This is a genomic window from Bacillus solitudinis (assembly GCF_002797395.1).
Lineage (GTDB): Bacteria > Bacillota > Bacilli > Bacillales > Bacillaceae_D > Halalkalibacter_A > Halalkalibacter_A solitudinis.
This window is the reverse complement of sequence record NZ_KZ454943.1, coordinates 1,130,366-1,179,752: the sequence shown is the minus strand read 5'-3', so window position 1 is coordinate 1,179,752 and position 49,387 is coordinate 1,130,366. Positions and strand designations below refer to the sequence as shown.

The 49,387-nt window shown below is 37.2% G+C and carries 55 protein-coding genes and 1 riboswitch (1 of these 56 only partly in view); of the genes, 38 read left to right on the top strand and 17 right to left on the bottom strand.

All coding sequences use genetic code 11. The features are described 5' to 3' along the window. Positions 1–181 precede the first annotated feature (181 nt). The 4 genes from CEF19_RS05835 to CEF19_RS05820 form a co-directional block, all read right to left on the bottom strand. Entirely contained in the window at positions 182–928 is a 747-nt protein-coding gene (locus CEF19_RS05835) for a Fic family protein (RefSeq protein ID WP_100405217.1), read from the bottom strand. A gap of 243 nt (positions 929–1,171) precedes the next feature. Next, positions 1,172–2,284 (bottom strand): tyrosine recombinase XerS, encoded by a 1,113-nt coding sequence (gene xerS / locus CEF19_RS05830; RefSeq protein ID WP_100405216.1) that lies wholly within the window; start codon positions 2,282–2,284, stop codon positions 1,172–1,174. A 398-nt stretch (positions 2,285–2,682) separates the two neighbouring features. Next, positions 2,683–3,069, bottom strand: coding sequence for a hypothetical protein (locus CEF19_RS05825; RefSeq protein WP_100405215.1), 387 nt, complete (start codon positions 3,067–3,069; stop codon positions 2,683–2,685). Between the two features lie 13 nt (positions 3,070–3,082). Then, a complete protein-coding gene (locus CEF19_RS05820; RefSeq protein WP_227521924.1) occupies positions 3,083–3,880 on the bottom strand; it encodes a HipA domain-containing protein in 798 nt (265 codons plus the stop codon). An 832-nt stretch (positions 3,881–4,712) separates the two neighbouring features. Here CEF19_RS05820 and CEF19_RS24085 point away from each other — a divergent pair. From CEF19_RS24085 to CEF19_RS05810, 3 genes are all read left to right on the top strand, one after another. Beyond that, entirely contained in the window at positions 4,713–5,117 is a 405-nt protein-coding gene (locus CEF19_RS24085) for a CBO0543 family protein (protein ID WP_319830070.1), read from the top strand. Positions 5,118–5,272: 155 nt separating this feature from the next. Beyond that, positions 5,273–5,650: a hypothetical protein gene (locus CEF19_RS05815; RefSeq protein WP_198510246.1), complete on the top strand. Its 378-nt coding sequence runs from the start codon at positions 5,273–5,275 to the stop codon at positions 5,648–5,650. A 136-nt stretch (positions 5,651–5,786) separates the two neighbouring features. Continuing rightward, entirely contained in the window at positions 5,787–6,344 is a 558-nt protein-coding gene (locus CEF19_RS05810; protein ID WP_100405213.1) for an HPP family protein, read from the top strand. Between the two features lie 177 nt (positions 6,345–6,521). On the opposite strand, the gene CEF19_RS05805 is transcribed toward CEF19_RS05810, so the two are convergent. After that, a complete protein-coding gene (locus CEF19_RS05805; protein WP_100405212.1) occupies positions 6,522–6,782 on the bottom strand; it encodes a hypothetical protein in 261 nt (86 codons plus the stop codon). A 442-nt stretch (positions 6,783–7,224) separates the two neighbouring features. Further along, the gene (locus CEF19_RS05800; protein ID WP_100405211.1) at positions 7,225–7,512 is read right to left on the bottom strand and encodes a hypothetical protein; all 288 of its coding nucleotides are present in this window, start codon (positions 7,510–7,512) and stop codon (positions 7,225–7,227) included. Positions 7,513–7,721: 209 nt separating this feature from the next. On the opposite strand from CEF19_RS05800, the gene CEF19_RS05795 reads away from it, so the two are divergent. The 7 genes from CEF19_RS05795 (at position 7,722) to CEF19_RS05770 (ending at position 14,375) form a co-directional block, all read left to right on the top strand. Next, the gene (locus CEF19_RS05795; protein WP_100405210.1) at positions 7,722–8,834 is read left to right on the top strand and encodes a DNA alkylation repair protein; all 1,113 of its coding nucleotides are present in this window, start codon (positions 7,722–7,724) and stop codon (positions 8,832–8,834) included. A gap of 111 nt (positions 8,835–8,945) precedes the next feature. Further along, positions 8,946–9,467 carry a GNAT family N-acetyltransferase gene (locus tag CEF19_RS05790; RefSeq protein ID WP_100405209.1) on the top strand — a complete coding sequence of 174 codons (522 nt, stop codon included), beginning with the start codon at positions 8,946–8,948 and terminating at the stop codon, positions 9,465–9,467. A gap of 271 nt (positions 9,468–9,738) precedes the next feature. Continuing rightward, complete coding sequence (locus tag CEF19_RS23070; RefSeq protein WP_157800887.1) at positions 9,739–9,909, top strand: hypothetical protein; 171 nt, start codon at positions 9,739–9,741, stop codon at positions 9,907–9,909. A gap of 528 nt (positions 9,910–10,437) precedes the next feature. After that, positions 10,438–11,937, top strand: a complete 1,500-nt coding sequence (locus CEF19_RS05785) for a BCCT family transporter (protein WP_100405208.1) — start codon at positions 10,438–10,440, stop codon at positions 11,935–11,937. A gap of 95 nt (positions 11,938–12,032) precedes the next feature. Then, positions 12,033–12,497 carry a YtxH domain-containing protein gene (locus tag CEF19_RS05780; RefSeq protein WP_100405207.1) on the top strand — a complete coding sequence of 155 codons (465 nt, stop codon included), beginning with the start codon at positions 12,033–12,035 and terminating at the stop codon, positions 12,495–12,497. Positions 12,498–12,524: 27 nt separating this feature from the next. Continuing rightward, positions 12,525–12,809: a thiamine-binding protein gene (locus tag CEF19_RS05775; protein ID WP_100405206.1), complete on the top strand. Its 285-nt coding sequence runs from the start codon at positions 12,525–12,527 to the stop codon at positions 12,807–12,809. 456 nt (positions 12,810–13,265) lie between these two features. Next, complete coding sequence (locus CEF19_RS05770; RefSeq protein WP_100405205.1) at positions 13,266–14,375, top strand: HD-GYP domain-containing protein; 1,110 nt, start codon at positions 13,266–13,268, stop codon at positions 14,373–14,375. Between the two features lie 207 nt (positions 14,376–14,582). Here the strand turns inward: CEF19_RS05770 and CEF19_RS05765 are convergent, their stop codons facing one another. Then, complete coding sequence (locus CEF19_RS05765; RefSeq protein ID WP_100405204.1) at positions 14,583–14,786, bottom strand: hypothetical protein; 204 nt, start codon at positions 14,784–14,786, stop codon at positions 14,583–14,585. Positions 14,787–14,932: 146 nt separating this feature from the next. Between CEF19_RS05765 and CEF19_RS05760 the strand changes: the two genes are divergently transcribed. The 7 genes from CEF19_RS05760 (at position 14,933) to CEF19_RS05730 (ending at position 20,825) form a co-directional block, all read left to right on the top strand. Continuing rightward, a complete protein-coding gene (locus CEF19_RS05760; RefSeq protein ID WP_100405203.1) occupies positions 14,933–16,135 on the top strand; it encodes a quaternary amine ABC transporter ATP-binding protein in 1,203 nt (400 codons plus the stop codon). Continuing rightward, the gene (locus tag CEF19_RS05755; RefSeq protein ID WP_100405202.1) at positions 16,132–16,962 is read left to right on the top strand and encodes an ABC transporter permease; all 831 of its coding nucleotides are present in this window, start codon (positions 16,132–16,134) and stop codon (positions 16,960–16,962) included. Before CEF19_RS05760 ends, CEF19_RS05755 begins: the two co-directional genes overlap by 4 nt. 14 nt (positions 16,963–16,976) lie before the next feature. Next, positions 16,977–17,873 carry a glycine betaine ABC transporter substrate-binding protein gene (locus CEF19_RS05750; protein WP_100405201.1) on the top strand — a complete coding sequence of 299 codons (897 nt, stop codon included), beginning with the start codon at positions 16,977–16,979 and terminating at the stop codon, positions 17,871–17,873. Positions 17,874–17,981: 108 nt separating this feature from the next. Then, positions 17,982–18,764: a PRC-barrel domain-containing protein gene (locus CEF19_RS05745; protein ID WP_319830091.1), complete on the top strand. Its 783-nt coding sequence runs from the start codon at positions 17,982–17,984 to the stop codon at positions 18,762–18,764. Positions 18,765–19,423: 659 nt separating this feature from the next. Then, on the top strand, positions 19,424–19,609 hold the full coding sequence (locus CEF19_RS05740) for a BshB3 potential contributor to bacillithiol synthesis (RefSeq protein WP_100405199.1): 186 nt from the start codon (positions 19,424–19,426) through the stop codon (positions 19,607–19,609). A gap of 113 nt (positions 19,610–19,722) precedes the next feature. Then, entirely contained in the window at positions 19,723–20,295 is a 573-nt protein-coding gene (locus tag CEF19_RS05735) for a chromate transporter (RefSeq protein ID WP_100405198.1), read from the top strand. Beyond that, a complete protein-coding gene (locus CEF19_RS05730; RefSeq protein ID WP_100405197.1) occupies positions 20,292–20,825 on the top strand; it encodes a chromate transporter in 534 nt (177 codons plus the stop codon). Before CEF19_RS05735 ends, CEF19_RS05730 begins: the two co-directional genes overlap by 4 nt. Positions 20,826–20,878: 53 nt before the next feature. Here the strand turns inward: CEF19_RS05730 and CEF19_RS05725 are convergent, their stop codons facing one another. Beyond that, positions 20,879–21,058 (bottom strand): hypothetical protein, encoded by a 180-nt coding sequence (locus CEF19_RS05725; RefSeq protein ID WP_100405196.1) that lies wholly within the window; start codon positions 21,056–21,058, stop codon positions 20,879–20,881. Positions 21,059–21,539: 481 nt separating this feature from the next. Between CEF19_RS05725 and CEF19_RS05715 the strand changes: the two genes are divergently transcribed. From CEF19_RS05715 to CEF19_RS05705, 3 genes are all read left to right on the top strand, one after another. Next, on the top strand, positions 21,540–22,079 hold the full coding sequence (locus CEF19_RS05715) for a histidine phosphatase family protein (RefSeq protein ID WP_100405195.1): 540 nt from the start codon (positions 21,540–21,542) through the stop codon (positions 22,077–22,079). Between the two features lie 65 nt (positions 22,080–22,144). After that, positions 22,145–22,759 (top strand): flavin reductase family protein, encoded by a 615-nt coding sequence (locus CEF19_RS05710; protein ID WP_100405194.1) that lies wholly within the window; start codon positions 22,145–22,147, stop codon positions 22,757–22,759. Between the two features lie 94 nt (positions 22,760–22,853). Then, a complete protein-coding gene (locus CEF19_RS05705; RefSeq protein WP_157800886.1) occupies positions 22,854–24,074 on the top strand; it encodes an MFS transporter in 1,221 nt (406 codons plus the stop codon). A 102-nt stretch (positions 24,075–24,176) separates the two neighbouring features. On the opposite strand, the gene CEF19_RS05700 is transcribed toward CEF19_RS05705, so the two are convergent. After that, positions 24,177–24,713 carry a restriction endonuclease gene (locus CEF19_RS05700; RefSeq protein ID WP_100405192.1) on the bottom strand — a complete coding sequence of 179 codons (537 nt, stop codon included), beginning with the start codon at positions 24,711–24,713 and terminating at the stop codon, positions 24,177–24,179. A 276-nt stretch (positions 24,714–24,989) separates the two neighbouring features. Between CEF19_RS05700 and CEF19_RS05695 the strand changes: the two genes are divergently transcribed. The 6 genes from CEF19_RS05695 to CEF19_RS05675 all read left to right on the top strand — a co-directional run bounded on the left by CEF19_RS05695 (position 24,990) and on the right by CEF19_RS05675 (position 30,383). Next, positions 24,990–26,687, top strand: coding sequence for an EAL domain-containing protein (locus CEF19_RS05695; RefSeq protein WP_100405191.1), 1,698 nt, complete (start codon positions 24,990–24,992; stop codon positions 26,685–26,687). 147 nt (positions 26,688–26,834) lie between these two features. Then, positions 26,835–27,458: a restriction endonuclease gene (locus CEF19_RS05690; RefSeq protein ID WP_100405190.1), complete on the top strand. Its 624-nt coding sequence runs from the start codon at positions 26,835–26,837 to the stop codon at positions 27,456–27,458. Positions 27,459–27,676: 218 nt separating this feature from the next. Next, on the top strand, positions 27,677–27,817 hold the full coding sequence (locus tag CEF19_RS23445; protein WP_198510245.1) for a hypothetical protein: 141 nt from the start codon (positions 27,677–27,679) through the stop codon (positions 27,815–27,817). Between the two features lie 179 nt (positions 27,818–27,996). Beyond that, positions 27,997–28,785, top strand: coding sequence for an SDR family oxidoreductase (locus CEF19_RS05685; RefSeq protein WP_100405189.1), 789 nt, complete (start codon positions 27,997–27,999; stop codon positions 28,783–28,785). 61 nt (positions 28,786–28,846) lie between these two features. Next, a complete protein-coding gene (gene purT, locus CEF19_RS05680) occupies positions 28,847–30,028 on the top strand; it encodes a formate-dependent phosphoribosylglycinamide formyltransferase (RefSeq protein WP_100405188.1) in 1,182 nt (393 codons plus the stop codon). Positions 30,029–30,128: 100 nt separating this feature from the next. Continuing rightward, positions 30,129–30,383: a glutaredoxin domain-containing protein gene (locus CEF19_RS05675; RefSeq protein ID WP_227521923.1), complete on the top strand. Its 255-nt coding sequence runs from the start codon at positions 30,129–30,131 to the stop codon at positions 30,381–30,383. 174 nt (positions 30,384–30,557) lie between these two features. Here the strand turns inward: CEF19_RS05675 and CEF19_RS05670 are convergent, their stop codons facing one another. Beyond that, the gene (locus CEF19_RS05670; protein WP_100405186.1) at positions 30,558–32,111 is read right to left on the bottom strand and encodes an ABC-F family ATP-binding cassette domain-containing protein; all 1,554 of its coding nucleotides are present in this window, start codon (positions 32,109–32,111) and stop codon (positions 30,558–30,560) included. A gap of 165 nt (positions 32,112–32,276) precedes the next feature. On the opposite strand from CEF19_RS05670, the gene CEF19_RS05665 reads away from it, so the two are divergent. The 6 genes from CEF19_RS05665 to ytkD all read left to right on the top strand — a co-directional run bounded on the left by CEF19_RS05665 (position 32,277) and on the right by ytkD (position 37,589). Continuing rightward, complete coding sequence (locus CEF19_RS05665) at positions 32,277–33,236, top strand: 2-hydroxyacid dehydrogenase (RefSeq protein WP_100405185.1); 960 nt, start codon at positions 32,277–32,279, stop codon at positions 33,234–33,236. A 167-nt stretch (positions 33,237–33,403) separates the two neighbouring features. Then, entirely contained in the window at positions 33,404–34,582 is a 1,179-nt protein-coding gene (locus tag CEF19_RS05660; protein WP_100405184.1) for a MalY/PatB family protein, read from the top strand. A 325-nt stretch (positions 34,583–34,907) separates the two neighbouring features. Continuing rightward, the gene (locus CEF19_RS23440) at positions 34,908–35,054 is read left to right on the top strand and encodes a hypothetical protein (protein ID WP_198510243.1); all 147 of its coding nucleotides are present in this window, start codon (positions 34,908–34,910) and stop codon (positions 35,052–35,054) included. Positions 35,055–35,182: 128 nt separating this feature from the next. Then, positions 35,183–35,674, top strand: coding sequence for a YwpF family protein (locus CEF19_RS05655; protein ID WP_100405183.1), 492 nt, complete (start codon positions 35,183–35,185; stop codon positions 35,672–35,674). A 161-nt stretch (positions 35,675–35,835) separates the two neighbouring features. Next, a complete protein-coding gene (locus CEF19_RS05650) occupies positions 35,836–37,047 on the top strand; it encodes a bacillibactin exporter BcbE (protein WP_100405182.1) in 1,212 nt (403 codons plus the stop codon). A gap of 68 nt (positions 37,048–37,115) precedes the next feature. Next, on the top strand, positions 37,116–37,589 hold the full coding sequence (gene ytkD, locus CEF19_RS05645) for an RNA deprotection pyrophosphohydrolase (RefSeq protein ID WP_100405181.1): 474 nt from the start codon (positions 37,116–37,118) through the stop codon (positions 37,587–37,589). A gap of 32 nt (positions 37,590–37,621) precedes the next feature. Here ytkD and CEF19_RS05640 read toward each other — a convergent pair whose 3' ends face one another. Genes CEF19_RS05640 through CEF19_RS05630 form a run of 3 tightly spaced genes read right to left on the bottom strand, consistent with a single transcriptional unit; the run spans position 37,622 to position 40,191 of the window. Next, complete coding sequence (locus tag CEF19_RS05640) at positions 37,622–38,461, bottom strand: ABC transporter permease (protein ID WP_100405180.1); 840 nt, start codon at positions 38,459–38,461, stop codon at positions 37,622–37,624. Next, positions 38,415–39,179 (bottom strand): ABC transporter ATP-binding protein, encoded by a 765-nt coding sequence (locus CEF19_RS05635; RefSeq protein WP_100405179.1) that lies wholly within the window; start codon positions 39,177–39,179, stop codon positions 38,415–38,417. The genes CEF19_RS05640 and CEF19_RS05635 overlap by 47 nt, the downstream gene beginning before the upstream one ends. Positions 39,180–39,192: 13 nt before the next feature. Further along, a complete protein-coding gene (locus tag CEF19_RS05630; RefSeq protein WP_100405178.1) occupies positions 39,193–40,191 on the bottom strand; it encodes an ABC transporter substrate-binding protein in 999 nt (332 codons plus the stop codon). 191 nt (positions 40,192–40,382) lie between these two features. Between CEF19_RS05630 and CEF19_RS05625 the strand changes: the two genes are divergently transcribed. Then, positions 40,383–41,195, top strand: coding sequence for an alpha/beta hydrolase family protein (locus CEF19_RS05625; RefSeq protein WP_100405177.1), 813 nt, complete (start codon positions 40,383–40,385; stop codon positions 41,193–41,195). Positions 41,196–41,230: 35 nt separating this feature from the next. Here CEF19_RS05625 and pckA read toward each other — a convergent pair whose 3' ends face one another. Beyond that, positions 41,231–42,814 carry a phosphoenolpyruvate carboxykinase (ATP) gene (gene pckA / locus CEF19_RS05620; RefSeq protein ID WP_100405176.1) on the bottom strand — a complete coding sequence of 528 codons (1,584 nt, stop codon included), beginning with the start codon at positions 42,812–42,814 and terminating at the stop codon, positions 41,231–41,233. Positions 42,815–43,001: 187 nt separating this feature from the next. Between pckA and CEF19_RS05615 the strand changes: the two genes are divergently transcribed. The 3 genes from CEF19_RS05615 to CEF19_RS05605 all read left to right on the top strand — a co-directional run bounded on the left by CEF19_RS05615 (position 43,002) and on the right by CEF19_RS05605 (position 45,338). Continuing rightward, positions 43,002–43,391 carry a hypothetical protein gene (locus tag CEF19_RS05615; protein ID WP_100405175.1) on the top strand — a complete coding sequence of 130 codons (390 nt, stop codon included), beginning with the start codon at positions 43,002–43,004 and terminating at the stop codon, positions 43,389–43,391. 100 nt (positions 43,392–43,491) lie between these two features. Next, positions 43,492–43,601: riboswitch (SAM riboswitch) on the top strand. 163 nt (positions 43,602–43,764) lie between these two features. Then, on the top strand, positions 43,765–44,970 hold the full coding sequence (gene metK / locus CEF19_RS05610) for a methionine adenosyltransferase (RefSeq protein WP_100405174.1): 1,206 nt from the start codon (positions 43,765–43,767) through the stop codon (positions 44,968–44,970). 212 nt (positions 44,971–45,182) lie between these two features. Continuing rightward, on the top strand, positions 45,183–45,338 hold the full coding sequence (locus tag CEF19_RS05605; protein WP_100405173.1) for a DUF1540 domain-containing protein: 156 nt from the start codon (positions 45,183–45,185) through the stop codon (positions 45,336–45,338). 114 nt (positions 45,339–45,452) lie between these two features. Here the strand turns inward: CEF19_RS05605 and CEF19_RS05600 are convergent, their stop codons facing one another. The 3 genes from CEF19_RS05600 to CEF19_RS05590 form a co-directional block, all read right to left on the bottom strand. Continuing rightward, on the bottom strand, positions 45,453–46,601 hold the full coding sequence (locus CEF19_RS05600) for a glycosyltransferase family 4 protein (RefSeq protein WP_100405172.1): 1,149 nt from the start codon (positions 46,599–46,601) through the stop codon (positions 45,453–45,455). 10 nt (positions 46,602–46,611) lie between these two features. After that, on the bottom strand, positions 46,612–47,142 hold the full coding sequence (locus CEF19_RS05595; protein ID WP_227521921.1) for a phosphatase PAP2 family protein: 531 nt from the start codon (positions 47,140–47,142) through the stop codon (positions 46,612–46,614). Positions 47,143–47,325: 183 nt separating this feature from the next. Continuing rightward, positions 47,326–47,841 carry a gamma carbonic anhydrase gene (locus CEF19_RS05590; protein ID WP_100405171.1) on the bottom strand — a complete coding sequence of 172 codons (516 nt, stop codon included), beginning with the start codon at positions 47,839–47,841 and terminating at the stop codon, positions 47,326–47,328. A 116-nt stretch (positions 47,842–47,957) separates the two neighbouring features. Between CEF19_RS05590 and CEF19_RS05585 the strand changes: the two genes are divergently transcribed. Beyond that, entirely contained in the window at positions 47,958–48,740 is a 783-nt protein-coding gene (locus tag CEF19_RS05585) for an alpha/beta hydrolase (protein WP_100405170.1), read from the top strand. A 257-nt stretch (positions 48,741–48,997) separates the two neighbouring features. Further along, a protein-coding gene (locus CEF19_RS05580; protein ID WP_100405169.1) for a tetraprenyl-beta-curcumene synthase family protein crosses the window boundary here: on the top strand, positions 48,998–49,387 show its beginning. It continues 669 nt past the right edge of the window; 390 of the gene's 1,059 nt are visible here — the first part of the coding sequence; it begins with the start codon at positions 48,998–49,000; its stop codon lies beyond the right edge, outside the window.

Here is a 49,387-nt window from a genome sequence, read left to right as displayed (position 1 = left end):
AGGGTATATTGTATTTCTTCGCCAATAATTTATATCCAAGATTTCCATGTAAATACTCAGTAACAAGCTTTATTTTAAATTCCTCACTATATTTGGCCATAAAAACACCCCAAAAAGTTAGTTTTCTGCTCTAACTTTTTGGGGTCGGTACCTTTCCTTCAACAAAATTACTCTTTATTTATTAAGGTTTTACAGCTTTAAGGTAAATATTTAAACTATCACGAACGCAGCCAGTGATTAATTCAATAAAAGGGCTGTAGATTTGTTTTACACTTGCCAACTCAAGCGTTTCATAATATTTTAAACGTTGTTCATGTTCAGCTTTGACAATAGCAGGGGGATAACCATTTTCCATTAGTATTAAATTCATTAAGAGTCTGGCCGTTCTGCCATTTCCATCTGAAAACGGATGAATATAAACAAATTTAAAATGAAAAAGTGCTGCCAGTTCCACAGGGTGTAAGTCACCCTTATTATCCTCATACCATGAAAGTAAATTAGACATTTCCTGAGGTACCTGAAGAAAATTCGGTGGCTCATGCACACTACCAGAGATTCTAACGTTTATATTGCGATAATTACCTGCATTTTCATTATCTATATTTTTTAATACCAAATAGTGAAGATTTTTCAGCGTTCTTTCATCGAGCTTTTTATCTTTTAAGACATGCTCTTCAATATAATCAATTGCTTCCGAATGATTAATTACTTCAAAATGTTCCTTTAAACGCTTTCCACCTATTGTAAGTCCATCTTCTAAGACAACTTTAGTTTCAATCAATGATAATGTATTACCTTCGATAGCATTGGAATTATATGTCCACTCAACACGAAGAACCTCATTTAAATTTTTAACTGCAGCAGAAGGAAGAGGTCTGAGTTGGTCGAGTTCATTTTTTAGTTCGGTAACTTCCGTAAAATCATTCATAGAAACACCTCAACACTTATTTTAAACAGCAAACTGAATATAAAATAAGTGTATAATACTTTAAAGGAAAAGACCAATTTTATACAGTAAAGCTGATAAAAGTTATAAATATATATTGTACTATTTAATTCTTCGTTAAATTAGTATTTAACGCATATATAAAACCCTGAATAAAGACTATTTAAGTGTCTACTATTCAGGGTTTAGTTCAATATTTAATGATAGATGGTTGTTTTATTTATCTTAGTCGTTTCTTTTCCTCCTCTTACCCATTTGTTCTGCTGCCTTTCTTGCTTTTTCTCGACTTGTATTTATATAGAGAAGGGAAGTCTCTGGCGATGTATGTCCTAACTGTGTCATGACAAGGGGAATATCACCTGTTTGTTCAGCCAGATTTGTAGCATACGTGTGGCGTAGTTTATGGGCTGACATACGCTTGTCAAAGGTTTTCGTGTATTTCTCCACAATCTTTTGTATAGCACGATTTGATAAAGGGGCGTATCCATTTCTACCTTTAGTAACAAACACATAAGCGTTTGGAGCGTCGTCAGCGTTGTAACGTTCTTTTCTAACGAGTAGATACTTTTGAACATCTTCCAATGATTCAGGGTTCACCGCTACGGTATCCTGTTTATTTCCTTTTCGAGTAATGTTAATTTCGAAATTAGTAGAGTCTATGTCTTCAATCTTTAAATTAGCTAATTCATTAAGACGTATACCAGATCCTAAGAACAAGGAAAGGATTGCAAAGTCTCGTTCTTTATCACGTTTGAAGTATCTTTTTTGAGCAGTAGATAATGAATGTTCATGTTGTTTTTCGACATATTCTAAAAAATCTATATCCATATTGTTAGTGAAAATTTTGCCTGATATTGCACTAGCTCGTTCATTTAATGTTTCTGAGACTTTATGTACAGGTATCTTTTGCATCACATTTCGATGGAAGTAAGGTTCGCCTGTTTCTGCTATTTCAGATTCAATAGTTAGATATTTAAATAGGCTACGAAGTGCTGATTTCATCCGGTTTACGGTTTTTTCATGTATCTTATTTTGAGACTGTGTTTTTTTTGATAAAATGTATTTTTTACGTAATACTGTTTTAAAAAAACCTTCTGCAGTCTTTAATGGGAGAGTAGCAAGTATATCAACGGGAACATCCTTAATATTTGACACATCTGTGATTCCTTCGGAAATCAGCCAATTCAGAAACACTTGATAATCTCTCGTATAACTATATAAAGTAAGCGGCGAACGGTGATCAAGTCTTGAATCTAAGTATTCAACTATATAAGGGGGCATAGTTTCCATTAACTCCAACAAACGTTTTTCATAATATTCATGTTGTTTAGAAAACATTCTCAAACACCCTTTATGTTAAATTTCATAATACTTTGCGTATAATACAATTGTTGCGAACTTATGTTCTGTCATTTTATTTTATAATAAATTAAAAGATTAATAAAGAGAATCATTCTAGTACAATCAGAAATCAACTATGTAGTCGTCAAGAAGATTTTTGTAAGATTACTAAATTAAGTTCTTGTAATCATGGACGGGAGTATTTCAAAATCCAACCATTCTTTCTTTTTATTAGAAAGGGAAGAGGGGAGAACCTCAGACTCTTCTAATATTGGCGTTAGAATAGTACTAGGAGGTAATGATATATATTTGTCTAACCATTTTTAACTGAGTTATTTTTTTGAATGTCCAAGTTAGGACCCTTATTGACCATAAATTTATTAGAGAAAATACTTTCATTCCTTTTTATCTGAATAATAAAGTGATTTACGTAGTGTCACATCACGATGCTTCAATGTTTCTCCTTTAAAACGTAACCAGATCTCATCATCAGCCATTACTCCATGTGTTTTGCGGACAATTGCCCAACGATTGTAACTATTTAAACCGAGAGCAGCAAGTAATTCATCGACGTTGACTCTTGTTTCGGGAAACACACGCCATTTCAGCCACTTTTCTAACTCATCTTTCGTAATGTACCCCTTCGGATTAGGTGAAAATTGTTTATTAAATCCTTCAATAAAATTGATGATGTAAGGTCTGTCACTCCCATTTGGTTTTAACTCTACAGTTGCAATGACATCATCAAACAGCATAACATCAAAATTCATATAGTCGATCATTTCGACACCTTCTTTAATCAAAAAATAGTTTTTGAAGCTGAACATCACGTAATTGAGAGAGTACGACGTCTCTCGCTCTGCCCACATCGTAGGGAACTTTACTTAATTTCTCAAGTAGTAACGTACGATTTATAAAGGGATCTCCTTGATATAAAGCTAACTGTTTGGTAAATGAAGAGTTAAAAGGCTTAGCTTTTAATTTTCTTTTTAAAATACTCATATGTTTTCCGAGTGGATAATCCTTTAAGTCTGATAATAAGCTTAAACCGTGATCAAAAATCGGAGCCAACTGCCAAGCTTCTGTTTTGGGATTAAACAGAAATAAAATGTTATTTGTATGGCGGTCCTCATTTAGAATGAATGCATCGAAAGCTAGCATTTGTGCAATTTCATAGGAAACATCTAATCCTGTGAAATGGTGGACCTTATCCATAATGGCGCTAAACTTATCTTGTGTGGAGTAGCCTGTTTTAGTTAAAACGTCATCGGTTGTTTCAAAGTTCGCTTCAAATAATCGTTCGAGTGTCACTTCTTGCAAAGGACCACGAAAGTCCTTGGAGTAACAGCCTTCTGTAACCGTACCATCATACTTTACAATTAAACAAGGTGTATAAGAAACGAAAGAAGCTTTCGGTAAGGTTGAACAATTTAAAATGAGATAGGCGACATATTCAGCCATATTTTCGTAACCACGGGTATTTTCTTTAATCCATTTATCGCCCACTAACCATTTTGATTGATCACCTTTACTTGATGTGCTCACAATCGTTTTAGCATCTTGGGGAATTTTAATCTTTTCCAATTCGTACACCTCCGTTCAAAACCTGATATTTGCTTCATGAAAACTGAAAGGAATTGAGTGGTAGTAGTTCACATGACTTTATAATGTTTACGGTGATTGTTTTATAATTATATTATACCAAATTTTTCATATGCATAATAGTGCGCAAAATAAGTATTATACGAACAGTTAGTTATTGTTTTCTATTACCCTCTCCTCTACTGATATCCTTTGAAGTAAAAGCGTTGAATCAAATGAAGTAATGTTGCAGCATCTATATAAAAAAGACTATCCCTAACTCATTACGGTAAAGAGTAGGAAAAGTCTATTTTAAGTATATAGATAAGCACTTTGCAACATACGTTATGTAGCCTAATAATTTGTAAATGAAAACCTAGGTAACAATGAAGAGAGCCAAAGTTTCCCTTTGGCTTAACTTCAAATTCACTATTCCTGTGTTAACTCAAAGATTTCATCTATTACCTTCCATTTTCCCTCCATAAGTTCTCCTAATAATGCTGCATCAAGTTCTTCAGAGGCGCGCTTTAGGTATTGTTGATTATATTCTTAATAATGGTCGGTGTGCAAACTACATTTCTTACGTTGTGGCATTAAACTCTTTCATTTACGTAATAGTTGTTTCGTTTTTTGTCTCAACTTTATAAGTGTTACCATACGGTATTCTCCCAAGATTAACGTTTATTTTTAGATTGATTCGATTAGGTGTGAGAAAAAAAAGAAAAATATTTTGCCATTGGCCTTACATAATTCTTCGATTTGTCGTTGTTCTTCAATAGTCAACCGTTCATATAAGAGAAACGCTTGATAGGCTGAAGAGACAGATATAAAACGGCGATACATCTTGAAAACACACCTCATATCGAGACTTCTTGGTTGCGCCGGTAATACCCTTGCAGATCGCTTTCTTGTATCAAAGGGTTATTTGAAATATAAAGTAAGACCTTTCTCAAAGAAATTTTCAATTCACTTACCATTTGATTATATACACTATCCTTTATTTTTGCTTTATTACAACCAATGGAACCTAAACAGCAATCCAGTTGGTGTATTATTAAAACTCTTTGTTTTCATTATTCCGCAAGTTATCATCGAAACCAATGCCGAAAAAAGGACGGACTTAATTACGTGGAAAAAGGGCTGGAGCTGGTACCATTCATTAATTAGCATGTCATTAAAGTTTCTGGTATGCCGACTTATTATCGCGTCTATAAGAAAATTAAATAACAGAGAGACCTCGACAACTTAAAAGAAGACCTAGCCCACAAGTCAGTATCACGTAACTTATGGGCTAGGTCTTTTTTGATGGGGGATAGTGTCCGTATCAGTTTTTAGTGAAAAATTAGGGATAGTTTGTAATACATAAAACAAAACTATGGCTAACAAATGATTAGGAGTTGTGCAATGAAGAAAAATATAATTGACCTCATTAGTCCTGAAATGGAAAAAGAAATCAACAATGAACTTAAATACATGAAGTTTACAAGAAACCTCCGTTCATTAACAGCCGATGAATGGTATATTTTTCTTTCAAATTATAAGGATCCTAGAACAAAAGGTGCAGCTGGAAAAGTCATTATACATTATGACCTTCAAGGGAATAGAGACATTTTTATTAACACCACAGTTATTCTTGAGGATTCTAAGCTTTACAATCCACAGTTGAAATCACTTGTGTATGCGATAGGCGATGAAGTAATTAACCGTCTTGTTGGTTATGCAAATACATTATTGTCTCTACATGCAGGAGAGAATTCTTATGATGCAGAGTATGTGAAATGAGGTTTTTTTGGGGGAGGTAAAAAGATATATATTATTTACATGTTTATATTCACAAATTGTTCTCTTTCATTTAGAATGGAATTCGTGGAAGAAAATCTTACGAAAAGCTTGAAAAATAGTGTGAGGGGAATACACCATGAATATTGAAAAAGTGAATATAAAAGAGATAAAACAGGAAAAAACGCTTTTATACACCTACTTACTAAAAATGAAAGGTAAGAAAGGACTTAAATCTTCTGTCAACTTTGCGGATAATGTTGTATCAGCAACAGGTGGCCTTATTGCTATAAGTATAATTAGTTTTGTAGCTGTTGCTTTTGGTTATCCGATGGTGCTCGGACCGATTGGTGCTAGTTGCTTGCTTGTTTTTGTAGCGCATGCCGGACCCTTTTCACAACCAAGGCATGTTCTCGGGGGCCATATATTATCGACACTTGCAGCTCTAACCATATGGGAAGTGTTTGGAAGGACACATTTAACTATTGGTATGACGCTAGCGGTTGTGGTCTTTTTAATGCTTATATTTAATACAGTCCACCCACCGGCGGCTGCTAGCGCCATAGTAGCAATTAATTCTCAAGTAGGCTGGGGGTTTCTAGTAACAGTTATAGCTTGCTCAATATTAGTCGTTTTCCTATCTATCATTTATAATAACTTATTCAAAAATCGCCAGTACCCAAAACAATGGGTTTAGTTAGAGACAAAGCTTGAATAAAGACGATTAAATTAATAGAGTGGTAATTTTCGGGAAATTACTTATTTGTTTATTAATGAAATACCCCTTTACCTAATTTGGTAAAAGGGGTATTTGCTTAAAATGGATTAATAACACTAAGGTTAAATACAATGTTGACGTTTCGGAAAAGAGGTATTATTGTTGTTTCGCTTGCTGTAACTGTTGAGTAACTTGTTGTAATTCTTGTTGCATTTGTTGAAATTGCTGTTGTTGTCCGGGTTGGGCATTGCTTTGAGCTTGTTGTAGTTGTTGGCTAGCTTGTTGTACCTGTTGTTGGATTTGTTGAATGGTTTGAGAGTTAGCTTGCTGAGTTGCTTGTTGAACTGCCTGTTGAGCTTGTTGGATTGCTTGCTGTGCTTGTTGAACTGATTGTTGAGCTTGTTGGTTTTGTTGCATGGTTACATTCCTCCTAAGTAAGTTAGCATAGTCTTACCTGAAGTATCATTCCTTTTAAAAAAATAGTTATACCCGATATTGAAAAGTCTGTTTTTAATAATAAGTAAAAGTCAGACTAATCATACCGATTCTAGAAGAAAAAGAATATTTTCAACCCTACACATTCTATAATTTTGGGGAAAAGGCTGAAAAGACCAGGTGGCACCTATCAAGAAGAATATGTCTCTTCGTCCAACATTCCCAAATGTTCCAAAGACACATTGGGCATTCTATGAGATCGAAGCGGCAAAGAAGAATGAGGAGTAAACCTTTACCTATGTCTTCATGAATTGGAAGGGATTAATTCGAGTAAACATTATGCTTATTTTACTAAAACTAGTGACCAGATTGGCTATTAAAGGTTACTAGTTTTTATAAACAATACTAGCATTCGATAATGGAGTTACTTATTGACAGAAAGAATGTCAATCTTATTTACTGATGAATCAAGCCAACGAAATTCAATTGTATCCCCAATTTCAAAGGAATTAAAGGTTTTTTGAGAAGTTACAAAATACTGATCTTCTTCAGAATAGATGACGTAACTCGCTCCAATAACTTCGTCCTTTATTTCTTTATTCGTTACTACGATGTTCATTTTAGGTTCAGGTATGAATGATAAAATAACAATAACGATAATAAGAGCTAAACCAAAAAGTAAACCAACCTTGTAATGACGAGGTATATTCATCTTCATTTCTCCTTTTTTAGAATAAAAGTTTAGTTATACCCTAAATACATTCTAATATTTTGTTCACCTTCCATTTATAGGTATATTGAGACGATGCATAGGTTGAATCATATCATATTAGAATTACGGATTCAAAAGGCTTTTATCATATGCGATTTGAATGATCTGCTATAATGGATACACAATTTGATACATAAAGGGGCGAAGAAATGGCTACTCCATTGAAAGATATGTATAGCGAACCTTTTTTACAAGAACTTGGTAGGCTGATCCAAACAGTGTACAACCAATTTAATACGAAGGAATTCATTGCTGAAATTACTGATGATACCTGGGAGAGTCTTGAATTAAAAGCTCGAATTCGTCATATTTCACAAGCACTCGGAAGACATTTGCCAGCACAATATGAAGAGGCACTTGACATCTTATTAGCGATTGATGATAACTGTAAAGGCTTTCCCTACCTGATTCTTCCAGACTTTGTTGAGGTATATGGGCAGGCAAATAAAGATTGGGATCTTTCAATGAAAGCATTGGAAAAGTTCACATGTGGTTCTTCCGCAGAATTTGCTGTTAGACCTTTCATTCTTCGTGAACCGGAACGAATGATGAAACAAATGCAAGCTTGGTCAAAGCATTCGAACGAGCATGTTCGACGCCTGGCAAGTGAAGGTTGTCGTCCCCGCTTACCATGGGGGAAAGCGCTCTCTATATTTAAAGAAGACCCTGCCCCCATTCGCCCAGTGTTAGAAGAATTAAAGGATGATGTATCAATCTATGTAAGAAAAAGTGTCGCGAATAATCTGAATGACATTTCAAAAGACCATTCTGACTTTGTGCTGGAAATCGTCAAAGAGTGGAAAGGTACACATGCGGATACTGATTGGATTTTGAGACATGGAAGTCGAACCTTGATAAAAAAAGCCAATCCGAGGGTGTTAGAATTATTCGGTTATGCGAATCCTCTAGGCACATCTCCGCTTACAACTCACTCTATAGTATCGACTGAGTTGTCGCGTTTACCAATCGGTGGAAGTTCTCAATTACATTATGAGCTTCATATTCGTGAAGGAGAATCAGTGAAAATTCGAATTGAATATGCGATAGACTTTGTTAAAGCAAATGGAAAGACTTCGCGCAAACCATTCTTTTTGTCGGATAGAATAGTTAAAGGTGGTGCAGTTCTTACAGGAACGCGAACACACCGATGGTCAAATTTATCAACGCGTCGGCATTATCCTGGTGAACATAAAATTACGTTACTCATAAATGGTCAAGAAGTAGCTAACACAACCATTTTTATCGAGGATGAAAAGGAATAGACTTGGATTTGACGATATAATTAGGGAAATAGTAATATTTTATTTTCGGTTCTTAACTATTTACATGAGCAATGAAATGAAGTGCAGGATTAGAATAATAAGGAGAATTTTATGATTGATATTCATGAAGTTAGAAAAGGGGAAATTGAACAGGTTTCAACATTTTTGCTAGCAACGATGGAGGAGGTCTATCCTTTTCCTCTAAGCGACGCTTCAAGGAGAGACCTCAGTGAGATGGAAGCCTTGTTTATCAAACGTGAGAAAGCTACCATCATTACAGCGTATATAAGTGGACAAGTTGTAGGAACGATTGCTGTCAGGCCTTATGATGGGAGAATTGGTGTACTAGAAAATCGTTATCATTTAGAGACAACTTGTGAGTTAATAAAGTGCTATGTTGATAAGCAGTTAAGACAAAAAGGTGTTGGTTCTTTGCTTTTTGAAAGTGCTGTTCAATTTTGCAAGCAGGCAAACTATACAACCATGTATCTTCATACGCATCGTTTTTTACCTGGGGGTTTAACCTTTTGGAAAAAGAAGGGTTTCCAATTGATAGTAGAGGAAAGTCAACTTGAAACAGTTCACATGGAACAGGATATTGATAAGGTAGATAAGTATTTCCGCAATTTCTAACTAATTTAGGATTGCGTTTTTTTATTGACGATTTAGAGTAAATACTCTTTCCACGGACAATTCAGGCAGAGTTCTTTTATGAGATAGAAACCCTAATTTCAGATGAAAATAGGGTCAGAATTTCTTGGTTTAAATCTGAGGATGAAAGAAAACGCCTCGGAAATCTTATTGTTGATGCATCAAAAGAGATCATTAGTGATCAAGAAATGAGTACAGCAAGTAATAAATGGTATCAGGATAATCAAAGAAGTATTCAAGGGACGGTATCACCTTGGATACTCAAGGCGAATCTTTTTTAATTCGAGCGATTTGGAAAATATTACTTCAAATTCCAGATGAACAAAATGACCAATTTTGGTTAAAGGCAACAAGGGATAAACATACAGCGACAGCGGGTGCGTATGGTTTAATTTCCGTAAAAGATGCTTCGGATAATAAATAAAGATTACGGGCAGTAGAACTTGGCAAAGAATTCACCTTTATGGAACAATTAAACGTTTAGGTATGCATCCGTTGAATCAATTAAACGAGATAAGTGATCGAGAAAAATTTTTAGGGTTGAAATAAAAATTCGGAATAGAATTAAGACAGATAACGGGAGATTCAACGTGGCAAGGGTTGTTTCTAGTTCGATTAGGATACCCTTTAAACCCAACACTTCCTAGTCCTAGACGTTCAGTGGATGATGTAATTGTTAAATAAAGCAATGATCATGTGTGGCCGGTGTAGCTTTAAAATTCCTCCGAAGTATAAGTTGTACTTCAATCGACATACGAAAATCAAATCCTCATATCGATATCTTTCCTACTTTACATACTAGTTGCCAATGTAAACTAAACAGCGTAACACGGCAATCTTACAGTGATGAAACTAAGCGTCTCTTATTCGATTTAGGTTATGTAAGTTTTACTAATAGAAAGTAGGGTTATATAAAAAGAAGGGTGGTCAGAGATAGAGAAAGGGAGATAGAATGCATCAAGAAGAAAAAAGTTTAAATATTGTTTTTTGGATTTCTACATTAGTTATTACTGCTTTTCTAATCTTTGGGGCTATGTTGCCAGATACTCTTTCGTTATATGCAGAAAATGCATTTGAGTGGACAACTACATACTTTAATGGCTTTTACTTAATTGTCACTGTCTTTTTTATTGGCTTTTGCTTATTTTTAGCCTTTAGCTCTTATGGAAACATTAAGCTTGGCAATGAGGATGATAAACCGGAATATACCTATTACAATTGGATCGGAATGTTATTTTCTGCTGGTTTCGGTGTTGCCCTCGTTTTCTGGGGGGTTTCTGAACCAGTAGAGCATTATCTTGAACCTCCACCGGGCTACGAAGGGAAAACGGATGAAGCGGTTAGTGCTGCGATTCAATATTCAATGTTTCACTGGGGCATTCATCAATGGTCTGTGTTTGCAATCATAGGGTTATCTATTGCTTATTTTCAATTTCGAAAAAAAAGGCCTGGGCTTATTAGTACTGCAATAGAGCCTTTAATGAGAAACAAGCTAGGGAAAATTAAAGGATGGCGCTCTATGATTGATATTCTAGCGGTACTAGCAACGGCTACAGGAGTGGCCACAACTTTAGGGCTAGGTGTGATGCAAGTAAATGGTGGATTAAGCTATATATTTGGAATTCCTGACAATATGGGAACTCAACTAATTATCATTAGTCTTCTTATGGTTGCCTATTTGTTTTCATCTATTACAGGTTTAAATAAAGGGATACGTATACTAAGTGTAACCAATTTAAGTATTGCATTCTTATTATTACTATTTGCGCTTTTGGTTGGCCCTACTAGCCATATTTTTAATACATTTGTTGCGGGTCTCGGTGGCTACTTACAGAATTTGGCTGGAATGAGCTTTAACGTGGATCCAACTAGGGAGAATAAATGGCTAAACGAATGGACAGTCTTTTACTGGGCTTGGGCTATGGCTTGGTCTCCCTTTGTAGGTACATTTATTGCCCGGGTTTCAAAAGGGAGGACCATTCGTGAATTCATAATTGGTGTGATGTTCGTTCCTCCATTCGTTGCCATTGTTTGGATGGCAGTGTTTGGAGGAGGGGCGCTGTATTTCGAAACAGTAAAAGGCTCTTCTATAACGAAAGCTGTTCAAGAGGATATTACAAATGGGTTGTTTGTAACTTTAAATCAATTTCCATTCGGGATGGTTTTATCAATTATTGCGATCTGTTTAATTTTTATGTTCTTAATTACATCAGCGGACTCTGCTACGTTTGTTCTAGGCATGTTGACATCGAGAGATCATCTGAACCCACGTTTAAAGATTAAAATCATTTGGGGGGTGTTTATGTCTGGAATAGCAGTGATTTTGCTTATGGCAAGTGGCTTAAATGCGTTACAAACGGCATCATTAGTGGCCGCGCTACCATTCTCTGTGATTATGATTTTGATGTGTTTTGCTCTGTTAAAAGAACTAAAGAAGGAAAAAAGGAACTAAACTCTCGTTCTTCCTAGTAGATAAGCCTCAATTCAATAGGTGAAAGTTTTATTTCTAACAGAAAAGGTTAGAGGATAATATACACATGAGAGGAGTTGATTAATATCAATAATCGTAAAAGTGTTGCAGTGGGTACTGTCGTTGGTGGAGTAGTCGGAGCAACAGCGGTATTACTTACCTCTCCAAAATCGGGAGAAGAATTAAGATCAGACATCAGCCAGCAAATAACTGAAGGGAAAAATAAAACAGGAGAGGTAACGAATCAATTAAAAAATAAAATGAGTGAGCTTAGAGAAATTATTAATCAAAGCTCGTCGACCGTTTCTCAAACAGTTAAAAAGAAAAGCGAAGATGTCATTAGTGAAGCAATGCAGTTACTAAAGAGTGATGAGGCGAACGGTGAAATGAGCATTGAGGATTTAAAAGAAGTAGTAAGAGGTATTATGAGAGAAGAAATAGGTGCAGGTGAAGACATAAAACAAGTCGTTGAAAATGAGATCAAAGAGATCGAAAGGGAATTAAATCAAGACATAAATGATTTGAATCATATAGGTAAATAAATTATGTAAAGGAAAGGATGATAGAAAATGACAACACCTACAGTAACAGCCGGTTTTCAAGTGTTACCAGATGGTAAGGATATGAATACAGACGGGATGATTCCAGAAATCATTGAAGTCGTTAAAGACTCTGGTTTAAAATATGAGATCGGTCCGATGGAAACCGTTATTGAAGGAAATCTGCATGAAGTCTTCAACGTAATGCAGAAAGCCCAAGAAGTTAGCATTAACACAGGCGCCTCAGAGTGTATTACGAATATTAAGGTTCATTATAAACCTAATGGTGTGACAATTGGAGATAAATTATCGTAGTCTTCTATCAAGTTAATTATTCCACTTGTTTACAATACTAAAGTTTTAGGAAAGGTAGCCAAATACATGGCTACCTTTTTATCGGTCGTCGTGATATGGAGGAACAATAGTCTTTTTAAAAATCTCCCTTGATGTTAATCATTTAGTATATCGGAATCCGCTAGAATGCAACCATTTTAATCTATTGTTTCCTATATAAAATCTTGGAGTGGATATAAAAAGTTATAGGATTTTTCAATAAATTGCAGGAATGTGAAGTATTTTGTCGAAAAAGGGCAACTATAGTAGGAATTACACTAAAGAGTAGCAAAGGAATCTATCGGATCTTTCGTTTTCACTACTATTCATAGATAGGCTACTTAAAGGAAATGAAGCAAGCATGAAAATAGTAGGTGCCTAGTAATAGCAGGTGGAATAGATTGAATAGGTATACGTGAAAACGGGAGAGGAGAAAAAATGCGTTTAATTAATGTACATAAATGTCAGTCGGGAATTAAATTAGCAAAATCAATTTATAATGTGAATGGTAAGGTTCTATTATTTCAAGGAACGGAACTTACAGACAAATTAATAGAACAATTAAAAAGATATAATGTTTCTAGAATATACATAGAAGATGAGCAATCCGAGGGGATTGAAATTATTGAATCCATTCCTGATGAGTTACGAATTGAAGCAGTAAATAGGATTACTGAAGGATTTAAGTCAATTGCTGAATTAAGCCCAAATAGGGCAAATATTCAAGGAATGATTAAGTCAGGCAGAGCAATACGTAGTTTCCAAAAGATTTTTAGGGATATCTTAAGTTGTCTAAACGAGAATCATAGCGCACTTAATTTATTGGCAACCACAAAAATCCATGAGAATTATGTGTACAATCACAGCCTTAACGTATCAATATATGCTTGTCAATTAGCGATAGAAAATGGTCTACCACTGAAGAATATTGAGGAAATAGGTTTAGGTGCAATGTTACATGATTTAGGAAAAATGTATATATCATCAGACATTTTAAATAAGCCTGGAAAGTTAACCAGTGAGGAATTTAATCACGTAAAGTCACATTGTCATTTAGGTTTTGAAATACTTAGGAAAATACCAGAAATCCCATTAACTGTAGCTCATTGTGCACTACAACATCATGAAAAATTAGACGGGTCAGGTTATCCTAGGGCTTTAAAGGAAAATGAAATTCATAAATACGCAAAAATTTTGAGTGTTGCTGATGTATTTGATGCTGTTACGAGTTCGAGATCATATCGGCCTTCAATGTTACCTCATGAAGGCCTCGAGTTACTCTATGCTGGTAGCGGAACACAATTTGAAAGTAAACAAATCCAGTTGTTTAAAAGCTGTATTGCGATTTATCCACAAGGTTTAACTTTAAAATTAGATGATGGTAGGTCCGGGATTGTATCTAAGTATAATTTTTCTGCAACAGGTAGACCAGTGATAAGGATTATAAGAGATGAAGAACAACAAGAAGTGAAACCGTACGAAATTGATTTGTCCTCAAAGGACAATTTAAACGTTCATATTGTTGAAGCGGACTCATTACTATATTAATCGAAGAAAATCGATATTTACTCGAAGACACCACTCGTTTTAGAGGAGGCCACTGAAAAAAGTACGATTTTCACCTTTTTCAGTAGCCTCTTTTTAGATCGGTGTCTTTTTTATAGCAATGTCCGGTATGATTTAACCGTTAAATTAGTTCTTCTGGATAAACATTAATTAACCAGATTAAAAACGCCTATTAGACTAATCTGTTACTTATTCAAAATCTCGCATTCCACTCCACGTTTTTCCGTCAACAGACTTTTTGATTAAAGTCTCTCGTAGAGGACCACTTTTCAATTTTTCATTGCCAAATTCTACATCTGAATTTGTTACATCTTCAATAATAGCTGGATTAGTCGTCTCCTTCATAATCGATTCGATCTGTTTTTTTGCAATATTTTTTTTCCTTCTGCCCATAATTTACGTCCCTTCTTGATTAAATTTACTGTTTATATTCTTTCCAGTCTTATTTTATAAAATTCCTCAGGATTAAATCAAAGGTATGTTCTTTTCTTAAATTGCAAATAGTATCAGTAAGATTCTTCAGAGAAGGAGAACTGGCGATGTACAAAATTGAAGTAAAAAACCTAACAAAAATTTTTGGAGCAAATCCTAAAGACGGGTTAAAAAGGTTACAGGAAGGCGAGACAAAACAAGAAATTTTAGAAGAAACAGGTATGACTGTTGGTGTGAATAAAGCTTCCTTCCATGTAGAGCAGGGTGAATTTTTTGTCATTATGGGTTTGTCGGGAAGCGGTAAATCGACAATTATTCGTCTGGTTAATCGTCTAATAGAACCAACAGCGGGAGAAGTGTTAATTGATGGGGAAAATATCACAAAAATGAGTAAAGCGGATTTACTGTCTACCAGAAGAAGAAAACTGGGAATGGTGTTTCAAAAGTTTGCTTTATTTCCACATCGCACAGTTCACGCGAATGTAGAGTATGGTTTAGAAATTCAAGGTATGCCCAAGGAAGAGCGGCAGGAAAAAGCATTAAAATCTATACATGATGTTGGCCTGAAGGGATATGAGGATAGTTATCCAGACCAACTCAGTGGCGGAATGCAGCAAAGGGTTGGGTTAGCTCGGGCTCTAGCAAATGATACGGATATCTTACTTATGGATGAAGCATTTAGCGCACTGGATCCTCTAATTCGGAAAGAAATGCAAGATGAATTATTGAATCTTCAAAGTAAGTTAGGAAAAACGATTATCTTTATTACCCATGATTTGGATGAGGCTCTTAAACTAGGAGACAGAATCGCTATTATGAAAAATGGGTCGATTGTTCAAATTGGGTCAGCTGAAGAAATCCTTGAAAATCCTGCTAATGAGTATGTTTCTAACTTTGTTGAAGATGTGGACCGATCCAAAGTTTTAGTTGCTTCAAATGTAATGAAAAAGCCTGATGTTATTACAGCTTGGAAGGATGGACCGCGAGTTGCTGTAAGGAAAATGGAAGAAGCCGGTTTGTCAAGTATTTTTGTAATTGATAAAGAAAAGAAACTTAAGGGTATCTTAACAATTGACGCTGCTATTACAGCATATAAGGAAAACAAATGGGTAGAAGATGTTTTGAACCAAGATTACCATACGACAGAGCTTGATACCCCCTTACATGAACTAATAGGTGTTGCAGCAGAATCAAAGTACCCTATTGCCGTAGTAGAAGATGAAAAGTTACTTGGTATCATCGTAAGAGTGTCCATTTTATCTGGGCTCGTTTTAGGTAAAGAACGAAACGAGGTAGGGGAGACAATATGAACTATTTTAATTTTCCGTTAGAAGACTGGACCAATTACTTTGTTGATGAATGGCTCATTCCCGTTTTAGGAGGATTTTTTGATGCGATAAGTAATATCATCGCATTTTTTATAAGTGGGGTTACTGATTTATTTACTGTTATCCCACCAGAGCTAATGACGTTAATATTAGCTTTACTCGCATGGAAATTTGCAGGAAAAGGAGTCGCCCTATTTACAGTCATTGGTTCTATCTATTTAGGATCTGTAAATTTATGGGGAGACGCGATGTTGACGCTTGCCGTTGTTATTGTTGCAACACTTTTTTCGATTGTTCTCGGTGTTCCTTTAGGGATAATTGCAGCGAGAAATCAACAAGTAGATAGCGTCGTTCGTCCGATATTAGATTTTATGCAGACGTTACCGAGCTTTGTCTATTTGATTCCCGCCATACTATTATTTGGTTTAGGCGGGGTCCCAGCCGTGATTTCTACTTTTGTCTTTGCAACCCCTCCCGCTGTTAGAATGACCACTTTGGCTATTAAACAAGTTCCTGCGGATATGGTGGAAGCGGCAAGGGCCTTTGGTTCGACACCTTGGCAGATGTTAACAAAGGTTCAACTGCCTATTGCAATTCCAACGATTATGGCAGGAATAAACCAAACAATAATGCTCGCTTTATCAATGGCCGTCATTGCTTCAATGATTGGTGCACCAGGATTAGGATCAACGGTTTTAGCAGGGATTTCGAGTGTGAATGTTGGGTTAGGTTTAACAGGTGGTTTAGGGATTGTAGTTTTAGCGATTATCCTTGACCGAATTACGCAAGGTTTAGGTACAAGAAAATAAAGGAGTGAAGTTTTATGAAGATGATTAGGTTAAACGTGCTATTAATATTTGTATTTGCTTTGTTGATGGGATGTGGGACAGACGATCAAGGTCAACCTACAGAAGGGGAGACTGACCAAGCAGATGTTGAGGAGCAAAGAGATGTAACCATAAACTTTGGTGTCACTCCGTGGACAAGTACCGTACCACCAACAAAAGTAGCAAAGTTAATTTTAGAAGATATGGGGTATACCGTAAATGAAACAAATGCTGATGTTGGCGGGGTATATACAGGATTATCACGAGGAGATTTAGATGTCTTTATGGATGCGTGGTTACCAGATATGCATAGAAATTATATGCAGAAGTTTGGTGAAAAAATTGATGATACAGCGGTTAGTTATTCAGAAGGTACGATGGGTTGGGTCGTTCCAACGTACGTTGAGGGTATCAATACAATTGACGATTTAAAAGGACAAGAAGACTTGTTTGATGGCAAAATATATGGGATTGAAGAAGGTGCTGGGATGACGATTACAGCACGTGAAATGATAGAGGATCTTGGACTTAATCTTGAATATGTAGCTTCAAGTGAGGGTGGAATGCTTGCTCAGGCTTCTCGACTCATAAACAGTGAGAAACCAGTACTATTTCTTGGGTGGAGACCCCATCCAATGTTCGCAAACTTTGACTTAAAGGTATTAGATGATCCGACGGAATATTTTGCAACGTCTGAAGTTCACGTGCTAACTAATATAAACTTTCAAGAGGAAGTGCCCGAAGCCTATAACTTTCTACGTAACTGGAGTATAGAGGTTGAAGATATTGAGAAAATGATTGTTAAAATCGAAGAAGGAGCAGATGAAGAAGACGTCGCTAGAGAATGGATTGAAACGAATCAAGAAAAAGTAAATAAAATGTTGGAAGAATAACATAATACAATTAAAAGTAAGGCAGCCATTGATTTGGTTGCCTTATTTTAAAATGTTTATCTAAATTTGTAGAGGGAATATAGTCAGTGAAAGAGAAACACACTATCTATAAAGGAGGCGTTCATTATTCTTTATAAAGCTAGTTCAATAGAATCTTGTACAATACAGGCATCTGACGCGGAGTTAGGAAAAGTGAAAGATTTATACTTTGATAGCAAACAATGGACTGTCCGTTATGTAGTGATTGATACGAGAAAGTGGTTACCTGGAAAGAAAGTATTAATTTCACCAATTGCAGTCAATAATGTTGATTTACTAAATTCTAATATCGATGTCCTTGCTACGGAGGAACAAGTTAGTAACAGTCCTTCTGTAGAAGAGCATCAACCTGTTTCTCGACAACTTGAGTCGGAGATAAATCGTTATTATGGCTGGTTTCCTTATTGGACAGGCACCGGAGTTTGGGGCGATGGTGTACATCCAAGGCAGATGGCCCCAACAACAGAAAATTTGGGAGATGAAAATAGAATTGAAGTAGAGGATAAGCATAATGAGTATTTAAGAAGTATGAATGAACTTAAGGGAAATCTAAGTGGCTACACCATCCAGGCACAAGATAAAGAGGTAGGCCATGTTGTTGATTTTGTTATTGATGATGAAGCTTGGGCAATTCATTATTTAATTGTTGATACTGGAAATTGGTTACCTGGTACGAAAGTTTTACTTGAGCCAGACTCAATAACAGAAATTGATTGGGTGACAAAAAAAGTTTATGTCAATCTTCCATCAGACGAAATTGAAAGAAGGTCAGCACAAACAGTTGATAATAATGACGTCAGGAATATGGAAGGCGTATCTATTGAAGATATTTGGAAAAGGAGAATAAGTTAAAGTGTGCCGTATCCCTGAATGAATTAACCAACTTCTCGATTTAAAGTGTTGGTCTCAAAAGCATTTAAGGATGTGGTCATGGAGCGTTCCTCTAATCGCCTTAGGATGAGTCAACCACTCATCCTAAGGCTTTTAAAAGATGTAGAGACAAAAAAAGAAGCGGCAACGGCTCCGACCGTCGCGCGCCCGCTATGAGAAACCCACTCATAACGGCTTAAAACAAAGTGACGACTCCACTCATTGCTGAAGCGGCCCCTGAAAAAGGTGAAAATCGGAAGTCACTGAGAAACACTTTGAAAGCATTTCGAGGAAGCAGTAATGGCTTCACTCGTTGCGCGCCTTGCTATGAGAAAACCACTCATAGCAAGGCTTTTCAAACCGGGCAACGGCTCCGCGCATTACTAAGAGGGCACTGAAAAAGGAAAAGCACCCTTTTTTAGGGCCCTCGAAAATCGACCTTTTTCAGGGGCAGCTATCATACATCGCCTTTTTCTTAATCTAACGGTAAGTAAAAGTATGTGTCTTTAAAAATAATTCAACTCTTACTCCGTTTAGCTTGAATTATTTTTAAAGGTTTGAGAAACTAAAAAAACAAATTAATAATAGAAGAAAATCTAAGTTTCTTTGATGGCTTGTCTCAAGACAAAAGGAGAATAAACATGAAGGCCCTAATTTTTCTCGCTTTATTTGTATGCATTATTGCCCTTATTGTAACGTTACTGCTTACTAAATCGGAGGATACGAATTATAGTAGTAAGAAAAGCATGACCAATCTTTCTGTCATATACCTGTTGTTAGTACCAGTAGTGCTCATCGTAGTGGTGTTATTTTGGATTTTTGTGTAAGCCCTTTTTATATTAAATAACCTTTTTACTAGGTGCCAAAGTTTGGTACCTTTTTCAATTTGATAGTAATAAGTTAGAATGATTGTAACAACTAACTAGGAAGAGGGTTATACATGAAGGTACAGTTAAATCTCTTTATCGCCTTTTTTCGTTCTGGCATGCTTGGTTTTGGAGGAGGTCCATCAGCAATTCCACTTGTCAAAAAAGAGGTTGTTGATGTGTACAAATGGATGGATAATAATGAATTTAGCGATGTTCTAGCGCTAGGGAATACATTACCGGGGCCAATTAACACGAAAATGGCCGGTTATATTGGCTACCGAGTTGCTGGGATATTTGGAATGTTAACAGCAGTATGTGCCGCGATTATTCCAACGATTTTGCTTATGGTTATATTTCTAACCTCACTAACCGCTTATAAAGACCAACCATGGGTGGCAGGAATGACAAATGGGGTAATCCCAGTCGTGACAGTTATGATGGTAGTATTGACTTGGGATTTTTTTAAAAATGCTAAGAAAGGTCTCGGTTGGAAAGTGAGTATTAGTATTCTTATCCTAAGTTTTCTACTTATTGAGATGCTACATATACATCCAGCTATTATTATTGCTTTATTATTGTTATGTGCGTTACTAAAGCGAGAAAAGGGCGAACCCAAACAAAAGGTAAGGGGGGATCAGGGATGATTTATGTAGAAATTTTTCTTGCCTTTTTCATCCCTGGTATTATCGGTTATGGTGGGGGTCCTGCATCCATACCGCTTGTTGAATATGAAGTAGTTAGTAGATACCAGTGGATGACGGTTGAGCAATTTAGTGAAGTGCTCGCACTCGGTAATGCGCTTCCAGGTCCGATTGCAACAAAGATGGCGGGCTACATTGGCTATGAGGTTGGTGGGGTTTTAGGGGGAGTAGTCGCTGTTTTCGCAACAGTCGCACCTTCATTATTTTTAATGATTGTGTTGTTAGGTATTCTCTATAAATTTAAGGATTCGCCAAAAGTAAAAAATATGACAGCTATGATCCGACCGACTATTGCGGTTTTACTAGGGGTTTTGGCGTATCGCTTTCTTGAGACCTCCTATTTGAATGCCGGTTTATGGCAAACTCTCTTTCTTATGGTTGGAAGCTTTTTTTTGCTTGAAAAGTGGAAGGTTCACCCTTCTATCGTGATTATGGGGGGAATCTGTTACGGTGCGATATTTTTGAGCACTTAATAGGAACCACACAATAAAAACATGCTAAGGTCCCTCCAACCTTAGCATGTTTTTCATGAATTTGTGTTGGTTCGATCGGACATAGCCCAATTGATAAAGCCAACGACTATAAATAAAATAAACAACATTATATAAATACGTCCTGTGCCAGGACCAATGTCCGTGAACGAGATAAGGAGCCATATCAATGAAACAATGAAGTAAATCAGACTACCCTTTGTCATTTTTTTCATAGTGATTCCTCCTCACGTTTAGTCTATTTATCTTTTACCCTTAGGGACAAAAGACAAACGTAGCATAGTCTCTGATTAGTTAATGACAATAAAAAAACTAGCTCTCGCTTGAGAACTAGTTTGGGTTTAAACATGTGGGAAGCCATCATTGCCGTATTTAAGATAAAAAGTTTTATACCACCACTCCTCAAAGTGGGTGTTTGCAGAAACTGTCTTGCATGTCCTCCACGTCATATAGACAGAGGCTTGTCATTCTAGTCCCGATTTAAAACTCCCTATTACAGCTTAAAGGTTAAAACTTAGTATAAATACGAACAATATAGCTATGTTTATTATCATAACGTATGAAATGTTGCGAATCAATAGTAGATATTGGTATATGAAAGAACGTATATCTCTTATTCAAAAGATGTTATTTTATTCATGTTCTTCTCCGTTATAATGTACCTACAAGGTCTTGCCAGAGGAAGGTGATTTTTGAATGAAAATAGGGATGATTAGGCACTTTAAAGTAACAAGAGGGTACCCGAATAAATATGTAAATACTAATGAATTACTTCAATGGATGAAGGAATATGACGAATCAGCTGTTGAGGAGATAGATTTGGATATGAAACAAATAGAGTGGAAGCGTTGTTACTCTAGCGATTTACCAAGAGCAAGGGCAACGGCGGAGAAAGCATTTTCAGGTTCTATTTCTTATAGAAAGGAATTAAGAGAAATATCTTTAGCCCCCTTTTTACGTCTAAATTTACGTTTGCCTCTTTTTATACATCTCCTTTTTATAAGGATAGTTTGGCTATGTGGTCATCGTTCTCAACCGGAAACAAAACAACAAGTCATTGATAGAATTCATACTGTATTAGATGAAGCATTACAAGTGAATGAGGATGTTTTAATTGTTGGACATGGTGGGTTGATGATATTTATGAGAAAAGAATTATTGAGACGGGGGTTTGCAGGACCATCGTTTCAGAGGGCTAGCAACGGAAAGCTTTACGTCTATGATAAGAACCATTAAGAATATTTTTAGGTTTTCATGATAAAATGACTGAGAGTAAAATATTGAATTAGGAGGAATATTCTTTGATTTTCAGCCCAACTGAGATAGAATCAAAAAACATGTATAAACTGTTGACAGGGGCAGTTGTGCCTCGTCCAATTGCTTGGGTTTCAACGAAAAGTGACCAAGGAATTTTAAATATTGCGCCATTTAGTTTTTTTACGGTAGCCTCGTCTAACCCTGCGACTCTCTGTTTTTCTGTTGGCCCGGGGGCTGGTGGAGAGAAGGATACGCTTGCCAATATCCGCGATACGGAAGAATTTGTTATTAATATCGTTAGTACAGACCTAGCGAATGCGATGCACAAAAGCGCAGAGGCTTTCCCTCCTGACATTGACGAATTTAAAGAAGCGGGTTTAACCCCTGTAAAAAGCGAAGCGATCGACGTGCCAAGAGTTGAAGAAGCTCCTATTAATATCGAATGTTCTTTAGACCGAATTATCCCTGTAGGAGATAATCATTTAGTATTAGGGAAGGTTGTCCATTTTCATATTAAAGATGAGTGTTATCTGGGTGACTTTAAAGTGAACCTTGAGAAAGTAAAACCATTAGGGCGCTTAGCGGGTAACTACACAATTATCGAGAAGCAATTTAGTCTGCCCCATCTAGATGTGAATGGTCTATTCACAAAAAAGTAATTTCAGTCCCCTCCTCTTTGTGCCCGTTTTGAACGACACAAAGAGGAGGGAAGTAACAACCAACTTTAATTAGCTTATAATGGGGGACTTTTGTGTGGAATTCGTGAGACAATCAATTAAACTAAAGGATCATATTTGTTTCCTAGCCATGGTTTTTTGTTTTTGGTTTTCAATTTATATATATATTCCGATTTTTGGTGTCTATTTGGAAACGCTAGATATGGCATACATGGCTATTGGAGTTATTATGGGTGGCTATGGTATTATGCAAATTCTAATGCGCTTCCCACTTGGAATGATTTCGGACCAACTAGAAAATAAAGAGAAGCAATTACTTTATATTGGCTTTTTTATGGCATTGTTGAGTGCTTTTTGTTTAATTTGGTTCGATTCGTTTATATTTATTTTTATTGGGCGTCTTTTAGCAGGTATAACAGCATCAATGTGGGTAGTGGTTACAGTGCTTTATTCTCAATATTTTGTCACGAATCGCTCTACTCAGGCTATGGGCATTTTGCAGTTTGCGACAGTGATTACACAATTCCTTAGCATGGGAATTAGTGGGTATATTGTCACGCAATTAGGGTGGAAGGCCCCGTTTTGGGTTGGAGCTATTGCTGCATGTATTGGTTTGTTTTTTGCTATAAATATCAGAAGTAAACCACAGATTGGTAGAGAGAATAACGAGGAGATAAAACAAGGCTATCTTAGTCAAATTCGTTCAGTTATACGAAATAAACATCTTTGGATTATTTCGGTATTGTCTTTGCTCGCACATGGTATTTTATTTATTACAATTTTTGGATTCACACCGATTTATTATACAACTTTAAGCGGTAATGATTTATCGCTTTTTTGGATAGTCTCTGCCTTCTTTATTCCCCATAGCTTAGCATCATTGGCTTTAGCATTTAAAAAGAAGAAAATTGAAAAACCTAATTTATTACTTGTTAGTTGTTTTAGTATAGCTGGGGTGTTTGCTCTACTCGTCTCTTTTACTTCCTCAGTCGTACTTGTTTGCATTTATCATATGTTTATAGGCTTAGGTTTGGGTTTTATTTTTCCACAGTTACTTGGTTTAGTTATACAAGTGAGTCCTCTTAAGCTTCGTACAACAGCTATGGGATTCTTTCAGTCGGTCTATGCACTTGGAATCTTTTTAGGGCCTTTTTTCGCTGGGATTGTTGCGGAACAAATAGGGTTATCGGAAGTATTTTTATTTACAAGTTTATTAGCTTTATGCGGAGTTGTGGTGGTGGTTATTCGTAAGAGACTTGAAAGTAGAGATGCGCAACAACTGTCTTTTAAAGTTTAATCTGGTTTAAACCTTTGTTTCAAAGGTTTTTTCTGTTTATTTAGGGTGATTTCATTATTTTATACAAGAGAAAAGGCTGCTAAGCAGCTTTTCTCTTGTAAATTAGTTTGGTTTAGGGTCATCCCATAGTATACGTACCCGTTCAATAAATCGGTGACTACGTCTATCTTTTAAAGGACCGTTAATAAGAGCATGTAAGGCTTCTCGGTTGACTAGCGTAACTTTTTTTTCGGCGGCTAAAATCCGTGCTGTTCTGGTGAAATAATGGTTGGTTATCACAAATACTTTATTTGCTCCGGTTTTTACTTTGCTATCTAACGCTTCTTGAACCGAGGTTATACCTAAAGTGGTATGATGTCTTTTTAAATAAGCAACAGCTTTGATCCCCCGTTTTCTTAGAATGAAAGTTACATTCAACTGACTTGTTTTTGACACGGAGTAACCAAGGCTTTGAAGCAAAGGAATGAGAAACTCCTCAAATTCATTATTGCTCATTTTGTCAATTTGTTTCCAGTTCGGGTTATGAAGATGAGTTGCTTTTTTTAACTGGAGCCAACCGATATAGAGAAGGGGAATAGAAAGGATGAGCGTAATGCATATTATTACAAATTGGAGGTGGTTATTAAAAAATTGTATCAATTTATTCACATCCCTTTTCTAGATATAAGTTTAAATTCCCCAAAAAATATCTGATTATGTAAAAAAGTTAAATCTACTATTTTTCTAGAAGTAAATAAAACCATAAAAGACTTTTTATGACTCCTAGTACTTTGCTAATAATCGTAATAGTTAGGAATAAAATCACATGACTTTAGTTGATATGGGGTGAATTCTATCGTATTATTGAGGAGTGATTATCATTTTCCATAGTAGAACTGTTTTTTGTATGAGGTTTTTTAAAAAGGGGCTGAAACAATGGATTGTTTATTCGTTCCTGCGAAGTACATCATGTGTCGATTATCTTATCGACAAAAATTTAGTTTATTAGGATTTTTGTTGATTTTATCGGCGGGGGTGGCTATCCTTCCATGGGTGATAAATATTGGTATCGAGAACAAGTTATTGTTATTCTTTTATTTGCTCGTTACATTTGGTACGGCTTATTTTTTGTTAGCGTATTATTATGTTATGTATGATGCATTATCAGTGATTAAGAATGTATCGGAAAGAGTTTTAAATGAAAATTTTTCATCAAGAGTTAACCCATCTTCAAGAGATGAAGTTTATTTTATAGGACCCTATTTTAATGAGATGATAGCTACATTTAATCGAATGGCTTATCAACATCAATATGCTCAAAAGAAGATAGAGCATCTAGCTAATTATGATCCATTAACAGGATTAGCAAATCGTTCATTATTTCAAAGTCGTCTACCTGTTGTTATGGAACAGGCTAGAAAATCAGCAAGTCCGATGGCTATTCTCTGTATCAATTTGGATCGTTTTAAAATGGTTAATGATACAATGGGTCATCGAATAGGAGATGAATTATTGAAAGCGCTTTCCTGTAAATTGACAATAGGCGTAGGAAAAGACGATATGGTGGCTAGATTAGGAGGAGATGAGTTTAATATTATCCTTACTAATTTGTCATCAGAATGTGATGCTAGAAATGCAGCTAAAAGAATTATTGCTGAGATTTCTCAGCCTGTCGTTATTGAAGAATGTGAATTGTCTATTTCTTGTAGTATTGGGATTAGTATGTACCCTAATCACTCAGAAAGTGAAGATTTGCTTTTGAGATATGCTAACCGAGCAATGTACTTTGCGAAAGAGAAAGGGAAAGCGACTTATCAATTATTTGATTCATCATTTATGACTGAACAAAAGCAAAAATTTAAATTGGAAATGAATCTTAAGAAAGCATTGGAAAAAAACCAGTTTTTCATACAGTATCAACCACGAGTAGAAACAAGAAATGGAGAAGTAGTGGGATTTGAATCACTCATACGCTGGATGCATCCAGATTTGGGTATTATTAGGCCGAATGAATTCATACCTTTAGCAGAAAAAAGCTCACTCATATTTTCAATTGGTTATTGGGTGCTTAGAACAGCTTGTTTACAAACCAAAGAATGGCAAAGAAAAGGGTTCAATCCTGGTTTTGTCTCAGTAAATATCTCTCCAAACCAGTTTTTATCAGATTCATTCGTTTCCGATGTAAAACATATTTTAGAAGAAACGAACCTAGAACCCTATTATTTAGAATTGGAATTAACAGAACATGTATTTTGTGAGGATAATGTCATAAATAAATTAAAACAATTAAAAAAAATAGGGGTTAGAATTGCCATCGATGACTTCGGTACAGGATTTTCTTCATTAAGTTATTTAAAAAATTTTCCAATTGATACACTGAAAATAGACCGTACGTTTATTAAAGATATTCCAAGTGGTGAGAAGGATAAAGCTATTATGAAAACAATTATCTCTATGGGACGTCGACTAAACCTATGTGTTGTCGCAGAAGGGGTAGAGACTATTGAACAGTTACAATTTTTAGAAAAACGTGGATCTATCCAGGTGCAGGGATATTTAATTAGTAGACCGGTTGTAGCCAATGAATATGAGGACTTTTTGAGGGGAAGTGAGCGGATAATCAAGACTTCATAACGGCTTCCTCGTGGATTAGTAAAAAAGAGGTTTATATCTTAAAACAAGAACCATTATGTTTAGGTTCTTGTTTTTTTATACAAACAAACGTTTGCTTATTTTGTTGGTTCATTTTAAGATAGGGAGGAGAGGGGTTGTGGCGAATTAATGATTGAATTCTTTTCATCTCATTTATATATAGCAATGGTAGCGATAGCTTTCATTTTACTTTTAACTTTCTGGCTAGTTTACAAAAAAAACCGTAGGAAGCGTTATGACTTATCTAAAATGACTTTAGATGATATTGATAAGATGGATGGTTATGAGTTTGAGGACTATTTATATGTACTTTTAAGAGCAATAGGGTACGAACAAATCTATCAAACAAAGAAAAGTCGGGATTACGGAGCTGATTTACTGTTTATTGATCGAACGAATCAAAAGACTGTCGTTCAAGCAAAACGATATCTTGAAAAGGTTGGGCTGTCGGCAGTACAGGAAGTATATGCGGCTCAAGCCTTTTATGAAGCAAACTCCGCTCTAGTCATAACTTCGGCTAAACATATTTCTGAGCCTTGTTTGAAATTAGCGACAGCAGCTAATGTGAAAATTATTGACCGTGAAGACTTAGGAGAAATCATTCATGCGTTCAAGAAAAAAAACTTTGAAAGAGCACAAGAGATTGTTGAAGTGCCTGATGAACCAGTCGGTTATACCTCAGAAGATAGTCTGACCGCCAACAATGATAAGCGCGGCCTAATTCAAGCAGGAGATTATTACTATAAGATTTAACATTGTAAAAGTCTTACTAGATTTTCTTTTCTTTATCTTTTTTTCTGGGCGATTTGATGACCTGGGTGAAAGGCATCAGGTAGCTTAGCAAAAGGATCTTTGGATTTCTTTGAGATTCTCTGTAGAGGGCACTGAAAAAGGAAAAGTTAACCTTCTTCAGTGTTCTCGAATAAGACATCCTCCTTTTTCCATATTCATGGTAGAGGAGGTGAACATTCATGTTCAAAGGAATCGATTGGCAAATGACTGTGTTTGTTGGCATTTCTTTATTGCAAGAATATATTAGCTTTATTCATCTTCCCCGTGTTTATTTCTGGAGTGAAGAAGGAGATGATACGGATCGAAACCGGGCGGCTTAATGTCGCCCGGTTTTTTTAGGTTAAATATTATAAATTTCTTTTAAGGTTTATTAAAGGTACATAAACCTAGGTCGGTGTGTAAATTGAAAAAAATGCTGGGGCGTTGCTCTATTATTGAATGGAATTACTAAATAAAGGGTAGTGTACCATTAAAGACTAAACTAGAAGGAGTGTAAAAAATGGCGACATTGGCATTGAAAGATAGAGTGGCAATCATAACAGGGGGATCTTCAGGAATTGGAAGAGCGAGCGCAATCGAACTTGCAAAAAAGGGCGCAAAGGTAGCTCTTATCGATTTGAAGGAAGAAAATGCTGAAAAAGTTAAACATGAAATTGAGAATATGGGGGGAGAAGCGCTTGTTACGGACACAGATGTATCGGATCCGCAACGAATGGAAGAAAGTTATCAATATATTTTAAAGCAATGGGGACGAGTCGATATTGTTTTTGCTAATGCAGGCATTAATGGAAAAGTTGAGCCAATTGAAGATTTAACTGCAGAAGATTGGGATCAAACGTTATCAACTAATTTAAGGAGTACATTTTTAACTGTAAAATACGCAATTCCTCATATGAAAGAAAAAGGCGGTAGCATCATTATAACAAGTTCAGTTAACGGAACGAGAACGTTTAAAAGTTTTGGAATGTCAGCATACAGTACGTCCAAAGCAGGCCAAGTTGCTTTTGGAAAAATGGCTGCATTAGAATTGGCAAGATATCATATTAGGGTAAATATTATTTGTCCTGGGGCAATAGAAACAAATATTGGCGAAAATACATTTCCTGATAAAGAAAAATTAGAAAAAATCAAAATCCCTGTTGAATTTCCTGAAGGGTCAAAGCCTCTTGAACATCATCCTGGAAAACCAGAACAAGTTGCTGACCTTGTTCAATTTCTAGCATCAGATGCTTCGAGTCACATTACAGGCAGTCAAATCTTTATAGACGGAGCCGAGTCATTGCTTTAATATGGATAAAAAGATGTAAGCTATGATAATAAGATTGTAAAGGCAATTAGGGGGAAAGTTTATGTATGGTGTTCCTTTAACGAAGAAAGCAAAAAAAATCATGTTACTCGGTTCAGGGGAATTAGGGAAAGAAGTCGTCATTGAGGCGCAGAGACTAGGTATTGAAACGGTCGCTGTTGATCGCTATAATCATGCACCGGCTATGCAAGTCGCTCACAGGTTTCATGTTGTGGATATGTTACATGGCGAAAGCCTACGAGCTGTAATTGAATTAGAAAAACCAGATTTAATCGTCCCAGAAGTTGAAGCGATTCAAACTCAGATTCTTGTAGAACTCGAGCAAGAAGGTTATCATGTTGTGCCAACAGCTAGAGCAACGAAGTTAACGATGGATCGGGAAGGTATTCGTAGACTTGCAAGTGAAGAATTAGAATTGCCGACAGCTAAGTATGAATTTGCAAATACGTTAGATGAATTAAAGGAAGCAGTCCAAAAGATCGGGACACCATGTGTGATTAAACCTTTAATGAGTTCATCAGGTAAGGGTCAAAGTTTGTGCCGGGCCTTTGAGGATGTTGAAGCTTCCTGGAACATTGCTCTAGAGGGTGGACGGGGGAAAAGTACTCGTGTCATTGTTGAGGAATTTATTCGCTTTGAATCTGAGATCACATTGTTAACTGTTCGTTCGATTTCAGGCACAGCGTATTGCCCTCCTATCGGACATATTCAAAAAGATGGCGATTATATTCGGTCTTGGCAGCCACATCATATGAGCCCTCAGCAAATAGCCGAAGCTGAGGTTATCGCGAAGAAAATTACGGATGCGCTAGGAGGCTATGGTCTTTTTGGTGTCGAATTATTTCTAACTAAGGATCGTGTATATTTTAGTGAAGTCTCACCTCGGCCACATGATACAGGTATGGTGACATTAGCAACACAAAATTTATCCGAGTTTGCTTTGCATGTGCGAGCTATTTTAGGACTACCTGTTCAAGATATTCTTTTACATACGCCAGGAGCGAGCCATGCAATAAAAGCATGGGAGGAAAGTTCATCTTATCAAATAGAGGGAATAGCGGACGCTCTTAAAGTGAAAAACACAGAGGTGCGTGTATTTGGGAAGCCTGAAACGAAAGTAGGACGCCGTATGGCTGTTACCTTAAGTACAGCAGATACCATTGAGGGAGCAATAAACCAAGCTGAGGAAGCTGCATCGAGAATTAACATCCTATATAATAACTAATACTCAGGGGCGAGGCCACTGAAAAAGTCCCTTTTTAGCAGAATTGAGGAAGCAGCATTAAATATAACCTGAATAACTTAATGGAAAGTGGGGAATGAACATGAAGGTCTTTGTCTATACCCAGGAGAAGTGTAGACCATGTCATGCAGAAAAAGAATGGCTTAAATCTCATAACATTGATTTTGAAGAGAGAGATGTAAGAAAAGACCCTATTTATTTGGAAGAAATTCTAAAATTTAATGCTAGTTCTACCCCCGTTACAGTGATTGAGAGAGAGAAGGGAGAGCCGCAAGTCATTATGGGATTTCATGTACGAAGGTTGGCTGAGGCATTGGGAGTTTCACTAGAGAGATAACTAGATAGTTAAAGTAAAAAGAAAATCTCACCCGAAGAGCGTGGGTGAGATGCCGCCCTCCCTCTTCCCCAAACCCGGGGAAAGAGGGATGAAAAAAAAGAAGATCTCACCCGAAGAGCGTGGGTGAGATGCCGCCCTCCCTCTTTCCCAAAACCGGGGAAAGAGGGAGGGCTATTATACTAGTTTGGTTGTCCATGATTCGCAGTTCCAGGTTTCGGTGACGATGTCTTGGTAGAATTCAGGTTCATGGGAAATGAGAAGAATGCTACCTTTGTAGGCTTTTAAGGCGCGTTTTAATTCCTCCTTGGCATCGACGTCAAGATGGTTTGTTGGCTCATCTAGAACGAGAATATTGGTTTCGCGATTAATAAGCTTGCATAATCGAACCTTTGCCTTTTCTCCACCGCTTAAGACAATGATTTTACTTTCAATATGTTTAGTTGTTAGTCCACATTTTGCTAGAGCAGCTCGTACTTCGGCTTGTGTGAGTGAAGGGAACTCTTGCCAAACCTCCTCAATGCAGGTATTACTTGAGTCCTTTGCTTCTTGCTCAAAATAGCCAATTTCTTGATAGTCGCCACGCTCAACCAATCCAGAAACAGGTGGATTTAGAGCGAGTATGCTTTTAAGTAATGTCGTTTTTCCGATCCCGTTGGCTCCGACTAATGCTACTTTTTGTCCACGTTCCATTTTAAGGTTTAGTGGTTTTGAAAGAGGTTCCTCATAGCCGATTACAAGATCCTGCGTTTCAAAAATTAATTTGCTCGTTGTTCTGGCTTCTTTGAAGTTAAATGAAGGTTTTGGCTTGTCCTTAGCAAGTTCAATGACATCCATTTTATCAAGTTTCTTTTGTCTAGACATCGCCATATTGCGAGTCGAAACACGTGCCTTGTTACGAGCAACGAAGTCTTTAAGCTGTGAGATTTCTTGTTGTTGTCTTTTAAAGGCTGCCTCTAGCTGTTGTTTTCTCATTTCATGTACTTCTAGGAAGTGATCATAATCCCCGACGTAGCGGTTTAACTCTTGATTTTCCATATGGTAAATTAAGTTAATAACACTGTTTAAAAATGAAATATCGTGAGAAATTAAAATAAAAGCATTTTCGTACTCTTGTAAATAGCGCTTTAGCCATTCAATATGCTGCTCATCTAAGTAGTTTGTTGGCTCGTCTAAAAGAAGAATATCTGGTTTCTCTAGTAAAAGTTTTGCAAGAAGTACCTTAGTCCGTTGTCCGCCACTTAAATCCTCAACATCTTTATCTAGTCCAACATCATCTAATCCAAGTCCTCGGGCAATTTCTTCTACTTTTGCATCGATGACATAAAAATCATTATTTGTTAACGTATCTTGAATAATGCCAACCTCTTCCAGTAGCTTTTCAAGTGCTTCTGGTGTGACATCGCCCATTTTGTCATATATTGCTGTCATCTCTGCTTCAAGGTCATACATATATTGGAACGCGCTTTTTAGGACATCACGCATTGTCATTCCACGTGATAATACAGTATGCTGGTCAAGGTAACCTACACGAACTTTTTTTGACCATTCGACCTTTCCTTCATCTGGCATTAGTTTACCAGTTATAATATTCATAAACGTTGATTTTCCTTCACCATTAGCTCCGATGAGGCCGATATGCTCACCCTTGAGTAATCGAAACGATACATCATGAAAAATAGCTCGATCTCCGAAGCCATGACTAAGGTTTTTAACGGTTAATATACTCATTGAAAAACACCTTTCCTTTACAAAAGTACCTGTTTAATATCCTTTATCATATTACCATAAGTCAGACGTTACGTCTTTGGAGCTGTAATGGTTTAAACTGGATAAGGTGAAATGGTTTCTGTTACGATAATAGTAATTATTATTTCGGTAAGAGGAGTGTTTAAATTGAAGGTTGTTGTGACGCGTCAGTTACCAAATGAAATTATCGAAATGTTGTCAAATCGTTATGAAGAGGTTGTTGTCTGGGAAAAGGAAGATGAACCTATTCCAAGAGAAAGACTACTTAGAGAAATTGTTGATGCAGACGGATTACTAACAAATTTAACCGACAAGATAGACAAAGAGTTGCTATCGCAAGCGACCAAGCTTAAAGTTGTCAGCACACTGGCTGTTGGTTTTGATAACATAGATGTTGTTGAAGCAAAAAAACGTGGAATACAAGTAGGTCACACTCCTGGAGTACTCACCGAGGCAACGGCTGACTTAACGTTTGCATTGTTACTGGCTACCTCTAGAAGACTCGTTGAAGGTATGGACGTGATTCGCGAAAATCGCTGGACAAGTTGGGGGCCTTTTTTACTTACAGGACAGCAAGTACATGGGGCAACCATTGGGATTATCGGAATGGGTCGAATTGGTATGAGTGTGGCTAAACGAGCAAAAGGTTTTTCCATGAATATTCTTTATCATAACCGCACTCGTCATTTGGAGGCTGAGGAAGAGTTTGATGCAACATATTGCTCAATGGACGATCTGCTTGAGCAATCCGATTTTGTTGTCTTGCTTGTCCCTTCTACAAAAGAGACACACAAAATGATAGGTACTGCTGAATTTGAGAGAATGAAAAAAACAGCGGTCTTTATAAATACTTCTCGTGGCACAAATGTTGATGAAGATGCATTATATAAGGCCTTGGAAAGTCAATCCATTTACGCTGCTGGACTTGATGTCTTTGAAGAAGAACCTATTTCTGCGTCACATCCCCTTTTAAAACTGAACAACATTACAGTCCTCCCTCATGTCGGGAGTGCATCAATACAAACACGACTACAGATGGCAAAGCTTGCGGTCGATAACACGATATGTGGTCTAGAAGGGAAAACACTTATTCATGAAGTGAAATAGTTTTAGAAAAGAGGAGGCATTGTACTTTATCCCTAAAAAAATATACTTTTTCTTTTCTCCTGAAGGAATCTGTATAGAATGTACATAATATAGTAATGAGGTAAAATGGGCCGGTTTAAAAATATATGGTAAAAGTAATTAGAGGTTTTTTGAAAGGATGAGAAGAAATGAGTAAATTATTTGAGCAAGTTATTGAGCGTCGAGGGACGGCGTCAATGAAATGGGACATGTTAAAGGAGCGTTTTGGTGCTGAAGATTTATGGCCAATGTGGGTAGCTGACATGGATTTTAGGGCTCCCCAAGCCGTACTAGATGCCTTAAAAGAAAAAGTAGATCATGGGATTTTCGGATATCCTGCTCATTCGAAATCGGTGGATGAAGCTGTTCAAAATTGGTTAGCAAGACGTTATCAATGGAAGGTAAATTCAAGTGCATTTATTTATACCCCAGGTGTTGTTCCAACATTGAGTAATATTATCAAAGCATTTACTGAGAAGCAGGATGAGGTTGTCATTCAAACACCCGTCTATTATCCATTTTACGATGTCATCAAGAAAAATGAGCGTGACCTCGTGAGAAACCCTCTGGTTTTTGATGGAAAGCAATACAAAATGGATTTAGAGCATTTAGAGTCGGTTATAACTGATAAGACTAAAATGATCATTCTTTGCCATCCTCATAATCCAGGTGGTCGAGTTTGGACTAGAGAAGAGTTAGAATTATTAGCCGCTGTTTGTAAAAGACATGACTTACTCGTTATTTCTGATGAGATTCATGCCGATTTGCTTTATGAAGGTCATGTTCATGTTCCTTTAGCGTCCATTAATGATGATATGGCAAATCGAACGTTTACGTGCCTAGCTCCGAGTAAAACATTTAACTTAGCTGGAATCCAAACATCCTATGTTGTTGTAGAAAATGATGAATTAAGAACAAAGTTAAAGAATTTCTTAGCAAGTACGTTTATGAATTCTACAAATAGCTTTGCTGAGGTTGCTACGGAAGCAGCCTACCGCTATGGTGAAGAGTGGTTAGACGAATTAATGAGTTATGTTCAAAAAAACTACGATATGGTTTCAGAGTTTCTTAAAGAAAATATGCCTAAGATTCGTCCAATTGAACCAGAAGGCACTTATTTACTTTGGCTAGATTGCTCTGAGTTGGGCTTATCCGCAGCAGAAAGGAAAAACTGGTTAATCAAAGATGCCCAGGTAGCCTTAAATCATGGGCCGATGTTTGGAGAAGAAGGTAAAGAGTTTGAGCGAATGAATCTTGCATGCCCTAGCTCTATCCTAAAAGAAGGATTAAATCGAATGAAGGTAGCCTACGAGAGACAAGGATTTTAATGACAACATTAGTGGTAGGCAAAAAGATGAATTTGTTAATAATATTTGAGGCTTATTTTTATGGCAAGGAACTTAAACTAGAAGAGGGTTTACTTTACTCTTACTCTAAGGCTTACGTCTCTAAGCCTCAAGCAAAACATATACATATGACGTAAAGAATCTATTTAGTATTGCTGAGAGGAAACTAATGACGGATGAACTAGTGCTACAGCTATTTTATTAAGACCGAGAATAATATGGAACTGTCAAGCATAGGATTATGAGACAATAATAATGGATAAATCCTAATTATTGAGATTTGCTAAGACGGAGGAGACATTTATCAATGACTATTAAAAATTTGTATCATGAACTCGTAAATGAATGTAGAACTAAACTTGATAGAGAACTAACTAAAAAAGAAATGGAACTCATTCAATGGATTCAGGAAAATCAAATAGAGTCTCTTTATCAGCAAGTAAAAAGCTCATAAATCATAAACACAAAAAAATTCCTCCTTTAAGATTAATTAAAGTGAGGAATTTTTTTGTATTCTTTGTCTGAGGCTCCTCCCTATGGTTTAATGTATGTAGGGGATTCATTTTTAAGGAGGCTTGCCTTATGAAGACATTTAAACTGTATTCATTAGCTATTTTGGAAAGTGTCAATGGCACAGTTATTCAAAAACCGATATCTGTTTCAAACGGTCTTATTATTAATATGGAAAATCAGGAATATATTTGGTACATTGATGCTGTGGTCTCAAAGGAGGAGGAACTCTATTTTGAACAAGTCCAAGAAAGAAAACAAAATATCCTCGTTGATGTTGTTATCACAAGTAAGGAAAATCACCCTGCAGCAATGATCACCTCAATTTCTGCAATTACAAAACTTAGTACGGGGGCAAGCATATTACTTGAAGCGAGACTAGTCTTAAAAAAAGATGACATTATTGAAAATATGGTTGAAAACCTTGTAAATGAAGGTTTTTCAGGTAAAACCCTCTTTAGCGAGTTTAAGAAGCGGAAAGAAAATTTAGCGGCACATTCCCAAACGACATTAGATGAAGTATATAGAACGTTAAAAGAAAGCGGGAAATATCAGCTCACATAAACTAAGAACTGCGTTTAAAAACGTAGTTCTTTTTTTTGAAATGCTTTCCGAAGTTCCTAATTTCCAACTATAACAGAAAAAGTACAAAGCTGATGTGTATAGAAAGTCGTCTCCATCTCATACTAGTTAAGAGTTAGATGAGAATGTAGGGGGAAGTCAGGATGGCAAATAAGAAAAATTGGGATGTACTATCGATTTCATCAATTCCTCTTGTTATGACGCTTGGTAACTCTATGTTAATCCCTGTTCTTCCAATTATAGAAAAGAAAATTGCCATAACCGCTGTACAATCCAGTATGCTGATTACAGTGTATTCAATTGTCGCTATTTTATGTATTCCTGTTGCAGGATATATATCTGATCATGTTGGACGAAAGCGCGTTATCATCCCAAGTTTAATTTTGGCTGGAATTGGAGGGCTTATTTCAGGGTTTGCAGGATGGCAGATGGAGAATCCTTATAGTATATTACTCCTTGGTCGTTTGCTTCAAGGAATCGGTGCTGCAGGAGCAGCCCCTATTGTTTTACCCCTTGTTGGAGATTTGTTTACCAATGAAAAGGAGATAAGTAAGGGGCTAGGGATTATTGAGACAGCAAATACCTTTGGTAAGGTGTTGAGTCCGATTTTAGGGGCATTGTTAGCTGCGATTGTTTGGTACATGCCATTTATTGCTATACCTATTTTTTGTTTTGTTTCGATTGTTTTATTAATATTTTTGGTTGAATCTCCCCCCCAAGTTGAGAAGCCTCAACCTTTTAAGATATTTATCAAGGCGACTAAAAAAGTATTTAAGCGAGAAGGAAGATGGCTTTATGCTGTGTTTATCGTAGGCACGATATGTATGTTTGTCCTCTTTGGGATTTTGTTTTATTTATCAACAATGCTTGAAGAAACCTATCAAATAAAAGGGGTCAAAAAGGGAATTATTTTAGCGATACCACTTGCTGCCTTATGTGGTTCTTCTTTTATAACAGGGAAGACAATTGGACAGGATAAACAAAAAATGAAAACAATGACGGTTATTGGAATTGCATTTTTAACACTGGCGACTTTTTCAATTTCTTTTTCGGAAGATATCTATATTCTATTAACAGCTTTATTCGTAAGTGGAATTGGTATTGGATTTGCATTGCCAAGTTTAGATGCCTTTGTAACAGAAGGTATTCAGAAAGACCAACGTGGTTCCATTACTTCATTTTATAGTAGTATGAGGTTTTTGGGTGTTGCTTTAGGTCCACCCATATTTGCGGTGATGATGAAAGGGTCACACTTTTTTTTGTTTTTTACCAATGCCTTCATTTGTTTGATGGCATTACTAATTACACTATTTATGATAAAACCGGAGGAAACGGTGAAACGAACTTGGGGTTAACAGTTGGTGCAAATGATGAAAGAAGGTATACTGCTTAGTATGGGAGAGTAAGAAGGAGCGGTTAAGCAATGTATACATTCAAAGATTTAAATGGGTGTCTTGTTCAACTATCTTTTTCTAATGAAATTCTAATCGAAGAGGCCTCGCATGTATGGGTGATATGTTCCTATAGGGACAAGTGGTTGTTAACTAATCATAGCGAGCGAGGTTTTGAATTTCCTGGAGGAAAGGTTGAAAAGGGAGAGACACTAGAAGAAGCAGCGATTCGGGAAATACAAGAAGAAACGGGTGCCGTTGTTTTAAATATGACCTGTATTGGTCAATACCATGTAGATTGTGGACATATTCCTTTTTCCAAGAAGGTTTTCTATGCACAAATAAGTAGTATTAACCCTGAAAATAGTTATTTTGAAACAAAAGGACCGGTGCTTATGTCCAAGCTGCCGGATAGGATAAAAGAAGATGAACGTTTTAGCTTTATCATGAAAGACGACGTCTTAACCTATTGTTTAGATTATATCAAAAAAAACCAACTTTGTTGAAGAGGCTACTGAGCGGAGAGTATCAGCAACCTCTAGAAGTGTTTCATCAACCGTTTTTCTAGTACCTCGACGGCTTTATACATAATGGTTGCAAGGACGGCAATAACCATTAAGCTCATAAGGACAAGGGTGAAGTTGAACACTTGGAAACCGTTAATGATTAAGAAGCCTAAACCTTGCTTGGAAACGAGAAATTCACCGACAATAACACCAACCCATGCTAACCCAACATTGACCTTTAATGTTGAAATAATCGTGGGTATAGATGCAGGTAAAATGACATAACGGAATGTTTGTTTTTTTGATGATCCAAACGTTTGCATAACTTTTACATAATTATTGTCTACTTCTTTAAAGGATGTATAGACTACAAGAGTAGTAATTACAATCGAAATAAGCGCCCCCATTGCTATAATTGAAGAAAATCCAGGACCTAAACCCACAATTAATATTGGACCAAGTGCTACTTTTGGCATTGAATTTAAGACGACGAGGTAAGGGTCCAACACTCTCGACGCAAAGGGGGACCACCAAAGAACAGCAGCAATAAAGGTACCAAGAACTGTTCCTAGGATAAAGCCTAAAATCGTTTCAAAAAGAGTAATGGATGTATGCACAAATAGACTTCCATCAACAATACGTTGAATAAGTAAATGAAAGATTCGACTTGGCATACTAAATAGAAGTGGATCGATAAGACGTGTTCGTGCAGCAAATTCCCAAACTGAAAAAAAGCTAAGGAGGATGCCCAATTGGACAATAAATACAAGCTTTTTTTCTTTTTTTAATCTACGTAAATATTGTGCATGAAGCTGTTGACTGGTATCATTCAAGGCTCTCCAACTCCTTCCAAATAAGTTGAAATTGTTCATTATATAATGAAGATTGCCTCGCTTCAAAAGGAAGGGAGTGCCTTAATTCACTAGGCATCTCAAAAATTGTATGAATTTTTCCGGGTCTAGGGGACAGTAAAATAACTCGGTCCGACATCGCTATTGCCTCCCCAATATCATGTGTGACGAGAATGGCAGTTTTTTGTTCTGCTTTAAGTGTAGTGAAAACAAGGTCTTCTAGCTTGAGCTTGGTTTGATAATCTAGAGCCGAGAATGGTTCATCGAGTAACATTAGCGATGGGTTTGTTGCAAGCATTCGCACTAGAGCAACACGTTGTCTCATTCCTCCTGATAATTGACTTGGATATTGATTCTTTTTATCTAGTAAACCCATTTGATCAAGAAGGGAAAGAGCAAAGTCTTTTCCTTTTTTTGAATCATGACCAAGAATTGTTTGACCGATCATAATATTGGATTCAATGGATAACCAAGGAAATAGATAATCTTGTTGCAGCATGTAACCAGTATTTGCTTCTATTTGAGTAACATTCGTTCCATTAAGAGTAATTTCACCTGTTGTTGGGGAAAGTAAGCCTCCTATTAGGGATAGAAGGGTGGTTTTCCCACATCCACTTGGACCGAGAAGGGAAATAAATTCCCCGTCCTCGACCACTAAATCAATATGTTCAATCGCTGTGGTAGCTTCTGTTTTTGAGAGGTATGTCATGGAAACATCTGATAATCGCAGTGTAGACATTATCATCACCTTCCTAATTTAGGACACTTTCTACTATTGACGTATTGACTAAATCGCCGTAGTCCACATACTCAGGTAATGCCCCTGCTTCATCCATTATTGTTTGTAGGTTTTCCCAAGCTTCAGGCTTTAGAAGAGGATCTGTTGCATAGGACCCTTGAGATTTATAACGCTCAACAACTTGTGCAATTAATTCAACGGGTGTATCTTCAAAAAAACCTACAATTGCCTCAGCAACCAGTTCAACTGGCTGTTCTTGAACCCACTGTTGACCTTTATATAGAGCACGAGTGAAGCGTTCAAGTAATTCTTGATCCTTTTTGATGGTGCTTTCGGTTGCCATGAAACCAGTATAAGGAACAATACCTGACTCTGTTCCAAAGGAGGCAACGACATAACCAATTCCTTCATTTTCAAATTGAGTAGCTTGTGGTTCAAACAATTGAACAAAATCTCCTGTTCCTGAAGCAAAGGCACTTGGAATATTTCCAAAATCAATGTTTTGAATCAGGTTTAAATCTTGATGTGGATGAATTCCATTTTGTTTAAGAACATGTTCCCCTACCATCTGAGGCATCCCACCTGTACGTTGACCTAAGAAGGTGCTACCTTTTAAATCATCCCATTCAAATGAGTCTAGCTTCTCACGCGAAACAAGGAAGGTGCCATCGGTTTGGGTTAACGCTGCAAAGTTTATTGCTGGGTCAGATGCTCCCTGTGCATAAACATAAATCGATGTTTCAGCACCGACAAGCGCCACGTCAGCTCCGTTAGATAACAGAGTAGTCATCGTTCGATCACCACCCCAAGCGGTTGTAAGTTCTAGGTCAATTCCTTCCTCCTCAAAGAAACCTTGGGACATGGCTGCGTAGAGAGGTGCATAAAAAATTGATCGCGTGACTTCTGCTACACGAATGGTTTCATTTTTCGAAGAGGAACAGGCAACAGGAACTAGGATAAGAATGCTAATCAAAAGTAGGGTTAGCCCCCTTTTTACATAGGCTAATTTCATTAAAACCAACTCCCTTATATTTATGTGATAGTGTATGATAGGACAAGAAAATATGTGTAAGCCCAAAAAAGGTAGGTCTAAAAGAGTTGGTTTTAAGTTTTATTTCCTATTCAACCCGCAATAAGAAAACCATTGCTGTCTTGTGAGGAACCCATGTTGAAAACTACTTTAGTAGAAAGGTGGAATAAAATATGACAACCAAATTGATTTCTTCTATACGCATTCCTTCACCTCATCCTCGAATTTATTTATATGAGATAACTTATGGGAGTGATGGTTTTCGCGTTAAAGGGTACCTAGCAGTCCCACAAATAATACAACAACGTTTGCCTGGTTTGCTTTACCTGAGAGGGGGGATTAAGAATGTTGGGATGGTTCGTGTTCAACGGCTAGTTCAGTGGGCTTCTCAAGGATTTGTCGTTATGGCCCCTTTTTATCGAGGAAATCGTGGGGGAGAGGGGCAAGAGGATTTCTGTGGAGAGGATAGAATGGATGCGATAGCAGCCTTTGATTTGCTGTCGGATCATGAAAAGGTTAATCCACACCAAGTTCATGTTTTAGGTTTCTCAAGAGGCGGAGTCATGGCTCTGTTAACAGCTCAAGCAAGAAATGTGACATCTGTGACGAGTTGGAACGGGGTCACTGATATGGTATTGACATATGAAGAGAGAGTTGAACTAAGAAGAATGATGAAAAGAGTTATTGGGGGGACCCCTAATAAGTATCCTGAACGATATGCCTGGCGCACCCCTTTGAAGCAACTTAAAAAACTTCAGGCACCTGTATTGTTGATTCACGGTTGCTTAGATCAACACGTATCGATTGAGCATGCCTATCGGCTAGAACAAGGTTTATTATTATTAAATAAGCCGGTAGAAGCTTGGTACTATCCAATCTTTACACATCACTTTCCGATGAAGGAGCAGCAACGTATTTTAATAGAAGCAGCAAATTGGATGAAACAACATGATTTAAGTAATGTAACGACAAGAGGGTATCAATAAAAGGCGATGATAGCCTTATTGATACCCTCTATATTTTATATACGGGGGCCTGCTTGCTTGATTTCAGAGGCTACAGGGGAAAATTTCTCGAAGTTCTTATTGAAATTTCTAGCAAGTTCTTTGGCTTTTGAGTGGTATGCTTCTGCATCTGCCCAAGTCTCTTTTGGCTGGAGCACCTCACTTGGAACCCCAGGGCAATGTAACGGTATTTGAAGACCGAATATTGGGTCGACCGTCGTTTCAACTGCTGTGAGGTTACCCTCTAGCGCAGCCTGAATCATCGCTCTTGTGTAGCGAAGATTCATACGTTTTCCAATGCCGTATGGACCACCGGACCAGCCTGTATTAACAAGGTAGACATTCACGTTATGGGCAACGATTTTTTCTCCTAACATTTTTGCATAGCGATGAGCTGGCAATGGTAGGAAGGGGGATCCAAAGCAAGTTGAGAAGGTTGCCTCAGGCTCTGTTACACCACGTTCTGTTCCAGCAAGTTTACTTGTATAGCCAGATAAGAAATGGTACATCGCTTGCTCCTTTGTTAATTTACTAATTGGAGGGAGCACACCAAATGCATCAGCCGTTAGAAAAATAATTGTATTTGGATGACCGGCTACACTTGGTATTAATGCATTTGGTATGGCTTCAAGTGGATATGCTGCCCGAGTGTTTTCTGTTAAACAAGTGTCATCAAAACTTGGTAGGCGTGTGTTAGAGTCAATAACGACATTTTCTAGTACTGTTCCGTAACGAATGGCGTTCCAAATTTCTGGCTCATTTTCTTCTGATAGATTTGCGCATTTCGCATAACATCCCCCTTCAATATTAAACACACCATTTGTTGACCAGCCGTGCTCATCATCACCGATTAATGAACGAGTGGGATCCGCAGATAATGTTGTTTTCCCAGTCCCAGATAGTCCGAAGAATAAAGCAACATCCCCTTCATTACCGACATTTGCGGAGCAGTGCATGGATAAAACATCTTGCTCAGGTAATAAGAGGTTCATGATAGAGAAGATTGACTTTTTCATTTCCCCTGCATATTCAGTTCCTCCGATTAAAACGACACGTTCTTCAAAGGAAATAATGACAAAGGCTTCTGAGTTCGTGCCATCTACTTCTGGAACGGCTTTAAAGCCAGGAGCAGAGATAATTTTGAATGGATTTTCTTGAACATGTTCATGTAGTTGAGTAGGACGAATAAATAACTGTCTGGCAAACACTTGATGCCATGCAAATTCGTTGATGACGACTAAAGGAAGCTTATAGCGCTGGTCCGCACCTGCATAGCCTTTTGATACAAAAAGTTCTTCTTTCTTTTCTAAATATGTTAAGACTTTATTGTAAAGAGCGTCATACACGTTTTTATCAATTGGCTGATTAATAGGTCCCCAGTTTATTAGGTTATTTATTGATGATTCTTTGACAATGAATTTATCTTTTGGTGAACGTCCAGTGTAGGCACCTGTTTCCACGCTTAATGCACCAGTTGGGGTCAAAATACCCTCGTTTCGCAACAGCGACTTTTCAATTAATTTAGGGAGAGGTAAATCATGAAGGACTCCTGATCCTTCGAGAATGAAATCAAGTTTAGACGTTTGTTTAAGTGCTTTCATATTCACAAATCCTTTCTGGTTTTAATTGCGAGTCATTTATGCATCTTAATTTTCATTTAGTATAACACATTTAATGTAATGGTCTACACTTTTATGCGCGTTCTTCTGAAATTTTTTAAAAATTTGACGTAACGCATTTTGTAGACACAGCATATAGTGGAGGAGGATGAGTAGGGAGGTAAGATCCATGCAGGAGGTTTCAATGCTTGACATTGCAACAGTATCTGCTGTTGTTGCTGCCCTTGTGACAGTCGTGGGGAATGCCTTTGGGATAGATAAAAAATACCGTGCCTTACTTGCAATTGCCATTGCAAGTACTTTATGGTTTATACCGAGAGAATGGGGAGAACAAGTATTAATGGCATTAATTATCGGTTTAACGGCTAGTGGGATGTACAGCCAAGTAAAGCCTAGAGATAATCAGAATGAATTACTGCAATTACAAATGCGTGAACAGTTTAGACAGGAAGTGGAAGAAAAAGAGAACGAGAAGCGAAAACAACAGCAACAGCAACAGGGGGAAGCTCCTCAAAATGAAGGAGACTCCAATCAAATTAATAATCGAACACCTTATTAGGGAGACTAATAATTAGTCTTCCTTTTTTAAGGTTTATTTAATATACTCGATACCATTGACATTAGGAGATTTGTGCGATATGATATGTCGCGAACGGATACTCTTATCCTGAGTAGGTGGAGGGACAGGCCCGAAGAAACCCAGCAACCAACACTCTCGCCATGAGTGAAAAGGTGCTAACCTGCAAGGCTATGCCTTGGACGATAAGAGGCGGAAGGTAAACATTTCAACCCTTTTCCTCTATGGATGGGGTTTTTCTCGTTTATACACGTCTACGACTGTTGGTAAGTACCTTCAGTGGGAAACGAGTGCCGTATCAATTATTCGCACATACTAAGAGTAAAAAGTATTGTGCAAAGGAGGATATTTGAACATGGTAGAAAAGAAAAGCCGTCGTTTGTTTACATCAGAATCAGTTACGGAGGGGCATCCCGATAAAATTTGTGACCAAATTTCCGATTCGATTCTAGATGAAATTCTAAAGAGCGACCCAAATGCACGTGTTGCGTGTGAGACATCTGTAACGACAGGACTTGTTCTTGTTGCAGGTGAAATAACAACTAGCACCTACGTAGACATTCCGAAAATTGTTCGCGAGACAATTAAGGGTATTGGTTATACTCGTGCAAAATACGGATTCGATGCGGAAACGTGTGCGGTTTTAACATCAATTGATGAACAATCTGCAGACATTGCTGCTGGGGTAAACACAGCGCTTGAAGCGCGTGAGGGCCAAATGACCGATGAAGAAATTGAAGATATCGGTGCAGGAGATCAAGGATTAATGTTTGGTTATGCTAATAATGAAACGAAAGAGCTAATGCCGCTACCGATTTCGTTAAGTCATAAATTAGCTCGCCGTTTAACTGAGGTTCGCAAAGAAGAAATTCTTCCTTACTTACGTCCTGATGGAAAGACACAAGTAACGGTCGAGTATGATGAGGATGGGAAACCGGCTCGAATTGACACGATTGTTATTTCAACTCAACATCATCCAGAAGTATCATTAGAGCAAATTCAACGAAATTTAAAAGAATATGTCATTAATCATGTAGTACCAGCTGAACTGATTGACGAAGAAACTAAATACTTCATTAACCCAACAGGTCGTTTTGTTATCGGTGGCCCACAAGGTGACGCTGGACTAACAGGTCGAAAAATTATCGTTGATACATACGGTGGTTATGCTCGTCACGGTGGAGGGGCGTTCTCTGGTAAGGATGCAACAAAGGTTGACCGTTCTGGTGCTTATGCTGCTCGTTATGTAGCTAAGAATATTGTTGCAGCAGGGCTGGCTGATAAATGCGAGGTTCAACTTGCTTATGCAATTGGGGTTGCTCAACCGGTATCAATTGCTGTGGATACTTTTGGTACAGGTAAAGTATCTGAAGAAACATTGGTTTCATTAGTAAGAGATAACTTTGACTTACGCCCTGCAGGAATTATTAAAATGCTTGACTTGCGTCGGCCGATATACAAACAAACGGCTGCATACGGTCATTTTGGACGTACAGACGTTGAGCTTCCATGGGAGCAAACAGATAAAGCTAAATCATTAAAAGAACAAGCAGGGTTATAAAATGGACAAGTCCGCTAGCATTTAATTTGCTAGCGGACTTTTTTGAAATGAATAGAGAGATTGGTTCTGCACGCGACTCGCCTACAATCAGCTTTAAAAGAAGCGGGTGCTCTTATTGTAAGTTGCTTAAAAGGACAAAAACATTCTTTTGAACAACCTCTTGTATGGAGCTTTTTGAATTTGGCAAAGCTATGGTTAGGGAGGTGATTCTAATGGCTCAAGATGTATTATGTGAAGTGAATAACTGTACGTACTGGGAAGAAGGAAACCTTTGTCAGGCTGATAAAATTTATGTGGTTAGTCATACTGGAAAACAAGCGGAAAATCAAAAAGAAACGGATTGTAAAACATTTGAACCACATAATTAACTAAATGGGCGGAGGTTAAGAGGGCACTGAAAAAGGAGTGCCCTCGAGGTGACGCCCTTTTTCTCATTACTAGTATTGATAATAATAATCATTAATATTCATTAATCATTAAAATTATGCAAGCTGACGAAGTGATTTTCTATTTTGAGCAGCTTGCTCATATTGAAGAATTAGCTCATCAAAAATTGTTTCCCATGCTTGTGTTTTAGCGTATTTCCTTGCTTCATAGCTCATTTCTTTACGAATGCTTTGATTTCCTAATAACGTCACAATCGCTTGAATAAAGGAATCAGGTTGTTTTGCTTCGCAAATCATCCCTGTTCTTTTGTGTTGAACTATTTCTTTCACACCACCTTGATTGGATACGATTGCTGGAGTTCCTGAAGCAAGAGCTTCAAGGACAACATTTCCAAACGTTTCGGTCGTTGAAGGAAAAACAAATAAATCTGCTGATGCATAGACAGATGCTAAAGCCTCGCCCTTCAAGTACCCTGTAAATGTGACGTTCTCTTGGAACTCTTGCATCATCTCTATACGCATTGGACCATCCCCAACATAAAGCCAATGTACGTTTTGGCGGATAGATTCAGGTAATTGTCTCATTACTTGACGGAGAATATGCAAGTCTTTTTCTGGCGCTATTCTTCCCACATAAAGTAACAGAAATTTCTTTTTAATTGAAAAACGCTCGGTAATGGAACCGTTCTTGTAACGTGGATGAAATAAGTGACAATCTACCCCTCTTTTCCATAGATTAATATTATGAAACCCTCGTTCAACCAAGTGTTCCCTCGTTTCTTCGGAAGGGACAAATGTCTTTTCAAAACTAGAGTAAAACCACTTCACATATTTCCAAAGCATTTCTTGCATAAACTGTAATTTATAATACCGTAAATAATAATCAAAATGAGTATGATAAGACCCGACCATTGGAATATGATATTTTTTTCCGTAATGTAAACCGGAAAGCCCGATATTAAAAGGAGTCGTAATATGAATTAAGTCAGGCTGAAATTCAGCCATTTTCTCTTTAATAGAAAATAGATTTGGTAAAGCCATTCTACATTCAGGATAAAGAAAGAAGGGTAAACTCATAAAAGAATGAATATTGCTTGAAAATAAATCACTTTGCTCAATCATTTCTGGAACAAAGAGTTGATATGAGATATCACGTTTTTCGAGATGAGTAACTAAACGCTGAAGTGTCCTCGCTACACCATTAACTTGGGGAGCAAACGTATCTGTAAATAGAGCAATTTTCATCTAATTCCTCCTAAAGTAGAATGAATTGAGTAAATAGTAAGGATGAAATGCTAATAATTGTACCGATCACAGCTCCCGCCATAACATCAGAAGGATAATGTAATCCAAGAACAATACGAGAAATACCTACCAGAGTAGAAAGAATTAATAATGGAAGGATAAACAGTGGAAATTCAACCATAAAGGGAACGGTGACCGAAAAAATTGCCGTAGTATGACCAGAAGGAAATGAGTGGTCTTTAAAAGGATTCTCAACAACAATTGCTCCTGGAAATTCAAGATAAGGACGATGGCGTGGCAACGATCGTTTCACTAACATCACAATTAGGTGACTAACTAGTAGTGAAATCGCAGCTACGAATGCAGAGTACTTTAAGAGGTCATTTGTGAATAAACATAAAATTACCGTGAGCCCTATCGTAAATGTAGCACCACCAGCATGCGTAAAAAAGCTCATAAATCTAAAAATAGACTCTTGTTTGCTTTTACCGTTAATCCAATGGAAGATTTGACAGTCGGTATCATAAAGTTTTGAACGCACAGCTTAACCTCCTTCTTTATTTCTTTACTTATATCCTACCAGTCTTTTGTTGAGGAATTATCAAGTAAATTTTAAAACATCACGTAAAATTGTAAACATTTTATTAAATTTATGAAGCTATTTTATCCTAGAGCAGGCTAGACAGTCAAAAAGCCCCCGCTTAGAAGCGGGGGAAATGGGGTATTAAGATTGTAGGTCTTTATAGATTTGACCCTTCTCTACGTATTCTTTTCGAATACGTGCCATGTCATCAAGGTCTTCCTTTTTTAGTTCTCGAATGACTTTTGCAGGTCTTCCAAAAGCAAGTGTATTCGGTGGGATTTTTTTACCTGGCGGTACGAGGCTTCCTGCACCAATAAAAGCACCTTCACCAATCTCAGAACCATCTAAAATTATCGATCCCATGCCGATAAGAGCATTTTTGCGAATTGTACAACTATGTAACATGACCTGATGACCTACGGTGACATCATCTTCAATAATTAAAGGATACTTAGGACTTTGATGTAGCATAGATTGGTCTTGAATGTTTACTCTTTTGCCGATAATCGTTGGTGAGACATCACCCCGAATAACCGTTTGGAACCAAATACTTGATTCATCACCGATTGTGACATCGCCAGATATTGTTACATAATCAGCAATAAAGGCACGTGGAGAGATGCTAGGTGTTTTATCTTTGTATTTGTAAATTGTCATAATCACACATCCTTTGCGTGTAGTAAAAAAACCGTTATACTAATTTTAACGCAATTAATGAAATCGTGATACTTCTTAGCTTTAAAATATCCTAAAGCAGTATGGGGGAGTATAAAATGTGGAAATGGGAAGTTGTAGAACCTCGTGGAATTATTATAATAATTCATGGAGCTGGGGAACATCACGGCCGCTATCAATGGCTCGCTAAGAAATGGAATGCCCATGGCCTTGAAGTGATTATGGGAGATTTACCAGGACAGGGACAGACTCGCGGAAGACGTGGCCACGTTCAATCCTTTCAGCAATATATTGACAGTGTAGAAGCATGGCTAGAAGAGGGACGTAAACGTAATTTACCTATGTTTTTATTTGGACATAGTATGGGGGGGCTTGTCGCGATTCGAACGTTAATGGAAAGAAGCGCTGCCTTAATTAGCGGGGTTATATTATCATCACCTTGTTTAGCGTTAAGTCAGCCTCCAACGAAGACAAAAGAGTTTGCGACCAAAGTGTTACATCGTTTCGCACCAACAATTAGCTCTAAATCTGGCATTCGTACAGAACAATTAACACGGAGTGAGGAAATAAGGGAAGCGTATATACGAGATGAGCTTCGTGTTACAAAAGTATCTGTTCGCTGGTACCGGGAATTAGTAAAGGCAATGAAAATCTCAAATCGTTATCCTGAGAAATTCCCTGATCTTCCCCTTCTTGTGATGCAATCTGGTGAGGACTTTCTTGTCGATAAATACGCGGTACGAGATTGGTTTGATAGCCTTGCTTTAACGAGTAAGCACTATAAAGAGTGGGATGGTCTTTATCATGAATTATTTAATGAACCAGAGCGAGAAGAAGTGTTTCGCTTCGCAGTTGGTTTTATCAACTTGATTATTCCTTAAACGATAATCCGCCTGTTTTAGGGGGTCACATCAAAGGTACTTTTCCTTTTTCAGTGCCCTCACATTTTCACCTTTTTTCAAGGGCCTTTAATATTTCACCTTTTTCAGTGGTTTCCCTGTTTACGGGGCTTTTTCTAAAGACAAGAAAGGAACAGTAACATTCTGTATCGGTCACTTCTTACAATGCAACATTCGTTGTCTAGATTAGCTAATTATGCTAATGTACTAGTTATGGAAATATTCGAGGAGGAATGTAGTTGAATGTCCCGACGAAACCAATCCCTTTATTAATTAAGATTTATCGAGAGGTGATTCCTACTGTTCATTTTTATTTTGATCAATGGAAGGAAAAAGCGCGAGATATTCCAGATGTGGAGCTGCGCTCACAAGCATTAGATGCACTTGAAAGGAAAGCCTTTCATTGTGAAGGAGGAGGAGTATTTGGTATTCTTGCTGGCGATCGTAATAAAGAATTAACTCAATTTATGATCGCCTACCAAATTATTTGTGATTACTTAGACAACTTATGTGACCAAAGTGATTCATTAGATCCAAATGATTTTCGTGCCTTACATAATGCGTTACTAGCAGCGATTGATCCAGAACGCCCACTTGAAAATTATTATGAGTATCGCAAGGAGCAGGAG

Excerpts from the sequence above, each read along its gene's own strand:
- CEF19_RS05690 (WP_100405190.1), top strand. The coding sequence starts at position 26,835 with ATGATTGAATTCTTTTCATCTCATTTATATATAGCAATGGTAGCGATA.
- CEF19_RS05755 (WP_100405202.1), top strand. The coding sequence starts at position 16,132 with ATGAACTATTTTAATTTTCCGTTAGAAGACTGGACCAATTACTTTGTT.
- CEF19_RS05600 (WP_100405172.1), bottom strand. The coding sequence starts at position 46,601 with ATGAAAATTGCTCTATTTACAGATACGTTTGCTCCCCAAGTTAATGGT.
- CEF19_RS05835 (WP_100405217.1), bottom strand. The coding sequence starts at position 928 with ATGAATGATTTTACGGAAGTTACCGAACTAAAAAATGAACTCGACCAA.
- CEF19_RS05750 (WP_100405201.1), top strand. The coding sequence starts at position 16,977 with ATGAAGATGATTAGGTTAAACGTGCTATTAATATTTGTATTTGCTTTG.
- CEF19_RS05725 (WP_100405196.1), bottom strand. The coding sequence starts at position 21,058 with ATGAAAAAAATGACAAAGGGTAGTCTGATTTACTTCATTGTTTCATTG.
- purT (WP_100405188.1), top strand. The coding sequence starts at position 28,847 with ATGTATGGTGTTCCTTTAACGAAGAAAGCAAAAAAAATCATGTTACTC.
- CEF19_RS05590 (WP_100405171.1), bottom strand. The coding sequence starts at position 47,841 with ATGACAATTTACAAATACAAAGATAAAACACCTAGCATCTCTCCACGT.
- CEF19_RS05805 (WP_100405212.1), bottom strand. The coding sequence starts at position 6,782 with ATGCAACAAAACCAACAAGCTCAACAATCAGTTCAACAAGCACAGCAA.
- CEF19_RS05775 (WP_100405206.1), top strand. The coding sequence starts at position 12,525 with ATGACAACACCTACAGTAACAGCCGGTTTTCAAGTGTTACCAGATGGT.
- CEF19_RS05740 (WP_100405199.1), top strand. The coding sequence starts at position 19,424 with ATGAAGGCCCTAATTTTTCTCGCTTTATTTGTATGCATTATTGCCCTT.
- CEF19_RS05760 (WP_100405203.1), top strand. The coding sequence starts at position 14,933 with ATGTACAAAATTGAAGTAAAAAACCTAACAAAAATTTTTGGAGCAAAT.
- CEF19_RS05790 (WP_100405209.1), top strand. The coding sequence starts at position 8,946 with ATGATTGATATTCATGAAGTTAGAAAAGGGGAAATTGAACAGGTTTCA.
- CEF19_RS05640 (WP_100405180.1), bottom strand. The coding sequence starts at position 38,461 with ATGAACAATTTCAACTTATTTGGAAGGAGTTGGAGAGCCTTGAATGAT.
- CEF19_RS05585 (WP_100405170.1), top strand. The coding sequence starts at position 47,958 with ATGTGGAAATGGGAAGTTGTAGAACCTCGTGGAATTATTATAATAATT.
- CEF19_RS05770 (WP_100405205.1), top strand. The coding sequence starts at position 13,266 with ATGCGTTTAATTAATGTACATAAATGTCAGTCGGGAATTAAATTAGCA.
- CEF19_RS05670 (WP_100405186.1), bottom strand. The coding sequence starts at position 32,111 with ATGAGTATATTAACCGTTAAAAACCTTAGTCATGGCTTCGGAGATCGA.
- CEF19_RS05695 (WP_100405191.1), top strand. The coding sequence starts at position 24,990 with ATGGATTGTTTATTCGTTCCTGCGAAGTACATCATGTGTCGATTATCT.
- CEF19_RS05605 (WP_100405173.1), top strand. The coding sequence starts at position 45,183 with ATGGCTCAAGATGTATTATGTGAAGTGAATAACTGTACGTACTGGGAA.
- CEF19_RS05675 (WP_227521923.1), top strand. The coding sequence starts at position 30,129 with ATGAAGGTCTTTGTCTATACCCAGGAGAAGTGTAGACCATGTCATGCA.
- CEF19_RS05815 (WP_198510246.1), top strand. The coding sequence starts at position 5,273 with ATGAAGAAAAATATAATTGACCTCATTAGTCCTGAAATGGAAAAAGAA.
- CEF19_RS05785 (WP_100405208.1), top strand. The coding sequence starts at position 10,438 with ATGCATCAAGAAGAAAAAAGTTTAAATATTGTTTTTTGGATTTCTACA.
- CEF19_RS05615 (WP_100405175.1), top strand. The coding sequence starts at position 43,002 with ATGCAGGAGGTTTCAATGCTTGACATTGCAACAGTATCTGCTGTTGTT.
- CEF19_RS05635 (WP_100405179.1), bottom strand. The coding sequence starts at position 39,179 with ATGTCTACACTGCGATTATCAGATGTTTCCATGACATACCTCTCAAAA.
- CEF19_RS05795 (WP_100405210.1), top strand. The coding sequence starts at position 7,722 with ATGGCTACTCCATTGAAAGATATGTATAGCGAACCTTTTTTACAAGAA.
- CEF19_RS05650 (WP_100405182.1), top strand. The coding sequence starts at position 35,836 with ATGGCAAATAAGAAAAATTGGGATGTACTATCGATTTCATCAATTCCT.
- CEF19_RS05715 (WP_100405195.1), top strand. The coding sequence starts at position 21,540 with ATGAAAATAGGGATGATTAGGCACTTTAAAGTAACAAGAGGGTACCCG.
- CEF19_RS05825 (WP_100405215.1), bottom strand. The coding sequence starts at position 3,069 with ATGATCGACTATATGAATTTTGATGTTATGCTGTTTGATGATGTCATT.
- metK (WP_100405174.1), top strand. The coding sequence starts at position 43,765 with ATGGTAGAAAAGAAAAGCCGTCGTTTGTTTACATCAGAATCAGTTACG.
- CEF19_RS05765 (WP_100405204.1), bottom strand. The coding sequence starts at position 14,786 with ATGGGCAGAAGGAAAAAAAATATTGCAAAAAAACAGATCGAATCGATT.
- CEF19_RS05735 (WP_100405198.1), top strand. The coding sequence starts at position 19,723 with ATGAAGGTACAGTTAAATCTCTTTATCGCCTTTTTTCGTTCTGGCATG.
- ytkD (WP_100405181.1), top strand. The coding sequence starts at position 37,116 with ATGTATACATTCAAAGATTTAAATGGGTGTCTTGTTCAACTATCTTTT.
- pckA (WP_100405176.1), bottom strand. The coding sequence starts at position 42,814 with ATGAAAGCACTTAAACAAACGTCTAAACTTGATTTCATTCTCGAAGGA.
- CEF19_RS05660 (WP_100405184.1), top strand. The coding sequence starts at position 33,404 with ATGAGTAAATTATTTGAGCAAGTTATTGAGCGTCGAGGGACGGCGTCA.
- CEF19_RS05730 (WP_100405197.1), top strand. The coding sequence starts at position 20,292 with ATGATTTATGTAGAAATTTTTCTTGCCTTTTTCATCCCTGGTATTATC.
- CEF19_RS05625 (WP_100405177.1), top strand. The coding sequence starts at position 40,383 with ATGACAACCAAATTGATTTCTTCTATACGCATTCCTTCACCTCATCCT.
- CEF19_RS05800 (WP_100405211.1), bottom strand. The coding sequence starts at position 7,512 with ATGAATATACCTCGTCATTACAAGGTTGGTTTACTTTTTGGTTTAGCT.
- CEF19_RS23440 (WP_198510243.1), top strand. The coding sequence starts at position 34,908 with ATGACTATTAAAAATTTGTATCATGAACTCGTAAATGAATGTAGAACT.
- CEF19_RS23445 (WP_198510245.1), top strand. The coding sequence starts at position 27,677 with ATGTTCAAAGGAATCGATTGGCAAATGACTGTGTTTGTTGGCATTTCT.
- CEF19_RS05655 (WP_100405183.1), top strand. The coding sequence starts at position 35,183 with ATGAAGACATTTAAACTGTATTCATTAGCTATTTTGGAAAGTGTCAAT.
- CEF19_RS05810 (WP_100405213.1), top strand. The coding sequence starts at position 5,787 with ATGAATATTGAAAAAGTGAATATAAAAGAGATAAAACAGGAAAAAACG.
- xerS (WP_100405216.1), bottom strand. The coding sequence starts at position 2,284 with ATGTTTTCTAAACAACATGAATATTATGAAAAACGTTTGTTGGAGTTA.
- CEF19_RS05685 (WP_100405189.1), top strand. The coding sequence starts at position 27,997 with ATGGCGACATTGGCATTGAAAGATAGAGTGGCAATCATAACAGGGGGA.
- CEF19_RS05630 (WP_100405178.1), bottom strand. The coding sequence starts at position 40,191 with ATGAAATTAGCCTATGTAAAAAGGGGGCTAACCCTACTTTTGATTAGC.